The following is a 54,883-nucleotide window of genomic DNA, read 5'->3' on the forward strand; positions in this document are numbered from 1 at the left end:
GGAACTTCTGGTCCGCCAATCACTGGTACTAAGCCGACACAGGCATCAGTAGACGCACGAAGACGCTCGGCAGGGACTCCCCGCCGAGCGTCTTCCGCGTGCCCGACCGCCTGCTCGCGGCGGGACGGGTCATTGGCTCTGGCGGAGCTCGTCGAGCACCTTCGTGAATGCCTTCGTCTCCGCGACCAACCGCGCCTGCGCCCGCTTCTGGTCCTGGTCCCCCTGAGGCTTGAACGCGGTGCTGAAGTGTGGTTGGAGCTGGGTCCACCAGCCGTAGTCCAGCATCGCCCACGCCTGTGGGCAGAGGGGGGCGCGGGTCTTCGGGAGGTACCCGCCGTCGACCAGGGGCTGCTTGTACTTCTTCGGGTCGCTGCCTTCCAGGTAGCACAGGAAGTTGAAGACCCGTGCCTGCGTGACGGGGTGGTCACTGGCCAGGTTCTCCAGGGTCAACCGGCCTCCCTTGCGGGCGATCTCGTCGAAGAGGATCGCGGCCGCCAGCGACGGGCCCGGCCCGACCTCGTTGACGGTGTAGAAGGACGCGAAGCCGTCCGCCGCGTCCTCTTCGAGGCCGAGATTGGCCAGGAGGAGCTGCCGTTGCAGGGCGTGACCCATCTCGTGGCCGAAGATGAACTCGGTCGCCAGCACGGTGAGGTCGTCGGTGTTGTACTGCGACGCGGGGAACGGGGCGGGACGTTTGACGGTCTTCACGACGTCGGCGAAGGAGTCCTCGATCTGGGCGAGGAACGACGGCGGGATGTAGATCGTCCTGCCGTCCGGCTGGGTGACGGCGTCGGTGACGCCGGGCGGCACTTCGGCGGTGACCTTCACGACCATGTCGTACGGGAGCGTGAGCGTCCGGTTCACCCAGTCGGCCGTGCGCTCCAGCACGCGTGAGTCGCGGATCAGCGTCACGACCTGCCGGTCCTCCGGCGGGACCGTTCGTTCCTCGTAGACGATGGTGACCTTCCCGGACCGCGCCGCCTGGGGGCGGGGCCCCGCTCCGGGCGCCTGTCCGGCGTCGTCCTCGGCGCCGCAGCCGCTGACCGTGAGCCCGACGAGGACCAGCACGCCGGCCAGGGTGCTGCGCGCCCGGTGCGACTGACTGGCGGTGTACGGCATGGTGGTCGACTCCCGTCGCGCGTCCCCGCCCTCATCCTCCGGCCGGCCGTGCGCGGGTGCCCGCCGGGCCGTCCGTCCGGGGGAACGTTCGCCCGGCGGCGTCGAGGGAGGGGCCGCCCTCCGAGTCGGAGAGATCCTCCCCCGTGCGGGGGAGACGGGTTGGTCCCGGTGGCCGAGGTGCCCGGGCGGCCGCTCCGCCAGAGTCTTCCCAGGAGGCGCGCAGTGCGCCGCAATGGACTTCGGGGGACGACATGACGCCTGTCACGGCTTCGGCCACGGCTTCGGCACGGGTACGGCGCGGGTGGCGGCAGGCCTGGCCGGGATATGTGGCGGCCGGGGCGGCACTCGCCTACGCGGCGCCGCACTTCTGGTGGGGCGCCGGGATCGGCGCGACCTTCCCCGGGGACTTCGCCTCCGCGCCGCACGGCACGTGGGAAGCCGCGATCGGCTACTGGGTGATGGGCGCCGTCGCGGTGTCCGGTGCCGTCGTCGCGCTCGGCCTGGTGCGGCCCTGGGGCCGCCGGCTGCCGCGCCGCACGCTCTGCGCCCTGTCCCTGACCGCCTCGGTCGGTATGACCCTGTGGGGCTTCACGTACTTCGCGATGCGGGGCCTGTTCGCCGCCGGCCGCGTCGTCTCCGCGCCCGCCTTCGCAGCCAAGGACGCCCACCCGCAGGCCGCTTGGGGCCTCTTCTGGTACGGCCTCTTCGTCCTGTGGGGCCTCATGCTCGGCCTGGCCGCCTGGAACCGGCTGCGCAGGGACGACACGGTCGTGTCCGGATGACCTCGTACGAGGGGGAGCCGGGGCATCCGGCGGCCGGTTCAAGGCTCAACGGCCGGCGGCCGGTCGGGAGTGACGGGAGCGGTGAACACGGTGTGGAGGCGGCGCAGGGTGCGCAGGCCGCGCTCCGTGACCTCGGGGTCGTCGTGGCCGGTGCCGTGGGCGACGGCGGAGACGGCGTCGAAGGCGGCCTCGCAGTCCAGGCGGAGTTCCTCCCCGGGAGTGAGCGGTCTGCCGTAGCCGGCGAGGAACGCGGCACGCAGGTCGGGGCGGCCGGTCCAGGTGTCGCCGATGCGGACCATGTCCCGGGTCGCGGTGGCGTACTCCGCCCGCTCGAAGTCGAACAACAGGGGCTCGCCGCCGTCGCTGAGCAGGACGTTGCGGTACTGGAGGTCCCCGTGGGTGGGTACGAGGGCGGGCCGCGGGAGCTTCGCGTAGGCGCCGGCCAGGGCGAGGACCAGGTGCTCGTCCCCGTCGCCGAGGTGCGGCCGGGCTTCGTCGAGGTGACGCTTCACCTCGTCCGCGGCTGCCGAGGTGCCGCCGTTCCGCTCGGGGGCGCTGCGGTGCAGGGCGCGGGTCAGACGGCCCAGAGCGTGCTGGACGCGTGCCTCGGCGGCCGTGTCGAGGACCATGCCGTGCAGGGGGCTCCCGGCCAGGGCGGTGACGACGACGGCCCGCGCCTCCGTGTCGGCCGCGACGAGACGGGGAGCCCGTGGCCCGAGCGCCGGCACCCACGTCCGGTAAGCGGCCACCTCCCGGTCGTGGAACTTCGGCCCACGGTGCCGCTTCAGGTACCAGGTGCCGCCCCCTGGCCCGGTCAGCCGCCACACCCGGCTGCCGGTGCGCACCCAGGACACCTCCGTCGCCCGCGTGATCCGGCCCACGGCCCGCTCGGCGAACACCCGCAGCCGGTACGGCAGCTCGGACCGGTCGGCGGTCGGGCCGGTGAGCAGGCGGGTGCGGTCCGGGCCGCCCGGTGTGTATGCGACGGGATCGTCCGGCCGCTGGAAGTGCACGGCGGCGGGCAGTCCCGCCCGGTAGGCGTCCAGCCCGGCCCGGCAGTACGCCACCATCGGCCCGGGGAGTTCGTCCATCGGGTACCAGCCCATGGCGTCACAGCGGTCCGGCTCCATGATCCGGGGCCGCCCGGACCACCGGCGGACCTCGAAGAAGACGCCCAGTCGGGAGCGGGAACCCGTGGGGGGACGGTGGTGCACGGTGACGGCCGCGGTCACGTCCTCGGCGTCGATGAGCACGCCGGTCTCCTCGCGAGCCTCCCGGATGACCGCCTCCACCATGTCCTCGCCCGGGTCGAGATGCCCGGACGGCAGGTGCCACAGTCCCGTCGCGTAGACCGGCCCGTACCGCCGGGACAGCAGTACCTCCGGGCCCGCCCCGCCGTCGCGGCGCAGGACGAGATGGACGTCGACCGGCACCGTGTGCCGGGGCCCGCCGCTCACCGCGCGGCGCCGGGATGACGGGAGTCGGGGACCTGGGGCAGCCAGGTCACGGCGGTCTCGCGGAAGCTCTGGCCGACCGGCACCAGGTCGGGCGGGTTGCCCAGCGCGGACAGGGTGACCGCGATGCCGGCGGCTCCGTCGTCGAGGGCGCAGAGCTGGCTGCCGCAGCCGGGACAGAAGCCGCGCCGGGAATCCGGCCACGTGTGGTGCCAGGCGGGCTCGCCACCGGAACCGGTCCACGTCAGGCCGTCCAGGGCGAAGGTGACCCAGGACATCATCGGACCGCCGGACAGGCCCTGGCAGTCCGGACAACTACAGACGTGCGGGTAGTCGGGCTCACCGGCCACCGTGAACCGGATTCTCCCGCACAGACACCCCCCGGTGCGGACCGCGGAGGCCGCCCCGGGGTGTTCGATCGCTACGGGGGGCGAGGGATCGGGCTGTAGCGGGTGCACGGGGTCCTCCGGATGGCCGCACGACTAGTACTGGTGCTCCAGGAACGACTCCCGATCGGGGCACGTCACGGCCGAATCAGGGGAGAACCGCGAACGGATGTTCTTGCGGGTCGTGGTGGCCTTGGAGGGCCTGCGGTGGCGGTGCCGAAACTCGCTCGAACAGGGTTGGGTCACCCGCTCGGCGGATTGCCGGTGGGTCTCAGGCGAGGAAGGACAGTCGTACCGCGCGCCGTGGGTTGTCCCCGTTGGTGTCCACCAGGACGACCGACTGCCACGTGCCCAGGGCGAGTTCGCCGCCGACGACCGGCAGCGTGGCGTGCGGCGGCACGATCGCGGGGAGGACGTGGTCCCGGCCGTGGCCGGGGGAGCCGTGCCGGTGGCGCCAGCGGTCGTCGGCGGGCAGCAGCGTACGGAGGGCGTCCAGCAGGTCGTCGTCGCTGCCCGCGCCCGTCTCGATGACGGCCAGCCCGGCCGTCGCGTGCGGGGTGAACACGTTGAGCAGCCCGTCACGTCCCCGGGCGACCTCGTCGAGGAAGCGGGCGCACGCGGCCGTCAGATCGTGGACGGTCTCGGCGGAGCCGGTGGTGACGTCGATCGTCCGGGTGGTGAAGGTGTCCGTCATCCCTCCATCCTGGCGCCCCTCCGCGCCACCGGCCACGCGTCGATCAGCGGTGCAGCCGCGTCGTCCAGTCCTGGGGGACCCGGTCGGCCGGTCCCGGTGCCGGCTGGTCCGCCGGGTGGCCGTGCGGCGGTGTCAGCTCGGGGCCGGACTCGTACAGGGCGTTGGTGTCGAAGTTCCAGAACCACTCCTCGCCCGGCTCGAAACTCTGCACCAGGGGGTGACCGGTGGACTTCCAGTGCGCCGTGGCGTGTTGCGCGGGGGACGAGTCGCAGCAGCCGACGTGACCGCACTGGGCGCAGCGTCGCAGGTGGAACCACCAGCCGCCCACCGTGTCACACTCCGTGCAGCCGGTGCCGCTGGGCGGGACGGTCGGATCGATTCCTTCGAGCTCGGTCATGCCTGCTCCTCGGCGGATTCCGTATCGGTGGAGGTGTCCTGCGGCGGTGCGGTCAGCGGCAGCAGCACCCGGAAGCGGGTGTCGCCGGGGGCGGATTCGACTTCGAGGCTCCCGTGGTGCTTGTTGACGACGATCCGCCACGAGATGTCGAGGCCGAGGCCGGTGCCCTCGCCGACCGGCTTGGTGGTGAAGAAGGGATCGAAGATGCGGCTGCGGATGTCCGCCGGAACGCCGGGACCGGTGTCGCGGAACTCCACCAGCAGGCGGTCCCCCTCGCGCGCGGTGCGGACCGTCAGCGTGCCGTCGCGGCCGGTGCTGCCGATCGCGAAGACGGCGTTGTCGACGAGGTTCGTCCACACCTGGTTCAGCTCGGCCGGGTAGGCGGGCACATCGGGCACGGAACGGTCGTACGCCTTGACCACCCGCACCTGGGGGCCGATCTTGCCGGACAGCATCAGGAGGGTGCTGTCCAGGAGTTCGTGGACGTCGACGACGCGGTGCGGGGCGCGGTCGAGCTGCGAGTACTGCTTGGCCGCGTCCACGAGATGGGAGATGCGGGCGGTCGAGTCGTCGATCTCGTCCATCAACAGTTCGGTCTCGACCGTGTAGTTGAGCCAGCCGATGGCCGCCGGCAGGATCTCCTCGGCCACGGTGGCCGCGACGTGCTCCAGCCAGTCCGTGTCCAGACCGGCCTGTACGAAGGTCGGCGCGATCCGCCAACCCTCCGGAATCCCGTGGTCGTCGAGCCAGTCCGCGAGCTCGTCCTCCCGGTCGGACGCCTCCAGGGGGCTGAGCGCCGTCGCCTTCGCGACGCGCTCGACGGTCCGCTCCTGGATCTCGATGAGGTCGGCGATCGCCTCGCGCGAATACTGCCCCTGGGAGATGTGAGCCAGCTTGTGCCGCATCTTGCCGACCCGTTCCCGCAGTGTCGCGGTGGCCCTGACGGCCGCCGCGGCCGGGTTGTTGAGCTCGTGGGTGAGACCGGCCGACAACGACCCCAGCGCCAGGAGCCGTTCACGCTGCCCGATGGCCCGCTGCGTCTGCTTCGAGCCGAAGAAGAGCCCCTCCAGCAGGTGCGCGGCCATCGGGAACCATTCCCGCATGATGTCCGCGAACGACTGCGCGGGCAGGACGAAGAACCGCGTCGGCTCGGTCACCCGCATCGTGTTGTTGTACGTCTGCGGCACGCGGTCGCCGAGGTAGGCCTGCATGGCACCCGCGTACACGCCGCGCTGCGAGGTGCGGCTGACCTCGACGTCGTCGCCGCCGACCCGGCGGTAGAGGACGACGGTGCCCTCGATCATCACGTAGAAGCAGGTGGCCGGGTCCCCTTCGGTGTAGACCGGGCCGGCTTCGAACCGCTCCACCCGCCCCTCGCGGCACAACCACCCGAGCTGCTCCGGGGAGAGCTTCTCGAACAGGAACAGCGAGGTGATCTCCTGCGGGCTGCACGGCATGACCTCGCCGCTCATGACTGCTCCAGGTACCGGTGGACGAGCATGACGGCCATGGCTCCCTCTCCGACGGCGGACGCGACGCGTTTCGCGGACCGGGCGCGCGCGTCGCCCGCCACGAACACGCCCGGAACGTTGGTCTCCAAGTGGTACGGCGGCCGGTCCAGTTCCCAATCGGCCGGCGGTCGCCCGTCCGGCGTGAGGTCCGGCCCGGCCAGGATGAAACCGTGCTCGTCGCGCAGCACCGTACCGTCCAGCCAGTCGGTGCGCGGCGCCGCGCCGATGAACACGAACATCCACTGCGCGTCGACGAGTTCGGTCGCGCCGCTGTCCACGTCCCGAAGCGTCAGCCGCTCCAGGTGCCCGTCCCCGGTCGCCGCCTCGACGACCGTACGGGTCCGCACCGTGATGTTCGGCGCCTCCTCGATCTGCTGGATCAGGTAGTGCGACATCGACGCCGTCAGGGACTCCCCGCGCACCAGCAGCGTCACCGACTTCGCGCCCCGCGCCAGGTACATCGCGGCCTGCCCGGCGGAGTTGGCCCCGCCCACGATGTACACGTCATGGCCCTGGCAGGACGACGCCTCCGTGAGCGAGGAGCCGTAGTACACCCCGCAGCCGGTCAGGTCCTCGCAGCCCGGAGCCTGGAGCTGCCGGTACGACACGCCCGTCGCCAGGATGACGCTCTGTGCGGCGACCGCCGACCCGTCGGAGAAGCGGACGACCCGCGCCGCGCCGTTGACCTCCAGCCCCGTGACCTCGCGCGCGGTGAGGATCTCGGCGCCGAACTTGCCGGCCTGACGGCGGGCGCGCTCCGTGAGCTGCGCCCCCGAAACGCCGTCGGGGAAGCCGAGGTAGTTCTCGATGCGCGAGCTCTGCCCGGCCTGCCCGCCGGTCGCCGACCGCTCGACCAGGACGGTACGCAGCCCCTCGGAGGCCCCGTACACGGCCGCGCCGAGCCCGGCCGGGCCGCCGCCGATCACGACGAGGTCGTAGAAATCGGCGGTCGGCGTCGTCGCGAGTCCGACACGGGCGGCCAGTTCGGGCGCGTCCGGCTCGACCAGCACGGTGCCCTCCGGAGTGACCACCACGGGCAGCCGCTGCCCGTCGACCCCGGCCGCCTCCAGGAGCCGTTGCCCCTCGGGCTCGTCGGACGAGTACCAGCGGTACGGCACCTGGTTGCGGGCCAGGAACTCCCGTACGTACGAGGAACGCGCCGACCACCGGTGCCCGACCACCTTGGTGGCGGGTACGGGCCGGTGGTCACTGGAGCGCCAGGCCGCGAGCAGATCGTCCACGACGGGGTAGAGCTTCTCCTCCGGCGGGTCCCACGGCTTGAGGAGGTAGTGGTCGAGGTCGACGACGTTGATCGCGTCGATGGCCGCGTTGGTGTCGGCGTACGCGGTCAGCAGGACGCGCCGCGCGCCGGGGTACACCTGCAGGGCCTGTTCGAGGAACTCGATGCCGTTCATCTGCGGCATCCGGTAGTCGGCCAGGATCACCGCGACCAGGTCGCCCCGCAGCTTCAGCTCGCGCAGCGCCTCCAGCGCGGACTCACCGGACTCGGCGCGCACGATGCGGTACCCGGCGCCGTAACGACGCCGCAGGTCACGCGCGACCGCACGGGAAACCCCCGGATCGTCGTCCACCGTCAGGATGACGGTCCGCCCTGCATCGGCAGCCTGTGCCATACGTCTCCACCCCACGTGCTCTGGGCGGCCGGCAGCGGGAGCCGTCCGCGCCGGTTCCCGCCCATCGTATGTTCGATGGCACGGCAACGCTCCGGGACGCAGCGGACAGTGCACTACGTGCATATACGTGGTCGCTGCCGGTCAACTCCTCTTCCTCCGCATCCGCCCCGGCGGATGCCCGGTGCGGACCACCGATGCGCCTATCCGAGTGCCTTCCGGGCGCCCCGCGAGCGGGAAACGGGCAGCGGGGGTATGTCGTTCCGCGCGGGGCGACCTTGGGACGAATGAGGAGATCAGCCGTGTACGCAGTGGTTCGACGGTACGAAGGCGTGACCGATCCCGCAGAGGCGGGACGCCGAGTGGACGAGGGCTTCGTCCCCCTCCTGCGCCAAGTCCCCGGATTCGTGGCCTACTACTGGATCGACGCGGGCGGCGGCGTGATGGTCTCCACCAGCGTCTACGAGGACCGTGCCGGGGCCGAGGAGTCGGTCAGGAGGGCGGCCGAATTCGTCCGCGACAACCTCGCGTCGCTGCTGCCGAACCCTCCCCAGGTCACGGCCGGCGAAGTCGTGGCCGCCGGGTAGCGACCCGGGACGGCCGGGGCCGCCGCTCGCCTTCGTGCGGACCGGCCTCGGCCACGCCAGGGGGATCGGCCCCGTCCGTGGCGTGCTTCGCTCGGGATGACAGACTGCACGGATGATCGATGATCTTCCCGTCGGCCTGCGGGCCCGGCGCCTCGCCGACGAGGACCATCTCCGCGTGCTCGCCGTACTCGACGCGTGGTGGGGCGGCCTCAAGGGGGAGGCCGGAGCGACGGAGCGTGCGCTGCTCCTGCCCCGGCTGTACTTCCAGCACTTCACCACCACCAGCTTCCTGGTCGAACACGGCGACGGCGAGGTCGCGGCCTTCCTCGTCGGATTCCTGTCGCAGACGGAACCCGGGACCGCCTACGTGCACTTCGTCGGCGTGGACCCGGCCCTGCACGGCCAGGGCGTCGGGCGTTCCCTCTACCGGGCCTTCTTCGCGCTCGCCCGCTCACACGGGCGCCGTCACGTGCACTGCGTCACCAGCCCGGAGAACACCGCGTCACGCGCGTTCCACACCCGGCTCGGTTTCACTCCCTCGGTCGTCAAACCGGACTACGACGGCCCGGGACTCGACCGGGTCGCCTTCACCATCGACCTCGCCGACGCTCCGGGAGCCGCCCTCTAGAGCAGCGCCGCCGCACCGACTTGGCGCCGGGCCGGCCGTACGGCCATCCGGCCGTCGGAGCATCAGGACTTCACCCTCCGGGTTCCTTGGCCATCCCAGGGCGGCATGTTTGCATCGTCCCCGCGGTCGCCGCGCACGGGAGTCCGCGTCGAAGGGGCCGCCCTCGTGTCCGAGGACCCACCCAGGAGGATGTCGATGGCTCGCCGTACCACCATCCGAGGCCTCGTCGCCGCGGCCACCGCCGGGGTCGCGCTGCTCGTGCCGACCGGACCGGTCGGCGCCGCACCTGCCGCCGGCGCCGCACCTGACGCACCCGCCGCCGGCGCCGCCGCCCTGCCCCAGGCGCGGATCTTCATGGTCAACCCCGTCCAGTCCACGGGCGATCAGAGCCTCACCGACCAGAGGGACTCCGCCTCGGCCGTCCCGAACTCCGCCTACACGCCAGCCGAGTTGCGCAACCTCGACACGAGCGGGCGCCTCTCGGGGCGGTGGGCGTACGTCCGCTCCGAGACCGGCGCCCCCGCCTCGGTCTCCGCCGCGGCCACGTACAACCGCAGCAACGACCAGTTCGAGCAGGTGATGGCGTACTTCTGGATCAACGAGGCGCAGGAGTACCTCCAGGGCCTGGGCTTCGGCAGCGAGCTGCCGGGCGTGAACAACCGTCCGCAGGCGGTGCGGATCAACCAGTACGGCCTCGACAACTCCTTCCTCGCGGGCAGGAGGGGCGAGATCCGCTACGGCAAGGGCGGCGTGGACGACGCCGAGGACGCCGAGGTGATCGTCCACGAGTACGGGCACGCGGTGCACCAGGCGCAGGTTCCCGGCTTCGGCCGGTCGCCCGAAGCGGGGGCGATCGGCGAGGCCTTCGCGGACTACCTGGCCATCGAGGTGGGGGAGAACGCGGTGCAGGCGAACGGCTGGCCGCGCCGGGCGGACCTGGCGTGCGTGGCGGACTGGGACTCCGTCCCGTACACCACCGCCCCGCACTGCCTGCGCCGGGTGGACGGCAGCAAGGTGTACGGAGACATCGTGGGCGAGGTGCACGCCGACGGGGAGATCTGGTCGCGGGCCCTGTTCGACGTCCGGAACGCGCTGGGCGCCCGTACCGCGGACCGGATCATCGTCAACGCGCAGTTCGGCTTCGCGCCCGACACCGACTTCCAGGACGCGGCGCTGACGACCATCGAGACGGCGCGTCAGATGTACGGCGACCCGGCGGCGGACGCGGTTCGGGCCGCCTTCGCGGCCCGGCAGATCCCCGGCGTCATCTAGGGCTTGTCTTTCGGGTCATGCCGGGCTCACGGGGTTGATCCAAAAGACAGGCCCTGGCACCCACCCCGCGGAACCGGCCACCGCGCCGTTCGGTGGCCCGGCCGACGGCCGGACGGTCACGTCACGGGAGTGAGGTCGCACCCCGTGCCCCGCGGCCGTTCCGGGGCGCGGGGCACGGGGTGCGATGGTCGGCGGGGCTCAGAGTGCCCCGACGATCTTCCGCGCGGAGATCCGGACGACCACGCGCGGGGCGTCGGCGGCTGACGCCGGGTTGAAGTCGCTGTACTTCTTCCCGGTGTACTTCACCGACAGCTCGTCGATCAGCTCCTGGCCGCCTTCGGTGCTGAGGTCGGCGGTGCCGCGGATCTCCGCGTACTCGTACGGGGAATCGAAGGGCTGGAGCAGTACGGTGACGCGCGGATCGCGGCGCATGTTCTTCTCCTTGCGCCGGCCGACCGTCGTGGAGATCAGCACGTCATCGCCCTCGCGCTTCACCCAGACCGGTGACACCTGGGGGCTTCCGTCGGGCTGGATGGTGGCGATGGTGACGAAGACGGGGGTGTCGAGCAGTTCCTTGAGCCTGTGGCTGAGCTCAGCAGACACGGTGGGTCCCTTCGGACGGGGTACGGATGTCGCCCCACCTACTACCGCAGCCCACCGCGTTTTCGCGGGAACCCGCCGATCACCGCCGTGGCGCCCGCCGGCCTGCTCCGTCAGTCCCGGTACACGAGGACGAACTCCGCGTAGGGGTGCGTGCCGTGGCCGTCCGCCGTCTCGTCGAGGGCCTCGCGCAGGGTCCGCAGATGGGCCGCGGTGAGTTGGAGCGGCGGCTCGTCCGGCTGGTGCGTGGTGCCGCGGGGGTAGTCCTCGCCCGGCGTGGTCGTCATCTCGACGTGGCAGCCGAGGACATGGCGGACCGGGCGGGTGGCGCAGAAGTCCAGCAGCCGGTCGACGGTGGCCGAGTAGGCCGCCCGGTCCTCGATGTAGAGCCGCCCGGGATAGACGGAGTCGCCCGTCAGCAGGAGGCCGGTGTGGCGGTCGTGGAAGACCACCGCGGCCCGCTGGTGGCCGGGGCCGGGGATCAGGTCGAGGATGCGGCCGCCCAGGTCCAGCGTGCCGGTGCGGTGGGGCCAGTCGGCGAGCCCGAAGGCGGCCGTGACCTCGTCCAGCTCGGGACCCACGACCGTGGTCAGGGGTCGGTCAGTGAACTGCGCGTCCGCCGCGATGTGGTCGCCGTGTCCGTGGGTGTGGGCGACCAGCAGGGCGTACGCGGGCCTCGGGTGGCGTTCCAGCCAGTCCGCGACCAGCCGGTCGACCGTCTCCCGCAGCGGGAAATGGGCCGGATCGGCGGACGCGCCCGTGTCGAGGAGCAGCGCCCGCTCATTGCCGAAGAGGAGGAAGAGGAACGGGGCCTCGTAGTGCACGGATTTGTTCTGACGCAGGATCACCGTGTGTTCGGAGTAGGCGTGGACCTGGATCTCCGGGGCCGGGTCGTGCTTGGGGGAGGACCAGCCGGCGTGCCAGACGACGTCGAGACTGCCTGCGACCGGGGCGCCCCGGAGAAAGTCGATCACGTGCCCAACGTACCCGCCCGGCTCGCGCGCGCCGCCGAAACGCGGTTTCGTGGTGGCATGGGCGTGCGTACCGATGCGGCGGCATCGACCGCCGGGCCGATCCCTCGCCGTGACCGAGGAGCGCGTAACATGTCCGCACCGGGTCCGACGGCCGGCCGCCGACTCCGGGCGGCACTCCTCACCGCGGCGCTGGCCTGCTCGGCGCTGCTCACGGGCACCGGTCCCGGACTCGGGACCGGATCCGCCGCCGCGCGGAGCACGCCCCCGTCACCCTCGGCGACCGTACCGAGACTGGACTGGAGCCCGTGCAAACCCGGCAGCCCCTGGGAATGCGCCACGGCGAAGGTGCCGCTCGACCACGCGGCCCCCGTGGGCCGCACCATCGACCTCGCGGTCGTCCGCCGCAAGGCCACCGATCCCGGCCGGCGCATCGGCACCCTCTTCGTGAACCCCGGCGGTCCCGGCGGCCCCGGCACCGTGCAGGTCCCGCAGAACTACGACGCCTTCCCGAAGGAACTGCGGGAACGGTTCGACATCGTCAGCTGGGACCCCCGCGGGATCGGCAACAGCACGGCCGTGAACTGCTTCGACACCACCGCGCAGGCCAAGACCTGGGCGGCCCGCCCACCCGGAGGCTTCCCCGTGGGCGCGCAGGAGCGCAAGGCGTGGATCGACGCCTACGAGGACCTCGGCCGGCTCTGCGAGAAACGCGACCCGGACCTGCTGCGCCACGTGTCGACCGCCGACACCGCCCGGGACCTGGACCTCCTCCGGCGGTCCGTGGGCGACCCGAAGCTGAACTACCTCGGCGTCTCCTACGGCACGATCCTCGGCGCCACCTACGCCAACCTCTTCCCCGGCAGCGTCCGCGCCATGGCCCTCGACAGCAACATCGCCCCCCGGGCCTGGATCGACGGCGGCCCCCAGGCCGATCCCCGCAGCACGACCCTCCTGCGGATGGGCTCGGACCGCACCGCCGCCGCCACCCTGGACCGGTTCCTCACCCTGTGCGGATCGGCGCCCGCGGCGCGCTGCGCCTTCTCGGCGGGCAGCCCCGAGGCCACCCGCGAGAAGTTCGACGCGCTGATGCAGCGGCTGCGCGAGCGTCCGATCGGCCCGTGGACGTACGCCAAGACGGTCGCCGACACGGTGAGCAGCCTCTACATCGTCGACCCCGGCTGGACGGCCCTCGCGGGCAGGCTCCAGGAGCTGTCCCAGGGCCGTGCCCCCGCGCCCGCGGTGTACCCGCCGCCGCCCCCGGTGGACCGGCCGAACCCGTACCTCGGGGACGAGCAGGCGGCAGCCGTGTGGTGCGGCGACAGCCCCAACCAGCGTGACCCCGCCGCCTACCACCGGCTGGAGGAGGACAGCGCCCGGCGGGCCGGCGATGCGGGACGCTACTGGACGTGGGCGGCGGAACCCTGCGCCACCTGGCCGGGCCGGGCCGCCGCCGGGTACGACGGGCCGTGGAACAAGCCCACCGCCCGCCCCGTCCTGGTGATCGGGACCCGGTACGACCCCTCCACGCCCTACACCGGCGCCCAGGCCATGGCCCGTGAGCTGGCAGACGCCCGACTCCTCACGAACGACGGGTACGGGCACACCGCGCTGTTCAACAACGGCAGCAGCTGCGTCAGCGCGTACGAGAGCCGCTACTTCGTCGACGGGACGCTCCCGCCCCCGGGCACGGTCTGCCGCCCGGACCGGATCCCCTTCTCCTGACCGGTGGGGCGCCGGCGCAGCGCGGCGACGACGGCTTCGGCGGCTCGCGCGATGAGGCGGTCGTCGTGCTCGGCGTCCGGGGTGGCGCGGCTGGACAGGACGGCGACGACGATCGGCTCGCGGTGCGGCGGCCAGAGGACGGCGATGTCGTTGCGGGTGCCGTACTCGGCCGTTCCGGTCTTGTCCCCGACCCGCCAGTCGGCGGGAACGCCGGCGCGGACGAGGGCGTCGCCGGTGGTGTTGCGCCTCAGCCAGTCGACGACGAGGGCCCTGCCCTCGGCGCCGAGGGTGTCGCCGAGGGCGTAGGCGTGCAGGTCGGTGGCGAGGGCGCGCGGGGTGCTGGTGTCGCGGAGGTCCCCGGGCGTGGCCTGGTTGAGGGCGGTTTCCCAGCGGTCGGCCCGAGTCGTGCGATCGCCCAGACCGGCCAGGGCGCGCTGGAACCCCCTGGGTCCGCCCAGGTCGCGGAAGAGCAGGTTCCCGGCGGTGTTGTCGCTGTGGCGCACGGCGGCGTCGCACAGCGCGCGCAGAGTCATGCCCGTTCCGACGTGCTGCTCGGTGACGGGGGAGTGGGCGACCAGGTCGTCCCGGCTGTAGCGCAGGACCCGTTCCAGGCGCCTGGGAGAGTTCTTCCTCACCACCGCCCCCGCGGCGAGCGCCTTGTACGTGGAGGCGAAGGCGAACCGATCGTCCGCGCGGTGCTCGACGACGCGCCCGCTGCCGGTGTCGAACGCGTACACACCCAGCCGGGCGTCGAACTCCTGCTCCAGACGGGCGAAGGCGTCGTCCGACGGAGCGACGGACGGCCCGGCCGTGGTGCCCGCCTCGGCCGCGGTGCCGCCGAGCAGTGGCGTGAGCGCGACGGTGGACAGCGCGGCGAGTGAGGCGCGTCGGGTCAAGGCCACGAGAGAGTCCTTCTCATCCGGATGTGATGGGCTTTCCCGAAGCTATCGGCATGCGGCGGACCGTTGGGGTCACAGTCGGCCGTCGAACGTGCCGGATCCCGCCCACCGCGGTACGGGTACGACATGGCGCAGAAGCGGGACAAGGCAGGCGACGACGGCACCACCGGGCGACCGAAGCAGCGGGGAGCCACCCTCGCCGTCCTCGCGGGAGCGATGATCGGCGCCCTGGCGGGTCTCACCGGAAGCACGCTCGCCTATTTCGAGGCCAAGGACACGCACAGGGCCGAGGCGGATGCGCGCCGCGCGGACATCCGGCGGGAGGCGTACGTCGAGCTCTCGGCGAGCGTGAACAGATACGTGCAGCAGGCCGGCCAACTGCTGAGGGTGAGCCTCGATCCGGCGAGGACCGCGGCGGACAGGCAGCGCGCGCTGGCCGAAGGGTACGCACCCGCCAACACGGACCTCGCACGGGCCTATACGACGGCCCGCATCGTGACGACCGGCGAGGGCAGACGGGACCTGGAGAAGTTGGCCACCCTCACCACCCGGGTGGGACAGCTGGCGGCGGACCGGGTCGCCGACGGCCCCGAGGGCGTCGACGTGAAGAAGACCGGCGCGCGGTTCACGCAGGCGGTGGAACAGCAGCTGGCCGCACTGCAGACGTTCCTGGACCGCGCCGCCGACGGGGCGCTGTAGGTCGCGCGGGCACCGCGGTCGGCCCCTCCGGCCGCCTGCGCGCCGCGCCGGAGGGACCGTCGGAGCCCCGTCAGAAGGGCTGGGCGGCCCGCAGGATCTCCTGCGGCAGGTAGGGGGACTCGACGCGGATCGCCCAGCCGCGGCGGCGGGCGTGACAGGCCAGGGCGAGGATGTCGACGTCGATGGCGGCGTCCGGATGGTCGGCGCGGTCGGCGACCTGGTAGTGGGCGCGGTGGGCTTCGAGCGCGTCGGCCAGGGCGAGGTTGAAGCTCTCCTCGTCGCCCTCCACGAGCTGTGACAGCAGCACGGCCGGTGGCATGGCGAAGCCCCAGTCCTCGGCCTTCTCGGCCTGGTCCAGCGCCCGCTGCGCGGCGGCTTCCGGATCGTCGCCCTTCAGGTAGGCGTGGAGGGCCTCGCGGTACGGGCCGAAGGCGGATCCGTCGGCGCTCGCGAACGTGGGGCCGGTCAGGACCAGCGGGGCGAGGTCCTCGCGTACGCCCGTCATCAGGGCGAAGGCGGTGGCCATCTGCCAGTTGCCGGCGCCGGCCGCCCGCTTCCGCTCGGCCGGGTAGCGCAGCTCCCTGCCGTCGATGGTCACCTCGGTCCCGGTGCCGGGCTCCGCGAGGGCGATGCGGAACAGGGCCGCCCCCACCTGGGAGACCAGCCTGAGCCGAGCGAGCTGGGCGTCCGTGACTCCTCCGGAGCCCCCGGCCCGCCACTTGAAGAGGCGTTCCTGGTCCGCCATGACGCTGCCGAGCAGCGAGACGCCGGGGGGTTGCCCGTCGACAGGGGTGAACGCCTCCTCCAGCCGCCCGGCGTACCTGGCCTCGGTCTGCGGGCTCACCGTCCAGTCGCCGTCCGGCCGTTCCACCACCAGGGGGCCCGCCGCCAGCTCGGCGACCGCGTCCGGCCGTCGGTTCCGGCCGAAGCCCCCGACCCGCGGGCCCCGGGCCTCGAAGCCGGTGACCAGCGCGTGCGGGAGGTAGTCGCTGCGGACGGCCGGGGCCCAGCCCAGCGTCCGGTACGCGAGCGCGGCGAGGGCGATGGGGACGAGCGGGAGGAGGCTGCGCGGGGAGGTCGTGGAGCCGTGAGAGGCGTGGTGCGTGGTCAGGAGGCCGGCCAGCGCGGCGTCGAAGGCCGCCCGGTCCTCGGCGGCCAGGGCGCGCAGTGTCCGCAGCGCCGCGGTGTCCGGCCGGTCCAGGAGGGGATCGCCGCTCTCCTCGGCGCGGGTCCGGATCCGGTCCAGGGCCGCGTCGACGGCGGCGAGCTTGGCCCGCGCGCTCGGCGGGTACTCCTCGTCGTCGCCGGTGTCGTCCAGGACGACGGCCATCAGCCCCGTGGCGAGCTCACCGCCGGGCAGTCCCCGAGTCCGCGCGGCGAACTTGTCGCGGGCGAAGTGGAAGGCCTCGCCGTGCCACTTGGCCTTGTCCCGGAGGACCGCCAGGCAGAGCGCGTCGGTCCACTCGCCGGGCGTGACGCTCTCCTCGGGTTCGTCGTCACCCGGGTCGTAGCCCATGCCGAAGTTCACGTACTCCAGGAAGATCTGGAAGGAGCAGTGCGGGTGGTACGCCGCGTAGGCGACGGCGCCCGCCGCCGCCTCGGAGGCGTCCTTGAGGACGGCCTCGGCCTCCGCGGTGTCCAGGTCGGGCGTCTCGACGGAGAGGGCGCCCAGGTAGTCGAGGAACTCCTCCGCGATCGACTGCCACTCGTAGGTGGTCATCCGACCGCCCCTCGACATGGACCGGACCTGCCCCCCGATCCGGTTCGTGAAGTCCTCGCGCGCGGCCGATACCGCGGCCCCGCCCACCTGGTGACGCTCTATCCGCACTGTGCCCTGCTCCTTGATCGAATCCCGGCAACAGCCTAAGTGGTCGTCACCGCCGACTCTCCCGTCTGGAGCGAAGCTCAGGTATTGGCCCCTCGTGCCGTGACCTGCCGGCGGTCGATCACCTCGCGGTCTCGGACGACCAGCGGCTCATCGGCGAGATTCACCGGCGTGCAGATGTGGTTGGGGACGAAGCGACCACCGACCCGAGGCGTGGTGCCCCGTCACGTCTTCCGGGAGGCGGACCACGGCATGGTGCTCCAAAGGGTGCAAAGATGCACCGGCCGGGTGTCGTAAGGGCCGCTGTTAGTCTGCGCCCATGACCAAGGGGAGAGCGTTCGGCCGGATGGCCGCCATGGTGGGGAACAACCGGGCAGAGCGCGTACTGATCCTGGCCAGTTTCGTGAACCGGGTCGGCAACGGGCTCTTCAACACGGCGTCCGCGCTCTACTTCACCTTGGTCGTGGGGCTCCCGGCAGCGCAGGTGGGTGCCGCCCTCACCGTCGCCGGCCTGATCGGCCTGCTCGCGGGGATACCGGGTGGCCACCTGGCCGATCGACGCGGGCCGCGCACCGTCATGATGCTCGCCCTGGCGGTCCAGGCGCTGGCGATGTCCGCTCTCGTACTGGTCGAGAGCTGGTCCGCCCTCACGGTCGTCGCCACCGTCGACCAGCTGGCCGCGGCCGTCGGCGGCGCGGCCTGGGGAGCCCTCGTGGGCCGGGTCGGCACCGAGCGCCCGGCCCTGTTCAGGGCGAAGCTCCGTACGTACGTCAATCTGGGCGTCGTCCTCGGCACCGCGGGTGCCGGATTCGCGGTCGCGGCGAACAGCCGTCCCGCCTACCTGGTGTTGATCCTCGGCAACGCCGCCAGCTTCGCGCTCTGCGCCCTGCTCCTGTTCCTGCTGCCCCCCTACGAGCCGTTGCCGCGGCCGCCGCTGCAGGGCCGATGGACGGCCCTCGCCGACCGGCCGTTCGTGACCTTCACGCTCCTGTACGGCGCGATGGGGCTGCAGTACGCGACGGTGTCCCTGCTCCTGCCCATCTGGATCTCCGAGCACACGGACGCGCCGCGCTGGACCGTGGTGGCGGTGTCCGCGATCAGTGCCGGGGTCTGCGTCCTCCTGCAGACCAGGATCGGATCGCGCGTCGAAACCCCTCGCGACGGCGGCCGGGCCTTCCGCACGGCGGGCCTCCTCTTCCTCCTCAGCTGCCCGATGATGGCCCTGACCGCGCACATCCCCGGGTGGGCGGCCGCCGGGCTCGTGGTCGCGGCGATCTTCGTCCACAGCCTCGGGGAGATCTGGGAGTCCTCGGCCTGCTTCGCCCTCGGCTTCGGCCTGGCACCGGAGCACGCCCAGGGCCAGTACCAGGGGCTCCTCGGGCTCGGCTTCAGCGCGGGCCAGGCACTCGCCCCCGCCATCCTCACCACCATCGTCCTCGGAGCCGGTACGGCCGGATGGCTGCTCCTCGGGGTGTTCTTCGCCGCCGTCGGCGCCGCCGGCCCCTCGCTCGCACGCTGGGGCGCGCGCACCCGACCCGGCCGGGGACCCGCGGCCGCGGAGACCGGCAGGGAACCGGACAAGGCGCCCGCCTAGCCGAACACCCGCTTCCGGCGTACGCGTTCCCCTGCGGCCCGCCGAGCACCTCCGTGAGACCCAGCCGGCCGATCGGCTCGGCGGCGACCCGGGAGATCCACAGTGGGCGCACCGTACCCGGCAGGAGGTGCCCTTCCTGCGCCGGCGCGGTCACGGCACCGTCGACGAGCCGGAACCGTACGGCACTCGGCGCGGGCCCTCAACGGCGGTCTGCGAGACTGACCGCGTGAGCACAACCCGGAGCACCGCAGCTGGCAAAGTTCTCGAGGTTCTCTCGGCCTTCGACCGCGAACATCCGTCACAGACCCTGTCGGAGATCGCCCAGCGCACCGGCCTGGCCCTGAGCACGACGCACCGGGTGGTCGCGGAACTGGCGGACTGGGGGGCGCTGGAGCGCGCCGAGGACGGGTCGTGGCACGTCGGGCTGAGGCTCTGGGAGATCGCCTCGGGATGTCCGCGCACCCAGATCCTGCGGGACGTGGCGCTGCCCTTCATGCAGGACCTGTACGAGGCGACCCACGAGAACATCCAGCTCGCGGTGCGCGAGGGCACGGAGCTCGTGTTCGTCGAGCGGATCGCCGGGCACCGGTCGGTGGAGCTGCTGACGATGGTGGGGAGCCGGTTCCCCATCGGCTCCACCGGAATGGGGCGCGTACTGCTGGCGCACGCGCCGCTCGACATCCAGCACGAGGTCCTCGACTCGCCGCAGCGGGCCTGGACCCCGCACACCGTCACCGACCCGAAGACGCTCCGCGCACAACTGGACCGCATCCGCCGCGAGCAGGTCTTCGTCAGCGACCGGCAGCTCTCGGAGAGCACGGTCGCGGTCGCCGCACCGGTCAGGATCGGTCGGAGCGGGCCGGTCAGCGCCGCCTTGGGGATCGTGATCGCGCGGCACAGCGCGGACCGCGCGCGCGGGCTGCGCGAACCGCTGCTGAGGGCCGTCCACGGCATCTCCGACGAGCTCGGGCGACGCGCCCGCCCGACTGCCTGAGACCCGATCGGGCTTCCGCCCGACGGAAACGCCGCTGACCGGCCGGGTCCCCGGGCGCCGACGTTCGACGTGTTCACCACGTCCACCGTTGCCCGGGAGATGCCGGCCGGAATCCTCGAAGCCGCCGGCAGGACCGCGAGTTCGTGGCCGCCATCCGCGAGGACCGCGAACCGAACGCCTCCATCGCCCAGGTGCTGACCTGACACCGAACGCCGGCGGCCTACCGGTAGTCGAGTTCGGCGAGTTCGGTGGCGAGGCGGCGGCGCAGGGCGGGGATGCGGGAGGCGACGGGGAGGACGGTGTTGCGGGCGGCGCGCAGCGCCGGGTTGCGGGTGGTCGCGACGCGGGTCATCCGGTCGGTGAGGGCCACCACCCGCTGTGCGACGGGTCGGCGGCGGGCTTCGTAGCCGTCGAGGTCCTCGTCCGCGAAGGCGCGGCCCAGGGCGTACGCGTCCTGGATTCCCGTGTTCATGCCCTGGCCGCCGGCGGGACTGTGCACGTGGGCGGCGTCTCCGGCGAGGAGCAGTCGGCCGGCGCGGTAGCGGTCGGCGACGCGGTGGTGGATCCGGAACCTGGAGGACCAGGCCAGCTCGCGGACGGCTGCCCGGCCGGGAGCCCGTTCGTCCAGCAGCCCCCGTACGAAGGCGAGGTCCGGTTCTGCGGGGGCCTCGGCGACGCTCGCGACGACCCGGTAGTGCCCTCCGGGCAGCGGGGCCACGACGGTGAGCCCGGCGGTGCCGAGGGTGAGGGAGACCTCGCCCGCGCCCGGGGCCCAGTCCATCACGACGTCGGCCAGTACGAAGGACTCCTCGTACGCGCTGCCGGTGAATCCGATCCCGGCGGCCTCGCGGACCACGCTGTGCATTCCGTCCGCCCCGACGGCGTGGCCGGCGCGCAGGGTCTGGCCGGTGGCGGTGGTGAGGGTGACCCCTTCCGCGTCCTGGGTGATCGCGGTGACCTCGTACGGGCGGTGGACATCGCCGCCCAGGGCGCGCAGCCGGGCGAGGAGCACGGCCTCGGTCCGGTCCTGGGGGACCATCAGCGCGTACGGATGGGCGGTGGGCAGGCCGTCGAAGCCGATCTCGGCGAGCGTGCGGGAGCCGTCGCGGATCCGGAACGTGTCGACGGGGATGCCGAGGGCGATCAGCTCGGCGGACAGGGCGCGGGAGGGGTCGAGCTCGTCGAGGACTTCCAGGGTGCGGGCGTGCACGACGGCGGCGCGGGAGGTGTTGGCGCCCTCGGCCTGCCGGTCGAGGAGTACGAAGCCGATGCCTGCCTCGGCCAGGGTCACGGCGAGGGCGAGTCCGGTGGGGCCGGCGCCGACGATGGCGACGTCGGTGGTGGCGGGGAGCGGGAGCGGGGCGGTGCCGGTCATGTCGGGCCTCCTCCGATGTGCCAACGCTTGTTGGCCAACGACTGTTGGCAAGAGCGTCGCGCGACCGGCCGTCGATGTCAACGCTTGTTGGCCTACGATTGTTGGCATACGGTTCCCGCATGACGGGACGGCGCACCTCCGACCACACCAAGGCCGCGATCCTGCGGGCCGCACGCGAGCGGTTCGCGGTACAGGGCTACGAGCGCACGACCATCCGGGCCATCGCCACGGACGCGGGGATCGACCCCTCGATGGTCATGCGGTACTTCGGCAGCAAGGAGCAGCTCTTCGGCGCGAGCCTGGCCATCGACCTGCGGCTGCCGGACCTGGGCGCGGTGCCGGCGGAGGAGCTGCCGGCGGCCCTGGTGCGGCACTTCGTGGAGCGGTGGGAGGGGGACCCGGCGGACGACGCCCTGCTGGTGCTGCTGCGCTCCGCGGTGACGAACGAGCAGGCGGCGGCCCGGATGAGGGAGGTGTTCGCGGCGCAGGTCGCCCCGGCACTGGCGGCGGCCCTCGGCCCGGAGCGGGCCGCGCGGGTGGCGGGCCTGGTCTCGGCCCAGCTCCTGGGCCTCGCCCTGACCCGCTACCTGCTCGAACTCCCCGGGGTGACGTCCCTGTCCCCGGAAGCGGTGGTCGCGGGCCTCGCCCCCGCACTGGCCGCGACCCTGTCGATCCCGGGCTAGGCCGGCGCGGGGCGGGTCCCGGGGGCGCCGCACATCGCCCGGTCGTACAGGGACGACAGCGCCGCGTCGATGGGATGGGGCTGTGGCCTGCCCGAGGCGTCGATGACGTTCCACCTCTGCAGGTTGACGGCGACGGACATCTGGCGCCGGCCGTCGGCCCGCGTCAGCGAGATCGTCCCGGCGCCCCACACCGTGCCGTCGTGGCCCCAGAACGTGCCGCAGCGGGTCTCGACCCGGTGCAGTCCGAGGCCGTACTGGATGGCGGAACCGTCCAGCGCCCGCACCGGGACCGTCCGCTGCATCTCGGCCAGCGACGACCGGCTGACGAGCCCGCCGTCGAGCAGCGCGGCGTAGAAGCGGTTGAGGTCGTCCATGGTCGACACGAGCGCGGCGCCGGTGCCCGTCCAGGACATGTTGTAGACGCTGTAGTCGCGCGGCGGGTCGAGGAGGCCGTAGAACGCCTCGTACATCCGCGCGTGCGGCCCCTCGATCCACGGCCCGGTCGGGAAGGACGTCTCGCGCAGCCCGGCCCTCCCGATGACGTCGCGCGTGATGTACGCCTCGGCCGTGGCGCCCGTCACCCGCTCCAGGAGCCGCCCCAGCAGCAGGTAGTTGGTGTTGGAGTACACGCCGGGAACGGCCCCCGGCTCGCCGGCGGGCGGTGCGGACAGGCCCAGCTCGATCAGCTCCTCGGGGGCGAACTGCCGGAACCGGTTCTCGTCCAGGCTCCGGGAGGACATGTCGGGCAGGGACGGGAAGCCCTGGAGCGAGGGGAACGCGTACGGGATGTAGTCGGGGATGCCGCTGGTGTGGTTCAGCAGCATCCGTACGGTGATCCTCCTGCCGCGTTCCCCCGGGACCAACTCCGGCAGGTAGTCGCCGATCGGTGCGTCGAGGCGGATCCGTCCCCGATCGACCTGCTGCAGGACCGCCGCGGCGGTGAACGTCTTGGTGACGCTGCCGACGCGCTGGCGCATGCCCGGCGTGACGGGACGTCCGGTCGCGACGTCGGCTACCCCGGAAGCCCCGCGCCACGTCAGGCCGCTGTCGCGGACCTGCGCGAACACGCCCGGGACACCGGCCCGGTGGACGCCCTCCAGGGCGGTGCCGAGCCCCGCGGCGCCGTCGATGCCGGGCTTGGGGGCCGCCGCCGCGATCGTGCCCGTGCTCGCGGACACGCTCAGCGCGACCGCACCCGCACCCGCACCCGCGCGCACCATCAGCCGGAGCCGCTTCGCCTTCGTCGTGCTCTTCGTCATGGTCTTCTTCCCTTCCCCGGTCACGGGGCCAGGGCGCGCCGCAGGGCCGCCCCGACATCGGTGATCTGACGCTGCGACACCTCGGCGGACAGGATCGCCTGGGAGCCGTGGAACGTGCCGGGCCACTGGTGGAGCTCGACCGGTACGCCCGCGCGCAGCAGGCGCAGCGCGTACTCGATCCCTTCGTCGCGGTTCGGGTCGAGCTCGGCGGTGGCGATGTAGGCCGGCGGCAGCCCGGACAGGTCGGCGGCCCGCGCGGGCGCGGCGTACGCGGTCGCCGGCCGGCCGCCCAGGTAGTGCCGCCACGAGGCGCGGAGCTTGTCCCGGGTCAGCCAGGGCGTGTCGGTGAACTGCCGCTGTGACCAGGTCTCCTGGCGGTCGTCGAGCCCGGGTTCGTTCAGCAGCTGGAAGTGGATCGCCGGGCCCCGTTCGTCGCGGGCCCGCAGGGCGACGGCGGCCGCGAGGTTCGCGCCGGCGCTGTGGCCCCCGACCGCGATCCGCGCCGGGTCGACGCCGAGCTCGGCCGCGTGGTCCGCGGTCCAGCCCAGGGCCGCCCACACGTCGTCCAGGGCGGCCGGGTAGGGGTGTTCGGGCGAGAGCCGGTAGCCGACCGAGACCACCACCGCGCCGGTGGCCAGGGCGATCCGGGCGGCCCACCCGTCCTCGGTGTCCAGGTCGCCGACGACGTGCCCGCCGCCGTGCATCCAGACCACCGCGCCCTGCGGCCGGTGCGGGCGGTAGAGGCGGACCGGGACGGCCGGGTCGGCGGGCACCAGACGGTCCTCGACGAGCAGGCCGGAGGCGTCGAGGACCGGCCGTGCGGCGGCGAGTTCCGCGTAGACCTTGCGGTCGGCGATCGGGTCGGTCCAGTCGCAGAGCGGGAACAGCGGTACGAATGCTTCGAGTTCGGGGTCCATGGCGACCATCCTGGTGGCCGTGGCCCACGGCGTCGCCCGCCACCCGTCGCGCATCGCAGGCCCGACACGCACCGAACGGCGCGGCCCCTCCCTCCTATCCTTCGGACATGGAGGCATTGGCCGTACGGCTCTCGGGACTTGATCCATACGTCGACGGCGCGATGCGCATCGTCGCCTTCTACGACACGCTCATGCGCCGCCGGGTGGACCTGCCGGCCCTGGGCCGGGCCTCGGCCGCCCTCGCCGAATGCGTCGTGGGGCTCCGGCTCCACGGCACGGGGCGCGTCGTACGGGTGGCACCGGACGGCAGGCCCGCCCCCGCCCTCCCGGCGCCCGCGTCCACCACCGTCCCGATCACGCTCGACGAGGAGGAGATCGGCACGGTGTGGCTGGAGCGGCCCGGCCCGGCCGGCCCGCTCGACGAACTGCTCCTCGACCGGCTGGCGCTCGCCGCCGCCGGGGTCGTCGAACGGTACGGTCCGGCCCGGACCACGATGGCCGACCCCGCCCTCGTCGAACTGGCCATCAGCGCCGACGCCGACGAGGCGGACCGGGCGCGGGCGTTACGGCTGCTGGGTTTCGCCGCCGGGGTGCCGGTCCGCGTCCTCGCCGTCCGCTCGCCGCTGCCGCTCGACCGGGTCGGAACCCTGGTCTGCCCGGCGGGGCCCGTCAAGGCGGCGCTCGTCGGCGACGTGGGCGTCGTCCTGGCGACCGCGCTCGACCCGGCCCGCCTACCGGCGGACGCCCGCGCGGGCATCGGCGCCGCCGGCGGCCCCGACCGCTCCTGGCGCCAGGCCCGCGCGGCCCTCCGGTTCACCGGCCCGCGCGAACCCGTCGTCCACTACGCGGACCTGGGCGCGCTGGCCCTGCTGGCGGAGCTCCCGGAGGAAGCCGTACGGGACAACCCGGACGTGGCCGCCATCGCCCGGCTCGCAGCCGACCCGCACGACCTCGAAACCCTGGACGCCTACTGCGCCACGGGCTCCCTGCGGCGCGCCGCCGAGATCCTGCACCTGCACCACAGCAGCGTCTCCCGCCGCCTCGAACACATCGGCCGGAGCCTCGGCATGGACCTCACCGCCCCCGGCGGCCCGCTCCGGGCCAGGCTCGCCCTCACGGCATGGCGCCTCCTCGCCGACGCGCCCTCGCCCACCGCGTGAAACCACCGCACGTGTAGGTCCGGCGAGCCCGGGCAGGCGGGCCATGAACGCACACGGAACGACGAAGGGAGCTGTTCCCATGACCGAGAGCGTCTGGACCTACCGCGCGACCGTCGCCCGCATCGAGGGTGCGGATCTGGCCGGCTACAAGGTGGAGGCGACCGACGGCGGCATCGGGAAGGTCGACAAGCACTCCGACGAGGCCGGATCCGCCTACCTGGTCGTGGACACCGGGCCGTGGATCTTCGGCAAGGAGGTCCTCCTCCCGGCGCGAACCGTCATCGGCATCGACCTCGAGGACGAGAAGGTCCACGTGGGGCTGACCAAGGAACAGATCAAGAACGCACCGGAGTTCGTCCGGGACAAGCACCTCCAGGACGAGGGCTATCGGCACGAGATCGGCGGCTACTACGGCGGCATGCCGCACATGTGAGCGCAAGGGCACACGGCGGCGGCCCGCCCTGCGACGGCCACCACCGGCGGCCGCTCGCCGAACGGGACCGGCTCGAAAGCCGGCCGGCCACCGTCCGGCGCCGCACCCGGACGCTATGCGCCGACGTCACGCCGCCGCAGGTCCTCCAGGGATTCGCGCCGGACCAGGAGCCGGGCGGAACCCTCGTGGACCGCGACGACCGGCGGCCGGCCCACCATGTTGTAGCCGGAGGCCATGGACAGCTGGTACGCCCCGGCCACCGGTACGGCGATCAGGTCGCCGGGCCGTACGTCGCCGGGCAGTTCCACCCCGGCGGCGAGCACGTCCCCGGCCTCGCAGTGCCGGCCGACGACCGTGGCGGTACGGGACACGGCCGTCGAGGCGCGGCCGATCAGCCGGGGCGCGTACCGGGCCCCGTACAGGGCGGGCCTCGGGTTGTCGCTCATGCCGCCGTCGACGGCTACGAACACGGTGTCGCCGGTGTGCTTGACGGCCAGGACCCGGTACACGGCGACCCCGGCCGGCCCCACGACGCCCCGCCCCGGTTCGATGGCCAGCCGCGGCACCGGAATCCCGGCGGCGGAGCAGCTCGCGATCAGCTCGCCCCGCAGCCTCCGGGCCAGCGCGGTGACGTCCAGCGCCGCGTCGCCCGGCCGGTACGCGATGCCGTGCCCGCCGCCCATGTCGAGCTCGGGCAGTACGAGGCCGTGAGCGTCACGGATGCGGGCCATCAGCCCGACCATGCGGCGCAACGCGGTGAGGTACGGCTTCACCTCGGTGATCTGGGAGCCGATGTGGCAGTGCAGCCCCACCGGCTCCAGCCGGGGCTGGGCCAGGATCCGGGCCACGGCGTGCTGCGCGGACCCGTCGCTGACGGACAGCCCGAACTTCTGCCCCTCCGTACCCGTACGGATCTTGTCGTGGCCCCCGGCGGAGACACCCGGCACCACCCGCACCAGCACCTTCTGACTCCCCTCGGGCCCGATCGCGGCGGCGATGCGGGCGATCTCCGACGGGCTGTCGATGACGATGCGCCCGACCCCCAGTCGCAGCGCGCTGGTGATGTCGTACGGCGATTTGGCGTTGCCGTGCAGCACGATCCGCTGGGGCGGGAACCCCGCCGCCACGGCGAGCTCCAGCTCTCCCGCCGAGCAGACGTCCAGGCCCAGCCCCTCCTCGTGCACCCAGCGCACCATCGCGCGGGAGAGGAACGCCTTCGCCGCGTAGAGCACCTCGGCCTCGGGGAACGCGTCCCGGTACGTCCGGCAGCGCTCGCGCACCTCGCCCTCGTCCAGGACGTAGACGGGGGTGCCGAACCGCTGCGCCACGTCCGCGAGCTCCACCCCGCCGACGGCCAGGCCGCCGTGCGCGTGCCGGGCCGTGGACCTCGGCCAGACGGAGAGGCCGTCCGTGCCCGGTTCAGGCGTGTGCATGACCGCAGTGGTCATCGTGTGCCCTCCCCGCGCTCAGGCGGCCGAGGCCGGGGAGACGGGCCGCGCGGCGGGCACCCGGGCACGACCGGCGCCGGCGGTGCCTGCGGCGACGGACCCGGTGACCGGGGGAGCGGTGAGGGTCGGGTCGACGGTGAGCAGCTCCGCGCCCAGCGGCTCGGACATGCCCCGCAGCGCCGCCTCGGAGAGCCGGATCCACGGCTGCTCGGCCCCGAGCGCGGCGGCCAGCCTGCCGGGGTCGGTGAAACCGACGGCGGTACGCGCGCCCAGCGGGGTGCGGAACATGCGCACCACCACCCGCTCCGTTCCCGGCCGGACGGGGACGTAGAGGAGTCCGGCCGGGACGCGTTCCTCGGGCTCGGGGTCGTCGTCGTACTGGAACAGGCACATGGGGTCCTCCTGGAGGAGCCGTGACGATCGGACGGTGCCCCGGGTGCGGGGAGGCGTTCCGGGGCGGTACTCGGAAGCTATCCCCGTACCGACGCCCGGGTGGACCGCCCTTGACGGAGCCTTGACGTCGACGGCCGCAGTCCATACGCCTCGCTGACGACGGGCGGGCACGGGGGCGGGGCGGAGGGGCCCTCGGCATGCCGTCCTCGACCGGAACGCGAACGCCCCGAGACATCGGCGGACCGATGTCTCGGGGCGTCTCGGGGTCCGCAGCCGTCCGGCGGCTACCGGCTGAGCGACCCGAGGGACGTCGGGTCGTACGGCTTCAGCTCGTCGAAGCGGTTGCCGAGGACCTTCGCCGCCCACTGCGGGTCCTGCAGCAGTGCCCGGCCGACGGCGACCATGTCGAACTCGTCGCGTTCCATCCGGTCCAGGAGGTTGTCGATGTCACCGAGCGCGGCCCCCTCACCGGCGAAGGCGCGGATGAAGTCGCCGTCGAGGCCGACCGAGCCGACGGTGATGGCCGGCCGGTCGGTGAGCTTCTTGGTCCAGCCCGCCAGGTTCAGGTCCGATCCCTCGAATTCCGGGACCCAGTAGCGCCGGGTGGAGGCGTGGAACACGTCGACGCCCGCCTCCGTCAGCGGGGCCAGGATCGCCTCCAGCTCCTGCGGGGTCTGCGCGAGCCGGCCGTCGTAGGCCTCCTGCTTCCACTGCGAGTAGCGGAAGATCACCGGGAAATCGGCCGAGACGCGCTCGCGGACCGCGGCCACGACCTCCGCGGCGAACTTGGTACGGGCCACCGCGTCGCCACCGTAGGCGTCGGTGCGGCGGTTGGTCCGCTCCCACAGGAACTGGTCGAGCAGGTAGCCGTGGGCGCCGTGCAGCTCGACGCCGTCGAAGCCGATCCGCTCGGCGTCCGCGGCGGCGTCGGCGAACGCGCCGATGACGTCGTCGAGGTCGGCGGAGGTCATCGCCTTGCCGGCTCCCTCGGTCCCGTCGACGCGGATGCCGGAGGGGCCGACGGCGGGCGCGTCGGGGTACGGCGCCTCACCCTGCTTGCGCACCATGCCTATGTGCCACAGCTGCGGCACGATCGTGCCGCCCGCCTCGTGCACGGCCGCGGCGACCTTCGCCCATCCCGCCAGCTGCTCCTCGCCGTGGAACCGCGGCACCCGGTCGCTCTGCCCGGCGGACTCGTGACCGACGTAGGTGCCCTCGGTGACGATCAGGCCCACACCGGCGGCGGCGCGGCCGGCGTAGTACGCCAGCACGTCCTCGCCGGGCACGCCGCCGGGGGAGAACATGCGCGTCATCGGGGCCATCGCGATGCGGTTGGGGACGGTCAGGCCGTTCAGCGTGACGGGCCGGGAGAGGATCTCGGCCGCGCGGGAGGCGGTGGACGTGGTGACGGTCATGCGGATCCTCCGGGTTGAGGCTGTGGCTCGTCGGGGTGACAACGAGAAGTGCATCCTACACACGATATGTATCATGCATATTGCGGCGTTCCCGGCGGCCCGCGGGTCGGCGATAATGGAGCGCCGGAAGGAGCGGGAGGCTCAGTGCTGGAGAAACTGGAGCGGGAGCTGATGCTGCTCTCGCGGCACCAGGTGCTCGCCCGGCGCGAGCGCGACCCGGAACGCCTGGATCGGTCGGCGTACCTGCTGCTCAGCCGGATCGACACACAAGGACCCATGTCCATAGGGCAGTTGGCGGAGGCCTTCGGGCTCGACACCTCGACCGTGAACCGCCAGACGGCCGCACTGCTGCGCTGCGGACTGGCCGAGCGCGTCGCGGACCCGGACGGCGGCATGGCCCGCAAGCTGCGCATCACCGACGAAGGCGGGCGCCGGCTCGCCGCGGACCGCGAGGCCAACCGGTCCTGCCTGGCCCAGGTGGTCGCCGACTGGTCCCCGGAAGAGGTACGGGAGCTGGAGGACGTCCTGATCCGGCTCAACCGCAGCGCCGAAGCCCTCGAAGGGCGGTACTGGCCGCGCGCCGAGGAAGACGGCACCCCCACCGGGTGCCACCCGCCGGCCGTGTGGGAATCCACGCCCCCCGTTCCGTAGCGGAGCCCGGGACCCGCTCGGGAGCAGGGGCTACGGCGGAGGCGTCCGCCCGGCCGGGTGCTGAGCCCGCAACCACGCGTCGGCGGCCCGCGGCGAGCGCAGCCGCACCACTCGCAGTGGGGCGAACCGCGTGTCACCGGCGAGCCTGCCGATCTCCGCGCGCCGTGACGCGTACCTCGACCAGGCCCACCATGCCGGGTGGTCGGAGCGCAGCCACTCCCGCCACCGCTCCCGGTTGCCGCCGAAGAGGCGTTCCCGCATCAGGCTCCGGCGCAGGGACCGCAGAAGGACCCGGCGCATGACGACACGGCGCGGGTGGTCGAGCCACACCACGGTGTCGGCCCGCCGCCACAGGAACTCCCGCGCGGCCTCGGGTCCGTGGGAGTCCAGGACCCACCGCTCGTCCGCCGCGATCGAGGCGACGTCCGAGGCGAAGGACGGGTTGACGGCCCACCGGGGTCCCGAGAAGTGGAGGGCGTCCATTTCGTGGTACGGAAGCCCGATCCGCCGCTCCAGCCCACGGGCCAGGGTCGATTTGCCGGCGCCGCTGATGCCGACCACGAGTACACGGTGCATCGGCGGAGCCTACCGACCTCGCCCCGGCGTGCTCGGAGTCGGATCGGCGAAATTCGCCGGCTTCCGCCTGCGCACAGCGGTGACACTTCCGGTGTGACGCTTCACGAGGATGAGATCCCGGTCGACGAGACCCTGGTCCGGGCACTGCTGAAGGCGCAGCGCCCGGAGTGGGCCGACCTGCCGCTGTCGCCCGCGGGCGCGGGCACGGACAACACCATGTACAGACTGGGCGACGACCTGCTCGTACGACTCCCGCGAACCGCCGGCAACGCACGGTCCGTGCGCAAGGAACAGGAATGGCTGCCCCGCCTGGCGCCCCTCCTTTCGCGCCCGATTCCCCGGCTCCTCCACCCCGGTACGCCCACCGACGCCTTCCCGCTGGTCTGGTCGGTCCACCGCTGGATCGACGGCGACGAAGCCGGCCCGCACACCGTCCGGGACTGGGCCGCCTTCGGATCCGACCTGGCGGAAGTCGTGAGGGAACTCCACGGCATCGACCTGATGGGAGCGACGCGCGCGGATGACCTCAGCTGGTACCGCGGAGGCACCCTGGAGCCGTGCGACCAGTGGATCGGCGGTCGTCTCGACGCCTGCCGGACCTTCGTGGGCACCGAACTCGACGTCGACACCCTGGAACGGCTCTGGCGGGCCGCGCTGGCACTGCCCGAGCCCTCGGGCCCCCACGTCTGGCTCCACGGGGACCTCAAGCCGACCAACCTCCTGGTCAAGGACGGCAGGCTCCACGCAGTGATCGACTTCGGCGGGCTTTCGGTCGGGTTCCCCGACGCCGAGCACTCCACGATCTGGGACCTGCCGGCACCGGCGCGACGGGCCTACCGGGACGCACTGGGCCTCGACGACGCGACGTGGGACCGCGCCCGTGCCTGGGCCATCGCGGTGGCCGTCAGCGGCATCTCCTACTACTGGCGGACCTTCCCCGCGTTCGTCGCCGAATGCCGGGCGCGCCTGCAGGCCGTCCTCACCGACGCCGCGTCCCACTGAAGGGACGCGTACGGCTCGGCGGGCGCGGTCCGGTCGGATGCGAAGGGCGGGTCCGGCCGGATTCGAACCGGCGTCCTCGCGGTTTTGGAGACCGCGCGCGACGACCTCTGCGCTACGGCCCCGCCCGCCCGGAATCCTACGCATCACTCGCTCTCGGGGCAGCGGACCGACGTCGAACTTTCCGCCCACCTTCCTCGGGCGTACCGTCGAGGCATGGTCGACGGGTACGACCTGGTGATCGTGGGCGGCGGGGCCGCCGGATGCGTCCTCGCGGCGCGGTTGAGCGAGGACTCCTCGACGCGGGTGCTCCTGCTGGAGGCCGGGCCGGACTACGTGGAGCTGCCCGCAGCACTCCGGGACGGCTCCGGACCGCACACGGCCACGCACGACTGGGGATTTTCGAGCGAGCCGGGCCGGGTAGCCCGGGCGCTCGCCCTGCCGCGCGGGAAGGTGATCGGCGGCTCGTCGACCACGAATGCCGCCTTCGCCCTGCGCGGATCGCCGTACGACTTCGACGCCTGGGCGGCACGGGGGAATCCCGGCTGGGGATGGGACGAGGTGCTGCCGTGGTTCATCGCGGTCGAGGACGACCTGGACTTCGGCCACGAGCCGTATCACGGCGGCCAGGGGCCGATTCCCGTCCGCCGGTACGCGGGCGGGGAACGCAGCGACATCGCGTCCGCCGGCCAGGCGGCGATCGCCTCGACCGGGGTACCGGAGATCGCCGATCACAACGCCCCGGGTGCCGTGGGGGTGGGACCGCTCCCCGTCAACGAGGTCGCGGGGGAACGTCTGGGCGCGGCGTCGACGTACCTCGCGGCGGCCCGGACCCGGCCCAACCTCACCGTACGGGGCGGGGCGCCGGTCGACCGCGTGATCCTCGACCGTGGGCGCGCGGCCGGCGTGCGGACGGCGGACGGGGAGGACGTGTTCGGCGATCGCGTGATCGTTTCGGCCGGTACCTACTGCACCCCGCCGATCCTGTTGCGCTCGGGACTCGGCCCGGCCGACGAACTCCGTGCGCTGGGCATCGAGCCGGTGCTGGACCTGCCGGGCGTGGGACGCAACCTCGCCGATCACCCGGCGGTTTCCGTCGACGTCGCCTACGCGGGGGCGGGGCGCCCGCAGCGTCCCTTCCAACTCGTCGCGACCTCGCACAGCGCGCGGGCCGACGAACACCGCGGGCCGCCGGACCTGCAGCTGATCGTCGGCGGCCCGTTCGACGACACGGGGGCCGCGACCGGCGCCACGTTCTTCGTCGGCGGCGCGCTGCTCAAACCGCGATCGCGGGGCCGGGTGTGGCTGCGCTCACCGGACCCCCTCGCGGCACCACGCATCGACCTCGGCTACTTCTCGCACCCCGCCGACCTGCCACGCCTGGTGGAGGCGGTACGTCGGGCGTGGCGGGCGGCGCGGGCGAAGCCGCTCGGCGCCCTCTCGGCCGGCATGGTGAACGTGCCGGACGAGGACACCGATCAGGCGGTCGAACAGTTCGCCCGCGCCCATGTGTGGACCTACCACCATCCGGTCGGCACCTGCGCGATGGGCTCCGACCCGGAGGCCGGCGCGGTCGTCGATGCTGCCGGCCGGGTGTACGGCGTGGACGACCTGTGGGTGGCCGACGCGTCGATCATGCCGGACGTGCCGTCGGCCAACACCCACCTGCCCACGCTCATGCTCGCCGAGCGCATCGCGGCACTGCTGCGCGGTCGCGTCAGCCCACGGGAGTGAAGTCCCGCGAGGCGATGTATCCGGGACGGCGCACCGGGGCGGCGAAGGGCTTCGCCGGCCGGTTCTCGACGCTGTTGAAGACGAGGAACACGTTGCTGCGCGGGTACGGCGTGATGTTGTCGCCCGAGCCGTGCATCGCGTTGCAGTCGAACCAGGTGGCCGAGCCCGCCCCGCCGGTGAACAGCTTGATGCCGCAGGCCGAGGCGAACTTGGTCAGGGCCTCGTCCGACGGGGTGCCGGCGTCCTGCATCTGGAGGGACCTCTTGTAGTTGTCCTTCGGCGTCGCACCGGCACAGCCCAGGAAGGTCCGGTGCGAGCCGGGCATGATCATCAGGCCGCCGTTGGTGGAGTGGTTGGGTGTCAGGGCGATGGACACCGACACGGTGCGCATGTGCGGCAGGCCGTCCTCGGCGTGCCAGGTCTCGAAGTCGGAGTGCCAGTAGAACCCACTGGCGCCGAAACCGGGCTTCACGTTGATCCGGGACTGGTGCACGTACACCTCGGAGCCCAGGATCTGCCGCGCGCGCCCCACGACCCGTGGATCGGCGGCCAGGGCCGCGAACACCTCGCTGATCCGATGGACCTCGAAGACGGAGCGGACCTCACGGGACTTCGGCTCCACGATGGACCGGTCGTCCGCGAGCGTCGAGGGGTCACGCAGCAGCCGGTCCATCTCGGTCCGGTAGACCTCCACCTCGTCGGGCGTGACGAGTTCGTCGACGGACAGGAAGCCGTCCCGCTCGTAACTCTCCAGCTCGTGGGCCCACATCGGGCCGGGTGTGCCGGGCTCGGACCAGACGACGGGGTCCGCGCGGCCGGTGAGCAGCTCCGCGGAGCCCCGGGTCGGATAGAGGTCGTTCACGGTGCTGGTGGATGCGTAGGCCATGGTGGTGCCTGCCTCTCCTCTCAGTGCGATTCGGTACGTCAGCAGCGGTGGTCGGGCTCGGTGAGCAGTGGGTACACACCGTTCTCGTCGTGGTCCTCCCGGCCGGTGACGGGCGGGTTGAAGACGCACAGGCAGCGGAAGTCCCGCTTCACGCGCAGGGTGTGCCGCTCGTGGCCGTCGAGGAGGTACATGGTTCCCGGCGTGATCGTGTACGTCCGGCCCGTCTCCTCGTCCGTGAGTTCGGCCTCGCCCTCCGTGCAGACCACGGCCTCCACGTGGTTCGCGTACCACATGGACGTCTCGGTGCCGGCGTACAGGACGGTCTCGTGCAGGGAGAATCCGACGCGTTCCCTGGCCAGGACGATCCGCTTGCTCTCCCAGGTGCCGGACGCCGCCTTGACGTGGCGTTCGGTTCCCTCGATGTCCCGGAACGATCGGACGATCATGGTGGTGCCCTTCGTGGTGTCTGGCGGTGTGCCGGTCAGGCGGTCGCGCGGATGGAGCGGGCCAGGACGGCGAGGCCTTCCTCGAGTTCGTCGCCGGTGACGGTGAGCGGCGGGAGCAGCTTCACGACCTCGCCCTCCGGGCCCGAGGTCTCCAGGAGGAGCCCCTGCTCGAAGGCCTTGGCGCACACGTCCGCGGCACGCGCCCTGTCGGTGAACTCGATGCCCCAGACCAGTCCGCGGCCCCGGTACGTCGCGCCCAGCGCGGCGTGTTCGGCGCACAGCTCGCGCAGCACGCTCTCGACGCGCCTGCCCAGGATGAGGGTCCGCTCGCGCAGGACGCCGTCGCTCCAGTACGTCTCCAGGGCCGCGGTCGCGGTGACGAAGGCCGGGTTGTTGCCGCGGAAGGTGCCGTTGTGCTCGCCCGGCTCCCACAGGTCCAGTTCGGGCTTGAACAGGCACAGGGACATGGGCAGTCCGTAGCCGCTGATGGACTTGGACAGCGTGACGATGTCGGGCGTGATGCCCGCCTCTTCGAAGGAGAAGAACTCGCCGGTCCGGCCGCAGCCCATCTGGATGTCGTCGACGATCAGCAGCATGTCGCGGCGCCGGCACAGGTCGGCGAGGGCGCGGAGCCATTCCGCGCGGGCCACGTTGATCCCGCCCTCGCCCTGGATCGTCTCCACGATGACCGCCGCCGGATGGTTGAGGCCGGAGCCCTGGTCCTCCAGCAGGCGCTCGAACCAGAGGAAGTCGGGGGTCCTGCCGCCGAGGTAGTTGTCGAAGGGCATCGGGGTGCCGTGGACCAGGGGTATGCCGGCGCCGGCCCGTTTGAAGGCGTTGCCCGTGACGGCGAGGGAGCCGAGCGACATGCCGTGGAAGGCGTTGGTGAAGGACACGACCGCCTCGCGGCCCTTGGCCTTGCGCGCGAGCTTCAGCGCGGCTTCCACGGCGTTGGTGCCGGTCGGCCCCGGGAACATCACCTTGTAGGGCAGCGCGCGGGGTTCGAGGACGTGGGACCGGAAGGTCTCCAGGAAAGCCCTCTTGGCGGTCGTCGACATGTCGAGCCCGTGCGTGATGCCGTCCCGCTCCAGGTAGTCGAGCAGGGCCCGCTTGAGGACGGGGTTGTTGTGGCCGTAGTTCAAGGACCCGGCGCCCGCGAAGAAGTCCAGGTAGCCGCGGCCGTGTTCGTCGTAGAGCCGGCTTCCCGAGGCGCGTTCGAAGACGACGGGCCAGGCCCGGCAGTAGCTGCGGACCTCGGACTCCACGGTCTCGAAGACGGACAGGGCCGGCTCGGTGATGGTCAAGACGGTTCTCCAGTGGATGTGGGGGTGTACGGGGACCGGGGCTGGAAGTGGAGCGGCGCGATGCGGTGCAGGACCTCCGGGGCGTGCCCGCCGTCCGGGAACTCCTCGGCCGCGAAGAGCACTTCGCGCGTGACCGTGGCGCCGTGCCGTGTGGCGTACGAGCCGAAGAGTCGCTCCGACGCGAGGTTTCCGGGAGAGATGGTGGTCTCCAGGGACTTCAGACCGTGTTCCGCCGCCACGCGGGTGGAGAGGCCGTCGAGCAGGGCCCCGGCGATTCCCAGGCCGCGAACGGACTCGTCGACGGCGACCTGCCAGACGAACAGGGTCCCGGGGCTCTCGGGCCGTACGTATCCGCTGACGAATCCGACGACCCGCCCGGACGGGTCACGGGCGACGGCCGAGGTGCCGGCGAAGTCACGACACCAGAGGAGATAGCTGTAGGACGAGTTGAGGTCCAGAGCCCCGGAGTCGCGCGCCAGGCGCCACAGCAGTGGGCCGTCATCCGGTCGAGGTCGGTCGATGTGGGTGGCAGTGGCGGGCGTGATGGGCGTGGAGGGCGTGCTGGTCGGGGGGTTCTTCCTGTAATGGGACAGTTCTGCATGAGCAGTCATGCAGGCCGAAGCTACCCAGCGGCGGAGTGAAACGCATGGCCCCAAGGGGTTACGCAGCCGGGCTGGACCGTGATAGATGCAGCGGCCCTGTACAGGGTGGCGAAGCACACGAGATGGGCCCGGGAATCAATGAAAAATACCGACATTTGCACCCCACCTTCACCGGCATAACGAACAGGTAACGTCTTTGCCCTGTCTCACTTTTGCCACTTGAAATGTGACGCCTTCCTCAGCTGATCGGGGTTTCGTTCGCGACGGTGCGGGCCGGCGCCTGCCGCGAGCGGGGGCCGGGCGGTGGCGTGACCTCGGCCGCCACCCGGCCCGGAGCCTCGGCGGGCTACCAGGACGACTTGGTCACTCCCGGCAGGAATCCGGCGTGGGCCGCTTGCCGCATCCGCACCCGGGAGAGGCCGAACCTGCGCAGATGCCCGCGGCCTTCGACTCCCTCCTCGATCCCGCCGGAAGTTCGTCTCCGACCGCGGGAAGATCCGCGGCCGCCGGGTCACACGCGTGACCGTCCGGCAGTAGAGGCCACCGCGATCAAGAACGCCAGGGAGATGGCACTGCTGCCCTACGCGAGCCGCTGACCAACCCCGCGTGACGGCCCCCGCTCGACCGGGATCCACAGTTGGGAGTCGGTTTCCGCGCCGACCTCCACCGGCCGGGTCCGCAGGAGCTCCGGACCCGGCCGGCTGGTGTACGGGTTGGAGGGGAACCACTGCGTGAACACGTCCCGCCACAGTTCCTGGAGCGCGGCCGGGTAGGGGCCGTGGTTGTCGAAGACCGCCCAGGTCCCGGCCGGCACGTCGAGGACGTCGAGTTCCCCGGCGGCCGTCTCGGGGCCGGTCGCCACGCCGACCCAGTAGTCCGCCTCGGCGCCCTCCTCCCGGCTGTCGGTCAGGTACACCGCCGCCGACAGGATCCCCTCCGGCTCCGGGCCGGAGGACAGCTCCTTCATCCGTACGATCGCCCGCTCGTCCAGGCCCTCCACGTGCGCCGCGGCGGCCGCGTTGACCCCCTCGTGCGCGAGCGGCACCCGGGCCTTCCTGCCGAGGAACCGGAACGACTCCCTCTCCACGATCCGGTACCGCATGGCCGTGCTTCCCTCGACGACGACGCGGAAGGACATGCGCGGCTGCGCCGTGAGCACCGCGCCCGTGCGCCGGGCCTCGCCGGGCCCGATGCCGTGCACCGACCGGAACGCCCGGGCGAACGCCTCGCCCGAGCCGTACCCGTACCTCGTCGCGACATCGAGCAGCGTCGGCGTCCCGGCCAGCACGTCGGCCCCGGCGAGCGTCATCCGGCGCCGGCGCACGTAAACGGGGAGCGGCATCCCCGCGAGCGCGGAGAACAGTCGTCGGAAGTGGTACTCCGACACCGCGGCGATCCGGGCCACCTCGGCGACGTCGACTTCCTGTTCGAGGCAGGTCTCCAGGTGGTCCAGCGCCTGATTCAGTCGCTCCAGCACGCGACTCCGTCCTTCCTTCACGCCTTACTGCCCGCCCGACAAATCCGGCGTGGGAATGGTCGGGCGGGAAGCCCCGGAACTGCCCGAGGCTTTCACCCATGATTGATATCAGCGGAGTATGCGAGCCGCGGTTCGTGGCCGTACGCGAGGCCCTTGCGGCTTCGCTCGATGAACACGACGTCGGCGCTTCGGCCGCCGTGTACCTCGATGGCGAGCCGGTGGTCGACCTCTGGGGCGGGTACGCCGACGCGGACCGTTCCATCGGTTGGGAGCGCGACACCCTCACCGGTGTGAACTCGACGACCAAGAACATGACCGCCCTCTGCGCGCTCGTTCTGGCCGACCGGGGTCTGATCGACCTGTCGGCCCCGGTCGCCGCCTACTGGCCCGCGTTCGCCGCGGCCGGCAAGGAGGGCGTGCTGGTACGGCACGTGCTGTCCCATACGGCCGGGCTGCCGCAGCTGCCCGGGCCGACAGTGGTCGAGGACCTCTACGACTGGGAGAACGTGACGGCGGGGCTGGCCGCGCAGGCACCCGAATGGGAACCCGGGACGGCCGCCGGCTATCACGCGCTCACCTTCGGGTTCCTCGTCGGTGAGATCGTCCGCCGCGTCACCGGACGCAGCCTCGGCGAGTTCTTCGCGGAGGAGGTGGCCAAGCCGCTCGGAGCCGATTTCCACATCGGGCTCGCCGCCGAGCACGACCACCGCGTCGCCCCGCTCATCGCGCCGGCGTCGCTGACCGACGAGTACGCCGCCGGCCCACCGCCCGGACCGGACGGGGCGCGTCGGGAGATCATCGGTGCCGCGATCCGGGTCAAGGACGTCAACTCGCCGGCCTGGCGCCGCGCGCACCTCCCCGCGGTGAACGGCTTCGGCAACGCCCGCTCCGTCGCCCTCGTCCAGTCGGTACTGGCGAACGGGGGAACGGCGGGCGGCGTGCGACTGCTGTCGCCCCGGGGCTGCGAACCCGCGTGGCAGGAGGTGTTCAGCGGCGAGGACCGCGTCCTGGGGACGCCGATGTCCTGGACGGCGGGCTTCGGCCGGTTCGGCAACACCTTCGGCTGGGGTGGCTGGGGCGGTTCGCTGGTCGCGAGCGACCCCGATGCGCGCATGACGGTGGCCTACGTGATGAACCAGATGATCGACCGGGAACGGCAGGAGGACAACCGCGGCCTGGAGATCATCATGGCCGCCTACAGCGGACTGCACTGACCCCGGGGCGGTCAGACCGGCGGCATCAGATCGCTCGCACTGATGGTGTACGTCAGCGGCGGGTAGGCGAAGTCCGTTCCATTGTTCTCAAGGCGCCGCAGTCGGTAGAACTCCTTCGCCTGCTCGTCGTCGGCCGGCGCGAGGCGCGAACCCTCCGGGAGGTACGCCTGTCCCTCGTGGAACCGGACGAGGGTCTTCGACGTTCGAAAGGTCACACCCAGCCATGGGTTGTCCGTCGTGTCGACGGGCTTGTCCAGGACGATCCTGTGCCTGAGCCGCCGATTCGATTCGACGGAAAACGCGACGATGCCGTGGTGGGCGAGGAGGATCTCGAACTTCTCGCCACCGGCCTCCTTCGATTCGAAGATCAGCTTCCTCCGCGGGCCCGCTTCGGGATTCCGGTAGCAGGAGAAGACGGCGATGAACGACTCGTCGGCCAGGTCAAGGGCCTGGTCGGAATGGGCGCCCATGGTTCTGTAGGCGTTCGTGTAGCTCTCGACGAGAGCGTTGTTGAAGCCGACCGGAAGCGCCGCACGTTCTTGAACCAGTCGCGCCAGTCGTTCGTGCACCGCCCGGAAACGCTGGGCCGGGCTGTCGTACCGACTGGTCGTGCGTACGAGAGGCACGCCACCCGCCTCGTCGACCCTGGTGAGTACGGCACCCCGCCGACCCTTTCCCACGTCTTCCCAACGAGTCGACGCGGACAGTTCCTCGAACAGATTCCCCTCGACGGGCAGAGCGCACGAGATGATCTCAGTCGAGATCGTGGACCCGAGGGGCAACGTAGTCTCCCGTGTTCATGCTGAAGAGGAATTCCCCGCCGTAGTCGACGAAGGACGAGGACCTGTTCTCCTCGGCGTAGAGCCTGCGCAGCTCGTCCATACCGGCCGATGTCGGCGGCCCCAGTCTCACGAGATCTCCGCCCGCCTTGAGGAACGTGTGGCCGTCCTTGTGAACGGCCTCGGCGCTCGAACAGCGCACCACGTATCCCAGGCGCGTCGGCAGCAACTCGGCATCCAGCGTCGAGGGCCGTATTTCGTGCGTGTAGAGACGGTTCGTCGACAGCGGCATGAAGAAGACGGAGCCGGGGTGGAGCGTCACGGTGAACTGCGCAGGGAGCGCGACCCGTTCGTGTCCGCCGGCCGACTCCTTGAGACGGAAGCGGAGTCTGGTCAGCCCGCTGACACCCTTCACGCCGTGATCGAAGGGGTCTTCGTCCAGGGGCCGGAGCTTGTCGAGCCCGTCATAGAACGTGCAGAAGGCCATGATGCCGTTGACGGGCATGTCCTTGGTCTTGTCGGCATGGGCCGAGATCTTGGCCTTGGACTGCTTGCGCTCCGCCGTGGCAGGGGTGTTGTGGTAGGTCTGTGCGAGTACGTGATTGAGCGGTGCCTGGTTCCGGAAGACGGCGGCGGCCTCGCGGTTCAGGGCCCCGACGATGTCCGTGTCGGTCGGGCGGAAGTCCTCGGTCGGCCCCGACAGATTCGTGGAGCACCGGAGCAGCCGGAAATGCAGTTCGTCGCCGTCCCGTGTCACGGGCGTCAGATAGATCCCGCTGCGGTGGGCCGTACCGGGCTTCGTGGACTCCGTCAGGGACTGGAACTCGTGCTCCGCGCGGATCCGTCCGAAATGATCGTCGCCGAGCCCGAAGAAGCGGCGGTAGTACACGCCGACGCCGCCCACGCGGAGGGGAATCCGGCCGAGGTCGACGGGGGTCCACGCCCCGTCGCCGTCCTCGTCGAAACCGCGTGACAGCTCCCGGACGACGAACACCCGGGCAGCAGCGTCCAGTCGGCGTCGACTGATCCCCGAGGCGTCACCGCACACGTAGACGGTCTTCCGCGTGAGGTCGGGCGATCCGGAAGCGAGGTCCTCCGGCGTGATCGTCGACCCGAAGAAGTCCCGGATCGCTGCATCGCCATGCGACATCGAGGGCGCGACCAGGATGTTGTCCGCATCCTCGATGCGGGCTTCTGCCGTCTCTGTCGTGTGCATCAAGCGGTACCTGAAAGGAGTCGGATCACGGAACCTCGATCTTCTCACGGGGTCCCGAAAGCGGGCAACGGGTTCTGATGTGAGGGTGGTTGGGCGCTGCTCCGCCGAGGTCCGCGGCCCGCACACGGGCGACACGTGGCAGCACAACCTGCTGCTGGTCACCCGCGACTGGGTCGCCATTCCGCATTTGGGTACGAGCGACTGGGTGAACGCGTCCCCGTCGATACTGCGTCCGTCGACTCAGTGGCCCTCATCGTCCGCGAAGGCGGCGGGCTTCTCGGGCCTCTGGTGACCGCACTCCAGACGATTTCCCTTGGCGTCGGTCACCGTGCACTCCAGGACGATCCTGGTCGGGTCGCCGTCCTCATAGGGCCACACCGTGATGCCTCCCTCCCATACGATGGTGGAGAACCAGACGTCGACCCCCTCGGCTTCAGGCGCGACGGTGAAGACCTCTCCGGGTTTCAGATAGAAGTCCTCGCCGTACGGCTCGATGAAGAGGCAGAGGTCGCCCTCTCCGGCATTCTGCACGGGCATCCTGCTGCGTCCCACTCGTCCCCCCAGGCCACCACTCCGCTGAGTCGATCCAGGCCATCCAGCCACACCGGCCCGCCGGGTTCAAGCGTCCCGCCCCTCCGGGTACGTTTTCCGGCAGTCGGGCGCCCTGTACCCCGTATGCCCGTTCGGTTAGGGTTGCCTTGCCTGGCGTGCATGCAGGCGCGCGGGTTCGGGGTTCCGGTGCCGTAGGCGGTGACCCATGGAACGAAACAGGCAGAGGCAGGATGCAGGTGAGAGACGGTGACCGGGCTCGTGCGTGCCGCGGGCCGGCTGGGGCGGGACGCCCGTGCGGGTGGACCGGTGTCCTGGGTTCCGGCCCTGAGCTCGGGATGAGGTGTCGTGGATAAGATCGCGCTCACGGCCGGTGCCCTGTACGCCATCGTCCTGCTCCGCGCCGGAGGGACGTTCGCCGTTGGCTGGCTCGCCGGCGCCGGTGCCCGCCGCAGCAGGTTCGCCGAGCGGATCTCGTCGGCGAAGTTCCAGCGTGCCGAGCGGGCGATCCAGCGGTGGGGCGCGCCCGTGGTGGCCGTCTCCTTCCTGACCGTCGGTTTCCAGACCGCCGCCAATTTCCTCGCGGGCAGCATGCGCCTGCCGCTGCCGCGCTACCTCCCCGCCCTGTTCGTGGGCGGAGCGGCATGGGCGCTGATCTACGCGACCGCGGGGCTCGGCGTGGTCGAAGTGCTGGGAAGGCTCTTCGCCGAGCGCACGGCCTTCGGGGTGACCGCCGTGGCCGTGCTCCTCCTCCTGGCGTGCGGGGTGGTGGTGTACCGCAGGAGAAGGGCGGCCCTGCGCCCGGGCGACACCGTGGCCGAGGAAGCCTGAGCCGTCCCGGGGAGGTGGGTGCCGCCCCGGGCGGTGTGTTCACGCGTTCGCGCTCAGTGCCCGGCGGACCGCAGGCGGACCCGGAACAGGGCTCCGGCTCCCGGAGCCGTCTCCAGTTCCAAGTCGCCCCCGTGCGCCGTGACGAGGGCTGACGCGATCGCCAGCCCGAGGCCGGCCCCACCGCCCGTCTGTCGGCTCCGGGAGGCGTCCACCCGGTAGAACCTCTCGAATACCCGGACCGCCTGCTCCGCGGTGAGACCCGGACCGGAGTCGGCCACCTCGATCACCTCATGGCCTCCCGCGCTCCCCACCCCGACGCGCACCGGCGAACCCGCCGGCGTGTGGGCCACCGCGTTGCCGACCAGGTTGGCGACCACCTGACGCAGCCGCGCCTCGTCGCCGTACACCGGCGCCGGTCCGGGCGGGCCAACGTCGCCGGGTCCGCTCAGCGACACCTCCCGCGTCGGGTCGAGGGCCCGGATGTCGTGCAGGGCGTCCACGGCGAGGGTGCGCAGGTCCATCGGAGCGATCTCCAGCGGACGCTGCTCGTCCATGCGCACCAGCGTGAGCAGATCCTCCACCAGCCCGCCGAGCCGCACCGCCTCGTTCTCGATACGGGCCATGGTCCGTTTGACGTCCGCCTCGTCGGGTAGGGCCCCCATCCGGTACAGCTCGGCGAAGCCCCGAATACCGGCCAGTGGCGTCCGCAGCTCGTGACTGGCATCGGCGACGAAACGCCGCATCTGCTCCTCCGACGCGGCGCGGGCCGCGAACGCCGATTCGATCTGCGCGAGCATGCCGTTGAGGGCAAGGCTCAGCCTTCCCGTCTCGGTGCGCGCCGAGGCGTCCGGCATGCGGTGCGACAGCGGTCGCCCGGCGGAGATCTCGGCGGCGGTCTCCTCGATCCGGCGCAGCGGCCGCAGCCCCGCCCGTACGGCGAACCATCCGGCCGCGGCGAGCAGCAGCGACACCCCGACGCCGATCAGTTCGAAGGCGGTGGCCAGGTGGTCCACGGTGGAGGACACGTCGTCCAGCGGGGCCGCGACCGCGACGCCGGTGGGCAGCGCCGGGTCCTCGCCGTCGACCGGCACGATCAGGACCCACCAGCTGCCGCCACCGTGGTCGCTCGGGACCTCGAACGCCTGCCCGAGCCGGTCCCGCAGTCGCGCCCCGTCCATCCGCGGCCACAACGGGCCCGGGTCCCCGGCCGTGACGGGCTGACGGTACGGCTCCGACACCGTCCCGTCGGCGCTGACGAAGGCCATCACGTACTGGCTCGGCAGCCAGGGCCGCCCGCCGCCCGCCCTCCCGGTGTGCGGTTGCGGGATGCCCTCGTTCCGGACCCGGTACGCCATCGCGTTCCCGAACCCCTCCAGCCGCTGGTCCACCCGCTCCACCAGTTGGGCCCGCACCGAGCCGAGTACCAGGGTGTCGCTGACGGTCAGCCCGAGGGCCACCAGTGCCATCGAGAGCACGACGAGCCGTGCCCGCAGGGTCAGGCCGGCCAACCGTCCGGTGAGCCCCTTCGCCGACGGCCGTATCCGTCCTGGCCGCCGGCCTCCGGGCAGGTCGCTCGTGCTTCCGCCGAAGCGTTCGCGCGGTCCGGGAACACGCATCGGCGCGTCAGCCCTGCGGGCGGCGCAGGACGTACCCGATGCCGCGCACGGTGTGGATGAGCTTGGCCGAACCGCCCGAACCCGGGTCCACCTTGCGGCGCACGTAGGAGATGTACGACTCGACGATGCTGAGATCGCCGCCGAAGTCGTACGCCCACACGTGCTCGAGGATCTGCGCCTTGGAGACCACCCGGTCGGCATGGGTCATCAGGTACGCGAGCAGTTTGAACTCGGTGGGGGACAGCGACACGGGCCGCCCGCCCCGCAGCACCTGGTGCCCCACGGGGTCCAGTTCGAGGTCGCCCGCGATCAGGCGCCCCTCGCCCGTCGGACCGCCGGTGCGCCGCAGGATCGCGCGGATCCTGGCGATCAGCTCCTCCAGGCTGAACGGCTTGGTGACGTAGTCGTCGCCCCCTGCCGTGAGTCCGCCGATCTTGTCGTCGACGCCGTCCTTCGCGGTGAGGAAGAGCACCGGCAGGTGGTCGGCCTCGGGACCGGTGGCCGCCACCTCGCGCAGGTGCCGGATGACGGCGAAGCCGCTCATGTCCGGCAGCATCACGTCGAGGACCACCAGGTCCGGCCGTTCCTTGGCGACGGCCGCCAGCGCGTCGGCACCGTTCGCCGCCGACGTGACCTTGAAACCGACGAAGCGGAGCGAGGCGGACAGCAGCTCCCGGATGTTCGGTTCGTCGTCGACGACGAGCAGGCTCGCCTCGGGCGTGGCCGTGGCCGCTGCCCTCTCCATGGGGTCCTTCCTCTCCTGCTCAGCCCCGGCCACCACCGAACCCGCCGCCACCGCCCTGGGCGACGGCCGTCGCGGTGACGTCGCCGGAGGGGCTCCGGCTGCCGCGCACGGTCACGGTCTGCCCCGGCTGGAGGTCGGACACCTTGCCGCTGCGCGACTCGGTGATCTGGGTGTTGGTGTCGGTGGTGACCTTGACGACGTTGCCCTGGGCGTCCGTGACGTAGAGGGTCGCGCCGTCGACGAGCTTCACCGTACCGGTGGTCAGGCCGGCCCCGGCGCCCAGGCCGCCGTTCGAGCCGCCGAAGCCCTGGCGCGAGCCGTTCTGCCCGTTCCCGGTCCGCCCTTGTCCGGCGGATCCCTGGCCCTGGCTCTGGCCTTGGCCTTGGCCCTGACCTTGCCCTTGACCCTGGCTCTGGCCGCCCTGGCCGAAGCCCGTACGCCCCTGTCCGCCCGCCCCCGAGCCGGGGCCGCGGCCCGAGGCCGCCACCCCGGAGCCCCCCGACCCCTGGAGGTGGCCCTTCTCGACCAGGACGCCCCCGGTGAAGGCGAGCCCTGCGACCACCCCGCCGGAGAGCAGCAGGGTCAGCCAGGGCAGTCTCGGCCGGGGCGGCGCGGCGAGTTCCGCCGAGACGTCCCGCGTGTCCGGGGGCTCGGACAGGATCGCCTCGGGATCCTCCGAGGGCCCCGGCGCCTCTGCGGACCGGTCCGCCCGCGCCACGTCCTCGAACGCATCGGCGAAAGGCGTCGACGGGTCCCCGGTCACCTCGGGCGGCTCCTTCTCCGGTCCGGTGCGGCCTCGTGTCATGTCAGCTTCTCCCTGTCCCCGCACACGTATGCGGATCACTCGTGTCGCAGTGCTTCGATGGGCCGCAGGCTCGCGGCCCGGTTGGCGGGGTAGCCGCCGAAGAACAGCCCGATCAGCACGGCGATGGCGAAGGCGCCGACGACCGACTCCGGTATGACGACCGGCTTGATGCCGACGATGGTGAAGTGCGAGCCGATCAGCCCGGCCGCCACCCCGAGCCCGCCGCCGATCAGCGAGAGCAGCGTCGACTCGGCGAGGAACTGGCCGAGGATGACGCCCCGCGGCGCCCCGATCGCCTTGCGGATGCCGATCTCACGGGTCCGCTCGGTCACCGTGACCAGCATGATGTTGGTGATCCCGATCCCTCCGACCAGCAAGGAGATCGCGGCGACCGCCCCCAGCAGCACGGTGAACGTCTCGTTCGTCGCCGCCTGCGTGGTCAGCAGGGACGCCTGGCTCGCCACCCGGAAGTCGAGGGCGTTCGGGTCCTTGATGCCGTGCCGTCCCATCAGGACGGCGGTGATCTCGCTCTGCGCGGCCGCCGTCGCGTCGGCGGACTTGGCCTCCACGAGGATCTGCCCCACCGAACCGAAGCCGGTGAACGCGTTCTGCACGGTGGGCAGCGGCGCGACCACCACGTCGTCCGGGTCCTGGAACCCCGTACCGCCCTTGGTGGCCAGCACCCCGACCACGGTGAACGGCGTGCCGCCGAGCACTACTTTCCTGCCGACCGGGTCCGAGGTCCCGAACAGCTCGGCGGCGGTCGTCGAGCCGATGACGGCGACCTTCCGGGACGCCAACACGTCGTCGCCGCTGAAGTAGTCGCCCTTGGAAACCTTGCTGTTGGAGGCCTTGAAGTACGCCGGGTACGTGCCCACCACCTGGCCGACCGTGTGCGAGGTGCCCTCGTACAGGGCCGTCTGGGAGGTGCTGACCTCGGGGGCCACCGCCTCGATGTGCGGGGCCGCCGACGCATCGGCCAGGGCCCGCGCGTCCTCGACGGTCAGAGGCTTCGCCGTGCCCGCCGAGCCGGAGCCGCCGCGCCGGCCGCCGGATCCGCCACCGGAACCGCCGCCGGGGGAGACGGTGAGGGCGTTGGTGCCGAGCTTCTCGATGGAGGTCCGCACCGCCTGGGAGGAGCCGTTGCCGACGGCGAGCAGCAGGATCACCGCCGCGACGCCGATCAGCACACCGAGCATCGTCAGCGCGGAGCGCACCTTGTTCGCCGCGAGGCCGCCGAGGGCGAAGCGCAGCGTCTGGAACGGGTTCACGACAGGCCTCCGGCCACCGGGTGCTGCCCGCGCATCGCGGGCGGGGGCCCGACGACGGGGGCCTGCCGGACGTCCTCGACGATCTGGCCGTCGACCAGGCGCAGGACGCGTTTGGCGTGCCGCGCCACCTCGTCCTCGTGGGTGATCAGGACGACGGTGCGGCCCGACGCGTTGAGTCGGTCCACGATGGCCAGGACCTCCTCGGTGCTGTGGCTGTCCAGATTTCCGGTGGGCTCGTCGGCGAGCAGCATCGCCGGCGCGGTGACCAGCGCCCGGGCGACGGCCACGCGCTGCTGCTGTCCGCCGGAGAGTTCGTTGGGACGGTGGTCCATGCGGTCGGCCAGTCCCACCAGGGTGAGCGCGGCCTCCGCGCGCCGCCGCCGCTCGGCGGCCTTCACGCCCGCGTACGCCAGCGGCAGCTCCACCTGGGCGAGTGCGGTGGTGCGGGGCACCAGGTTGAACGACTGGAAGACGAAGCCGATCTTGCGGTTGCGGACCAGCGAGAGCCGGCGCTCGTCCAGGCCGCCCACGTCGATCCCGTCGAGCAGGTACCGGCCCGACGTGGGGACGTCCAGGCAGCCCAGGATGTTCATCAGGGTCGACTTGCCCGAACCCGAGCTGCCCATGACCGCGACGAAGTCCCCTTTTTCCACGAGGAGTTCGACACCGCGGTGGCGGCCCGACGCGATGTCGTACGGACCGCCGAGCGCACGCACCGCGGCTTCGCCGTGCCCGTACGTCTTGAGCAGTGCGCGGACCTCGATCACGGGAGGTACGGCGCCGAGCGGGCCGCCGGTCTCCGGCGTCATCCTCGGCCACCCCCGCCCCCGCCGGTGCGGAAGCCACCGGCCCCGCCGCCACCGCCGCCGCGGTTGCGGGTCCCGGTGGACCCGGCCCCGGGGAAGGCCCCGCTCGGGAAGCCCCCGTTGCCGGCCGAGGACACCGGGGCCAACTGCACCCGGTCGCCCTCGTTCAGCCCGCTGACGACCTGGTCGGTGCTGTCGCCTTCGAGGCCGATGGTGACCGGCGTGCGCACGGTGGTGCCGTCCGCCTTGACGACGGTGACGCTGCGGTTCTCCCCGGTCCCGGACACGGCGGCGGCGGGTACCGACAAGGCGCCGGAGGCCTCGCCGACGACCACCTGGATGCCGGCGCTGAGGCCGCTGCGCAGGTCGTCGGTGGAGCTCGTGATGGTCAGCGTGGCCGCGTACTGCACGGCGCTCCCGCCTCCCGAATTGCCGCCACCGGAGGAGGACCCGCCGCTCACGGGCAGGGAACCGACGGACAGTACCTGCGCGTTGAGCGTCTTCCCGGACATCGCGTTGAGCGTGACGGTCGCGGCCTGGCCGGGCTTCAGCTTCAGCGAGTCGGCCTCCGAGAAACCGGCCGTCACCTGCATGCCGGTCGGGTTGGTGAGCACGACGAAACCGGAGAGGGAGGAGGAACCACTGCCGGAAGCGGAGTTCCCGCCCGACCCACCGGAACCGCCTGACCCACCGGAGCCGCCGTTGCCACCCCCCGATGTGCTGCCACCCGTCCCGGAGACCGTGTCGCCCACCTTCGCCGAGACGGAAGCGACCGTCCCGTCGACGGGCGCCTTGAGCACCGTCCCGTCGACGGCGCGCTGTGCGGCGTCCACGGCGTTCTGGGCCTGGGTGAGCTGGGCGCGGGCCTGGGCCACCTGCGCGGGGTCCACGGTCGGTGTGGGGGCCGGCGCCGGAGTGGACGCGGAACCGCCCCGCGAGGTGACGTTCGAGCCGCCCGACCCGGAGGTCACCTGCCCGGCCTCCGCCTTGGTGAGGTTGGCCCGGGCCGCCGTCAGCGACGCCTGGGCCTGGTTCAGCGTCTCGGTCGCGGCGGTCGCGTCCACCTTGCCGAGCAGTTGGCCCTTGGTGACCTTGTCTCCCGCCTTGACGTGGACCTCGGTGAGCCGGCCGCCGGTGGTGAAGTTCAGGCCGGCGTCGCTGGGTGAACTCAGCGACCCCGAGCCGGAGACGGTCGCGAGGACGGTGCCCTTGGTGACGACGACGGTCCGCGCGGAGTCCCGTACCGGACCCCCGCCCTCACCGGCCACCGCCGCGTACGCGCCGGCGGCGCCCGCGAGGACCGCCACTCCGAGCACCGAATTGATCAGGACGGCCCTGCGCCGCCGTGGGAGCACCTTCATGGGACGGCATCCTGGCCGCCCACGCTTTGCGGGGTCTGGGAGATTCCTGGGAGTTCCCTGGTAACGCCGGGCCCACCCGAACCGCCCGTACATCCTCATACGGTGCACAAGGTCCGGCTCCGGTCCTCCTCGACCCACGGCGCCCCTCGCACTCTCGGCGAACTCACAGCTCCCGCCACCGGGAAGGAGCCGCCGGAGGCGGCGGGGGAACAGCGCGCCGACCGGCTAGTTTGTGAGGCGGCAGGTGGGGTCGTACGGAGGGGGCGTCGGCGTGGGGACGGATCAGGGAGAGGGACGGCGTCAGCGAAGTCGTGTCGAGGCCGTGACCGATCCGGATCAGGATCCCCGTACCCTCCGGGACCCCTATGTGGCCTACGCGGCCATGCGCTCCGCTTGCCCGGTGCGGGCATTGCCCACCGGTTCCGGGGGGCGCGTCGACCACCTGGTCACCGGCTACGCGGAAGCCCGGGAAGCCCTCGGTGACGCCCGTCTCTCGAAGGACACGGGCGCCTTCTTCGCGGGCAAGGAGTCGCGGCGCCGCCTGCACCCGGCGGTGGCCCGCAGCATGCTGGCCGTCGACCCGCCCGAGCACACCCGGCTGCGGAAGCTGGTGACCGGGGCGTTCACGACCGGGGCCGTCGACGAACTGCGTCCCTTCATCACCCGGGTCACCGACGAACTCCTGGACCGGTGGCCCGTCGGTGAACCGCTCGACTTCGTGGCCGGCCTGGCCGCGCCGCTGCCCGTGATCGTGATCTGCCAACTGCTCGGAGTCCCGCAGGCGGACCGGCCCGCGGTCCGGCGCTGGTCCGCGGAACTGTTCGCGGAGGGGGAGCCCGACACCGTCGACGCCGCCTCGCACGCCATGGCCGGCTACATGACGGACCTCATCGCCGCCAAGCGCCGGGACCCCGGCTGCTCGCTCCTGGACCGACTCGTCTCGGCGCGGGACGGCGAAGACCGTCTGAGCGAGGAGGAACTGGTCTCCCTGGCCGTGCTGCTGCTCGTGGCCGGACACGAGAGCACCACCAACGCCCTCGGCAACGCGCTCCTCGCGCTGCTCATGCATCCGGCCGCGCTGGATCGCCTCCGGGACGATCCGGGCGAGATCCGCGGCGCGCTGCCCGAACTGCTCCGCTTCGACTCGGCCGTCAGCACGGCCACCTTCCGGTTCACCACGCGATCCGTCACGCTCGGCGGCACCGAGATCCCCGCCGGTGTCCCGGTCCTGGTCGCGTTGGGGGCGGCCAATCGGGACCCGGCCCGCTTCCCGGCGCCGGACCACCTCGACCTGGACCGGGACGCGGCCGGCCATCTCGCGTTCGGTCACGGTGTCCACCGCTGTGTCGGCGCCCCCTTGGCCATGGCGGAGCTTGAGATCGCCCTGCGCGCGGTGCTGACCCGATTCCCCGGCATCCGCCTCGCCGTACCGCCCGACCGACTGGAGTGGCGGCGCACCCGCCTCGTCCGCGGGCCGGTCGCGCTTCCCGTCCTGACCTGAGGGCCTGGCAGGATGCCGCTGTCGGGCCGGCCGTGAGCGACGGGGCCCGTAGCGACCGTGAGCGGCCGGGGAGGCCGCGGCGGATGCCGAGGAGGAGAACAGGGTGGGAGACGCCGACATCGTCAGGTTCGCGGACCGGGCGCGGAGCGTGACGGTGGAACTGGAGGACGCGGCGGGCGGCGGGCGTCACAAGGGTTGGCACGACGCCGAGATCGTGATCGAGACCGGCTTCGTCGGCGCGCGCGTGCCGGTGCACGTCACCGACGCAGACCTCGCGGCGTTCCTCGCCGCACGCGCCGGCGCCGAGGAGGACGGCGCCCTGCCGGACGGGTCGGTCATGGACTGGCCCGCCGCGGGTCGCGGCGCCTACCTGCGGCTGCGCGTCGAGGACCCGTTCGTGGTGGAGGTCCGTGACCCGGTGCAGAGCGGGGTGACGGTCATCGTGCCGCTGCAGCCGCGCGACGGCTGGGCCGCACGCGCCGCCTCCCGGCTCGACCGGTTGCGGAGCCGTCTGGGCGAACAGGCCGGATGAAGGCGCGCCGACCGCGAGGACGGTGGCCGCTCAGGCGTCCGCGGGGGGCGCGAAACGGACCGCCATGACGCGCTCCCGTTGCCCACGGTCGAGCGCCACCACGGAGTGGAAGCCCCGAACCCCGGCCAGACCGGCGCGGTCCACCTGCCTCAGGAGCCTCGCCAACCCCCGCTGGTGACGGGCGAAGACCCGGCGCGACGCCAGCCGCCGACGAGCGCGCTGACCCGACAGGGCCTCCTCGGGACCGACGTCCAGGACCACCATGTGCAGGGGGCGCCCGGCCCCGCGAGCGGTACGGGCGAGCCACCAACGCATCCAGCTCCTGCTGCCGCAGTCGTGGATCAGCAGGGGACCACCGCTGCGCAGCTCGTCACGCAGCCATCGCATGTGCCTCAGCCGCGCCCACGGCCGGTAGAGCGCGTAGGGGAGCCACGCCGGCATCCACGCCTCGAACGACGTGCGCGTGGCACGGGGATCGACGACCAGGGCGGAGCCGGACCAGGCGCGCAGCAGCGTGCTCTTCCCGCTCCCGGGGAGACCGCAGACCACGACCGCCCCGTCGAAGGGGTACGAGAGCCACACGTCCCGACCGGCGGCCCCGCGCAGATCGAGCACTCCGTGCGGGGACGTGTGACCACTCGGGCACGCGTCGGGGCCCCGGTCGGAGGTCGGCCGGGATATCGGCGGCCTTCCGACCGGGTCGGCGCTGAGGGGTGCAGTCACAGGTACAAGCCGTCCGTACGAGGTCCAGAGGACACCGACAGTACGTCACCCGTACGGGTGAGCCGCGTCTCACAGCAGCGGTGGCACTTGTCTATGCAACGAGTTGCATAGAAGGATCGAGGGCATGGCACTTGAGCACGCGATCCTCGTCTCCCTGCTGGAGAAGCCGGGCTCGGGCTATGAGCTGGCCCGACGGTTCGAAAGGTCCATCGGCTACTTCTGGACCGCGACCCACCAGCAGATCTACCGCGTGCTGGGGCGCATGGAGGCCGACGGCCGGCTCGACGTCCGCGAGGTGCCGCAGCAGGGCAGGCCGGACAAGAAGGTGTACTCCGTCGCCCCGGCCGGCCGGGCCGCCCTCTCCGCCTGGCTCCACGAACCGATCCAGCCCGACAGCGTCCGGCACGAGCTCGCCGTGAAGATCCGCGGCGCGGCCTTCGACGACCCGGCCGTCCTGATCCGCGAGGTCGAGCGGCACCACCGGGAGCACAGCGACAGGCTCACGCGCTACCTCGCGGGCGAACTGCGGGACTTCACGGGCCCCGAGGCCCCCGCGACGCACGACGCCGGCCAGGAGCTCCAGCACGTGGTGCTGCGCGGCGGTATCGCCTACGAGCGGATGCAGCTCGCCTGGCTGGAGGACGTACTCGCCACGCTCCACCGGCTGGCGGCCTCCTGAGCGCCCCACCCCCCCCGAACTCCTCTCTCCCACCCCTCATCCCTTGGCTGAAAGGCGAACCTCCATGAGCGATCCGCTGCTGTTCAACCCGCGCACCTACGACCCGGCGCACTTCGACCCCGAGACCCGCAGGCTGCTGCGCGCCACCGTCGACTGGTTCGAGGCCCGCGGCAAGCGAAAGCTGATCGAGGACTACCGCACCCGCGCCTGGCTGGGCGACTTCATCGCCTTCTCCGCCAAGGAGGGGCTCTTCGCCACCTTCCTGACCCCGGCGCCCGCCGCCGGCGAGGGGGAGCCGGACAAGCGGTGGGACACCGCGCGGATAGCCGCCCTCAACGAGATCTTCGGCTTCTACGGCCTGGACTACTGGTACGCGTGGCAGGTCACCATCCTCGGGCTCGGTCCGGTCTGGCAGAGCGACAACGCCGCCGCCCGCAGCCGCGCCGCCGAACTCCTCTCCGAGGGCGAGGTGTTCGCCTTCGGTCTCTCCGAGAAGACCCACGGCGCCGACATCTACTCCACCGACATGCTGCTGGAGCCGTCCACCGACGGTTCCGGCGGCTTCCGCGCCACCGGTTCCAAGTACTACATCGGCAACGGCAACGCCGCCGGTCTGGTCTCCGTCTTCGGTCGCCGCACCGATGTCGAAGGGCCCGACGGCTACGTCTTCTTCGCGGCCGACAGCCGGCACGAGGCCTACCACCTCGTGCAGAACGTCGTCGACTCCTCCAAGTACGTCAGCGAGTTCCGCCTCGTGGACTACCCGGTCCGCGCCGAAGACGTCCTGCACACCGGTCGCGCCGCCTTCGACGCCGCCCTCAACACGGTCAACGTGGGCAAGTTCAACCTCTGCACCGCGTCGATCGGCATCTGCGAGCACGCGATGTACGAGGCCGTCACCCACGCGCAGGGCCGCATCCTGTACGGCCGCCCCGTCACCGCCTTCCCGCACGTGCGCCGGGAGTTGACCGACGCGTACGTCCGGCTCGTCGGGATGAAGCTGTTCAGCGACCGGGCCGTCGACTACTTCCGCTCCGCCGGCCCCGACGACCGCCGCTACCTCCTCTTCAACCCGATGACGAAGATGAAGGTGACCACGGAGGGCGAGAAGGTCATCGACCTGATGTGGGACGTCATCGCGGCCAAGGGCTTCGAGAAGGACACCTACTTCGCCAACGCCGCCGTCGAGATCCGCGGCCTGCCCAAGCTGGAGGGCACGGTCCACGTCAACCTCGCGCTGATCCTCAAGTTCATGCGCAACCACCTGCTGGCCCCGGCCGAGTACGCCCCCGTGCCGACCCGCCTCGACGCGGCCGACGACGCCTTCCTCTTCGCCCAGGGCCCGGCCCGCGGCCTGGGCTCCGTACGCTTCCACGACTGGCGCCCCGCCTACGACGCGTACGCGACCGTGCCCAACGTCGGCCGTTTCCGCGAACAGGCCGACGCCCTGTGCGAGTTCGTCCTGACCGCCGCCCCCGACGAGGAGCAGAGCCGCGACCTCGACCTCCTCCTGGCGGTCGGCCAGCTGTTCGCCCTGGTCGTCCACGGCCAGCTGATCCTGGAACAGGCTCGCCTCACCGGCCTGGACGAGGACGTGCTCGACGAGCTGTTCGGCGTTCTCGTACGCGACTTCTCCGCGCACGCGGTCGAGCTCCACGGCAAGGAATCCGCCACGGAGGCCCAGCAGGAGTGGGCGCTCGCCGCGGTGCGCCGTCCGGTCGGCGACACCGAGCGCACGGCCCGCGTCTGGGACCGCGTGGAATCCCTGGCCGGGGCGTACGAAATGGCCCCCTGACCCGTTGCGCGTTCCGGGCGGACGACCCCACCACGGTGGGTCGCCCGTCCGCCCGGACCGCGAACGCCCACACGGGCGAACGCCCACCCCGGTGCACTGGCGGCGTGCCCCGGCCGGGCGCGACGGGCATCGTGAAATCAGCTTGATGCGGTCCCACCCGACGTCCATGATCAGCGGTGATGAGCAACGCATTCGAAGACGTCCGGCGCCACATGGCCTCCGGCGACATACCCAGCGCCGTCCGAGCACTGCGCCCCCTCGCGGACACGGTCCCACTCGGTGACCTGGCGAGCGAAGTCCGCCCGCTCGCCGAGGCCGTCGGGTTCGACGACCTCGCCAAGGCCGCCGGGAAGGCGGCCCGGAAGCCCGGCGACCCGAACAGGCTCTACGAGTTCGGTTACCTGTGCATCGAGCACGGCCTGGCCTTCGCGGCCGTACCCGCCATGCGCGAGGCACTGCGGCTGGCCCCGGGTTCCGCCCGGCGGATCCTGTCCGAGCTGGTCGCGGCCCTGGAGGCGGAGGACCGGCGCGCCGAGGCGACGCGGGAACTCCTCCGCCACGAAACCCTCCTGGAACCCTGGCCCGGCCAGTACCTCGTCGCGTACAACGCCCTGCTCTCCGGCGATCTCGCCACCGCTCGGGACCGGGCCGCGGCCCTGTCCGCACCCGACGACGACACCTGGAGCTGGGCGCACGGCCGACTGCGCCGCATGCTCGACCGGGCCGACGCCGCCGCGCGCGTGGCTCCGCTGGACGCAACGGACCTGCGTGGCTGGCAGTTCACGCTGACCGGGACACTGCTCGGCACGATCTCCCCGCACGGCTTCGAGGTCATGACGGGCCGCTACGCCTACCTGAGCGACAGTTACGAAGCCTGCCGGCGCGGCCTGGACCGGCTGTCGGCAGCCTTGGAGGCGGCCGGACACCGCCCGGA

Annotated in this window: 54 protein-coding genes, 1 tRNA gene and 2 pseudogenes (1 of these 57 cut by a window edge); 22 read left to right on the forward strand and 35 right to left on the reverse strand. The window is 72.2% G+C overall.

Going from position 1 to position 54,883, the window contains the following annotated elements; genetic code table 11:
- Positions 1–129 precede the first annotated feature (129 nt).
- Positions 130–1,119, reverse strand: coding sequence for a DUF4344 domain-containing metallopeptidase (locus tag ACFYYJ_RS36560; RefSeq protein ID WP_389138652.1), 990 nt, complete (start codon positions 1,117–1,119; stop codon positions 130–132).
- A gap of 251 nt (positions 1,120–1,370) precedes the next feature.
- Between ACFYYJ_RS36560 and ACFYYJ_RS36565 the strand changes: the two genes are divergently transcribed.
- On the forward strand, positions 1,371–1,901 hold the full coding sequence (locus ACFYYJ_RS36565; protein ID WP_389138654.1) for a DUF3995 domain-containing protein: 531 nt from the start codon (positions 1,371–1,373) through the stop codon (positions 1,899–1,901).
- Positions 1,902–1,939: 38 nt separating this feature from the next.
- Here the strand turns inward: ACFYYJ_RS36565 and ACFYYJ_RS36570 are convergent, their stop codons facing one another.
- From ACFYYJ_RS36570 to ACFYYJ_RS36595, 6 genes are all read right to left on the reverse strand, one after another.
- A complete protein-coding gene (locus ACFYYJ_RS36570; RefSeq protein ID WP_389138657.1) occupies positions 1,940–3,358 on the reverse strand; it encodes an NUDIX domain-containing protein in 1,419 nt (472 codons plus the stop codon).
- Complete coding sequence (locus tag ACFYYJ_RS36575; protein WP_389138659.1) at positions 3,355–3,633, reverse strand: aldehyde-activating protein; 279 nt, start codon at positions 3,631–3,633, stop codon at positions 3,355–3,357. Before ACFYYJ_RS36575 ends, ACFYYJ_RS36570 begins: the two co-directional genes overlap by 4 nt.
- Before the next feature lie 379 nt (positions 3,634–4,012).
- On the reverse strand, positions 4,013–4,435 hold the full coding sequence (locus tag ACFYYJ_RS36580; RefSeq protein WP_385366266.1) for a YjbQ family protein: 423 nt from the start codon (positions 4,433–4,435) through the stop codon (positions 4,013–4,015).
- A 43-nt stretch (positions 4,436–4,478) separates the two neighbouring features.
- Complete coding sequence (locus ACFYYJ_RS36585) at positions 4,479–4,832, reverse strand: UBP-type zinc finger domain-containing protein (RefSeq protein WP_385123153.1); 354 nt, start codon at positions 4,830–4,832, stop codon at positions 4,479–4,481.
- Positions 4,829–6,304, reverse strand: coding sequence for an ATP-binding protein (locus tag ACFYYJ_RS36590; RefSeq protein ID WP_385366265.1), 1,476 nt, complete (start codon positions 6,302–6,304; stop codon positions 4,829–4,831). Before ACFYYJ_RS36590 ends, ACFYYJ_RS36585 begins: the two co-directional genes overlap by 4 nt.
- A complete protein-coding gene (locus tag ACFYYJ_RS36595) occupies positions 6,301–7,977 on the reverse strand; it encodes an FAD-dependent oxidoreductase (RefSeq protein WP_385123159.1) in 1,677 nt (558 codons plus the stop codon). The genes ACFYYJ_RS36590 and ACFYYJ_RS36595 overlap by 4 nt, the downstream gene beginning before the upstream one ends.
- A 329-nt stretch (positions 7,978–8,306) precedes the next feature.
- On the opposite strand from ACFYYJ_RS36595, the gene ACFYYJ_RS36600 reads away from it, so the two are divergent.
- From ACFYYJ_RS36600 to ACFYYJ_RS36610, 3 genes are all read left to right on the forward strand, one after another.
- Positions 8,307–8,561 (forward strand): hypothetical protein, encoded by a 255-nt coding sequence (locus tag ACFYYJ_RS36600; RefSeq protein WP_389138663.1) that lies wholly within the window; start codon positions 8,307–8,309, stop codon positions 8,559–8,561.
- A gap of 112 nt (positions 8,562–8,673) precedes the next feature.
- A complete protein-coding gene (locus ACFYYJ_RS36605) occupies positions 8,674–9,189 on the forward strand; it encodes a GNAT family N-acetyltransferase (protein WP_385123162.1) in 516 nt (171 codons plus the stop codon).
- Between the two features lie 195 nt (positions 9,190–9,384).
- Positions 9,385–10,461 carry a M4 family metallopeptidase gene (locus ACFYYJ_RS36610; RefSeq protein WP_389138666.1) on the forward strand — a complete coding sequence of 359 codons (1,077 nt, stop codon included), beginning with the start codon at positions 9,385–9,387 and terminating at the stop codon, positions 10,459–10,461.
- A 198-nt stretch (positions 10,462–10,659) separates the two neighbouring features.
- On the opposite strand, the gene ACFYYJ_RS36615 is transcribed toward ACFYYJ_RS36610, so the two are convergent.
- On the reverse strand, positions 10,660–11,064 hold the full coding sequence (locus ACFYYJ_RS36615) for a PPOX class F420-dependent oxidoreductase (RefSeq protein ID WP_385123166.1): 405 nt from the start codon (positions 11,062–11,064) through the stop codon (positions 10,660–10,662).
- A 110-nt stretch (positions 11,065–11,174) separates the two neighbouring features.
- Positions 11,175–12,035 (reverse strand): MBL fold metallo-hydrolase, encoded by an 861-nt coding sequence (locus ACFYYJ_RS36620; RefSeq protein WP_389138668.1) that lies wholly within the window; start codon positions 12,033–12,035, stop codon positions 11,175–11,177.
- Positions 12,036–12,164: 129 nt separating this feature from the next.
- Here ACFYYJ_RS36620 and ACFYYJ_RS36625 point away from each other — a divergent pair, with 129 nt between their 5' ends.
- Complete coding sequence (locus tag ACFYYJ_RS36625; RefSeq protein ID WP_389138670.1) at positions 12,165–13,757, forward strand: alpha/beta hydrolase; 1,593 nt, start codon at positions 12,165–12,167, stop codon at positions 13,755–13,757.
- On the opposite strand, the gene bla is transcribed toward ACFYYJ_RS36625, so the two are convergent.
- Positions 13,688–14,659 (reverse strand): class A beta-lactamase, encoded by a 972-nt coding sequence (bla, locus tag ACFYYJ_RS36630; protein ID WP_389138672.1) that lies wholly within the window; start codon positions 14,657–14,659, stop codon positions 13,688–13,690. The genes ACFYYJ_RS36625 and bla overlap by 70 nt on opposite strands.
- A 123-nt stretch (positions 14,660–14,782) precedes the next feature.
- On the opposite strand from bla, the gene ACFYYJ_RS36635 reads away from it, so the two are divergent.
- Positions 14,783–15,355, forward strand: a complete 573-nt coding sequence (locus ACFYYJ_RS36635; protein ID WP_385367287.1) for a hypothetical protein — start codon at positions 14,783–14,785, stop codon at positions 15,353–15,355.
- A 70-nt stretch (positions 15,356–15,425) separates the two neighbouring features.
- Here ACFYYJ_RS36635 and ACFYYJ_RS36640 read toward each other — a convergent pair whose 3' ends face one another.
- Positions 15,426–17,162 (reverse strand): immunity 49 family protein, encoded by a 1,737-nt coding sequence (locus ACFYYJ_RS36640; protein WP_389138828.1) that lies wholly within the window; start codon positions 17,160–17,162, stop codon positions 15,426–15,428.
- A 337-nt stretch (positions 17,163–17,499) separates the two neighbouring features.
- Between ACFYYJ_RS36640 and ACFYYJ_RS36645 the strand changes: the two genes are divergently transcribed.
- From ACFYYJ_RS36645 to ACFYYJ_RS36655, 3 genes and pseudogenes are all read left to right on the forward strand, one after another.
- Positions 17,500–18,774, forward strand: a complete 1,275-nt coding sequence (locus ACFYYJ_RS36645; protein ID WP_385367119.1) for an MFS transporter — start codon at positions 17,500–17,502, stop codon at positions 18,772–18,774.
- A gap of 226 nt (positions 18,775–19,000) precedes the next feature.
- Positions 19,001–19,768, forward strand: a complete 768-nt coding sequence (locus tag ACFYYJ_RS36650) for an IclR family transcriptional regulator (RefSeq protein ID WP_385123178.1) — start codon at positions 19,001–19,003, stop codon at positions 19,766–19,768.
- 134 nt (positions 19,769–19,902) lie between these two features.
- Positions 19,903–19,971 (forward strand): annotated as a pseudogene (locus ACFYYJ_RS36655) (hypothetical protein); the annotation flags it as partial.
- Positions 19,972–19,988: 17 nt separating this feature from the next.
- Here ACFYYJ_RS36655 and ACFYYJ_RS36660 read toward each other — a convergent pair.
- Positions 19,989–21,143, reverse strand: coding sequence for an FAD-dependent oxidoreductase (locus tag ACFYYJ_RS36660; protein ID WP_385367091.1), 1,155 nt, complete (start codon positions 21,141–21,143; stop codon positions 19,989–19,991).
- 119 nt (positions 21,144–21,262) lie between these two features.
- On the opposite strand from ACFYYJ_RS36660, the gene ACFYYJ_RS36665 reads away from it, so the two are divergent.
- On the forward strand, positions 21,263–21,826 hold the full coding sequence (locus ACFYYJ_RS36665) for a TetR family transcriptional regulator (protein ID WP_385123184.1): 564 nt from the start codon (positions 21,263–21,265) through the stop codon (positions 21,824–21,826).
- Here ACFYYJ_RS36665 and ACFYYJ_RS36670 read toward each other — a convergent pair.
- Both ACFYYJ_RS36670 and ACFYYJ_RS36675 read right to left on the reverse strand, forming a co-directional pair.
- Entirely contained in the window at positions 21,823–23,085 is a 1,263-nt protein-coding gene (locus tag ACFYYJ_RS36670) for a serine hydrolase domain-containing protein (protein ID WP_389138679.1), read from the reverse strand. The two genes, ACFYYJ_RS36665 and ACFYYJ_RS36670, sit on opposite strands and share 4 nt — an antisense overlap.
- A 20-nt stretch (positions 23,086–23,105) precedes the next feature.
- Positions 23,106–24,002: an alpha/beta hydrolase gene (locus tag ACFYYJ_RS36675; protein WP_385366794.1), complete on the reverse strand. Its 897-nt coding sequence runs from the start codon at positions 24,000–24,002 to the stop codon at positions 23,106–23,108.
- A gap of 107 nt (positions 24,003–24,109) precedes the next feature.
- On the opposite strand from ACFYYJ_RS36675, the gene ACFYYJ_RS36680 reads away from it, so the two are divergent.
- Positions 24,110–25,162, forward strand: coding sequence for a helix-turn-helix domain-containing protein (locus tag ACFYYJ_RS36680; RefSeq protein ID WP_389138682.1), 1,053 nt, complete (start codon positions 24,110–24,112; stop codon positions 25,160–25,162).
- A gap of 79 nt (positions 25,163–25,241) precedes the next feature.
- Positions 25,242–25,595 carry a PRC-barrel domain containing protein gene (locus ACFYYJ_RS36685; RefSeq protein WP_385123194.1) on the forward strand — a complete coding sequence of 118 codons (354 nt, stop codon included), beginning with the start codon at positions 25,242–25,244 and terminating at the stop codon, positions 25,593–25,595.
- A 113-nt stretch (positions 25,596–25,708) separates the two neighbouring features.
- On the opposite strand, the gene lysA is transcribed toward ACFYYJ_RS36685, so the two are convergent.
- The 3 genes from lysA to ACFYYJ_RS36700 all read right to left on the reverse strand — a co-directional run bounded on the left by lysA (position 25,709) and on the right by ACFYYJ_RS36700 (position 28,851).
- The gene (gene lysA / locus ACFYYJ_RS36690; protein ID WP_389138684.1) at positions 25,709–27,043 is read right to left on the reverse strand and encodes a diaminopimelate decarboxylase; all 1,335 of its coding nucleotides are present in this window, start codon (positions 27,041–27,043) and stop codon (positions 25,709–25,711) included.
- 18 nt (positions 27,044–27,061) lie between these two features.
- Positions 27,062–27,436, reverse strand: coding sequence for an SAV_915 family protein (locus ACFYYJ_RS36695; RefSeq protein ID WP_389138686.1), 375 nt, complete (start codon positions 27,434–27,436; stop codon positions 27,062–27,064).
- A gap of 284 nt (positions 27,437–27,720) precedes the next feature.
- Positions 27,721–28,851 (reverse strand): NADH:flavin oxidoreductase, encoded by a 1,131-nt coding sequence (locus ACFYYJ_RS36700; protein ID WP_389138688.1) that lies wholly within the window; start codon positions 28,849–28,851, stop codon positions 27,721–27,723.
- Positions 28,852–28,998: 147 nt separating this feature from the next.
- Between ACFYYJ_RS36700 and ACFYYJ_RS36705 the strand changes: the two genes are divergently transcribed.
- The gene (locus ACFYYJ_RS36705) at positions 28,999–29,502 is read left to right on the forward strand and encodes a MarR family winged helix-turn-helix transcriptional regulator (protein ID WP_389138830.1); all 504 of its coding nucleotides are present in this window, start codon (positions 28,999–29,001) and stop codon (positions 29,500–29,502) included.
- Positions 29,503–29,532: 30 nt separating this feature from the next.
- On the opposite strand, the gene ACFYYJ_RS36710 is transcribed toward ACFYYJ_RS36705, so the two are convergent.
- Positions 29,533–30,078 (reverse strand): adenylate kinase, encoded by a 546-nt coding sequence (locus ACFYYJ_RS36710; RefSeq protein WP_389138691.1) that lies wholly within the window; start codon positions 30,076–30,078, stop codon positions 29,533–29,535.
- A gap of 93 nt (positions 30,079–30,171) precedes the next feature.
- Between ACFYYJ_RS36710 and ACFYYJ_RS36715 the strand changes: the two genes are divergently transcribed.
- Positions 30,172–31,080, forward strand: coding sequence for an aminoglycoside phosphotransferase family protein (locus tag ACFYYJ_RS36715; protein WP_389138693.1), 909 nt, complete (start codon positions 30,172–30,174; stop codon positions 31,078–31,080).
- 47 nt (positions 31,081–31,127) lie between these two features.
- On the opposite strand, the gene ACFYYJ_RS36720 is transcribed toward ACFYYJ_RS36715, so the two are convergent.
- Positions 31,128–31,202, reverse strand: a tRNA-Trp gene (locus ACFYYJ_RS36720).
- A 91-nt stretch (positions 31,203–31,293) separates the two neighbouring features.
- On the opposite strand from ACFYYJ_RS36720, the gene ACFYYJ_RS36725 reads away from it, so the two are divergent.
- On the forward strand, positions 31,294–32,811 hold the full coding sequence (locus ACFYYJ_RS36725; protein WP_389138695.1) for a GMC family oxidoreductase: 1,518 nt from the start codon (positions 31,294–31,296) through the stop codon (positions 32,809–32,811).
- Here the strand turns inward: ACFYYJ_RS36725 and thpD are convergent.
- From thpD to ACFYYJ_RS36755, 6 genes and pseudogenes are all read right to left on the reverse strand, one after another.
- Positions 32,795–33,697 (reverse strand): ectoine hydroxylase, encoded by a 903-nt coding sequence (thpD, locus tag ACFYYJ_RS36730; RefSeq protein ID WP_385123212.1) that lies wholly within the window; start codon positions 33,695–33,697, stop codon positions 32,795–32,797. The genes ACFYYJ_RS36725 and thpD overlap by 17 nt on opposite strands.
- 38 nt (positions 33,698–33,735) lie before the next feature.
- The gene (locus tag ACFYYJ_RS36735; RefSeq protein WP_385123214.1) at positions 33,736–34,143 is read right to left on the reverse strand and encodes an ectoine synthase; all 408 of its coding nucleotides are present in this window, start codon (positions 34,141–34,143) and stop codon (positions 33,736–33,738) included.
- 35 nt (positions 34,144–34,178) lie between these two features.
- Positions 34,179–35,447, reverse strand: coding sequence for a diaminobutyrate--2-oxoglutarate transaminase (ectB, locus tag ACFYYJ_RS36740; protein WP_389138699.1), 1,269 nt, complete (start codon positions 35,445–35,447; stop codon positions 34,179–34,181).
- Positions 35,444–35,992, reverse strand: coding sequence for a diaminobutyrate acetyltransferase (ectA, locus tag ACFYYJ_RS36745; RefSeq protein WP_389138832.1), 549 nt, complete (start codon positions 35,990–35,992; stop codon positions 35,444–35,446). The genes ectB and ectA overlap by 4 nt, the downstream gene beginning before the upstream one ends.
- Positions 35,993–36,395: 403 nt before the next feature.
- Positions 36,396–36,560, reverse strand: a pseudogene (locus tag ACFYYJ_RS36750) (hypothetical protein); the annotation flags it as partial.
- A 69-nt stretch (positions 36,561–36,629) separates the two neighbouring features.
- Entirely contained in the window at positions 36,630–37,526 is an 897-nt protein-coding gene (locus ACFYYJ_RS36755) for a GyrI-like domain-containing protein (protein WP_389138701.1), read from the reverse strand.
- Between the two features lie 98 nt (positions 37,527–37,624).
- Here ACFYYJ_RS36755 and ACFYYJ_RS36760 point away from each other — a divergent pair, with 98 nt between their 5' ends.
- Positions 37,625–38,740, forward strand: coding sequence for a serine hydrolase domain-containing protein (locus ACFYYJ_RS36760; protein ID WP_389138703.1), 1,116 nt, complete (start codon positions 37,625–37,627; stop codon positions 38,738–38,740).
- Between the two features lie 11 nt (positions 38,741–38,751).
- On the opposite strand, the gene ACFYYJ_RS36765 is transcribed toward ACFYYJ_RS36760, so the two are convergent.
- From ACFYYJ_RS36765 to ACFYYJ_RS36775, 3 genes are all read right to left on the reverse strand, one after another.
- Complete coding sequence (locus ACFYYJ_RS36765) at positions 38,752–39,522, reverse strand: hypothetical protein (protein WP_389138705.1); 771 nt, start codon at positions 39,520–39,522, stop codon at positions 38,752–38,754.
- Positions 39,494–40,735 carry a hypothetical protein gene (locus ACFYYJ_RS36770; RefSeq protein WP_389138707.1) on the reverse strand — a complete coding sequence of 414 codons (1,242 nt, stop codon included), beginning with the start codon at positions 40,733–40,735 and terminating at the stop codon, positions 39,494–39,496. The genes ACFYYJ_RS36765 and ACFYYJ_RS36770 overlap by 29 nt, the downstream gene beginning before the upstream one ends.
- Positions 40,736–40,975: 240 nt before the next feature.
- Positions 40,976–41,272 (reverse strand): hypothetical protein, encoded by a 297-nt coding sequence (locus ACFYYJ_RS36775; protein WP_389138709.1) that lies wholly within the window; start codon positions 41,270–41,272, stop codon positions 40,976–40,978.
- Between the two features lie 360 nt (positions 41,273–41,632).
- On the opposite strand from ACFYYJ_RS36775, the gene ACFYYJ_RS36780 reads away from it, so the two are divergent.
- The gene (locus ACFYYJ_RS36780) at positions 41,633–42,115 is read left to right on the forward strand and encodes a DedA family protein (protein WP_389138711.1); all 483 of its coding nucleotides are present in this window, start codon (positions 41,633–41,635) and stop codon (positions 42,113–42,115) included.
- 53 nt (positions 42,116–42,168) lie between these two features.
- Here the strand turns inward: ACFYYJ_RS36780 and ACFYYJ_RS36785 are convergent, their stop codons facing one another.
- The 6 genes from ACFYYJ_RS36785 to ACFYYJ_RS36810 all read right to left on the reverse strand — a co-directional run bounded on the left by ACFYYJ_RS36785 (position 42,169) and on the right by ACFYYJ_RS36810 (position 48,719).
- Entirely contained in the window at positions 42,169–43,623 is a 1,455-nt protein-coding gene (locus ACFYYJ_RS36785; protein ID WP_389138713.1) for a sensor histidine kinase, read from the reverse strand.
- A gap of 115 nt (positions 43,624–43,738) precedes the next feature.
- Entirely contained in the window at positions 43,739–44,476 is a 738-nt protein-coding gene (locus ACFYYJ_RS36790) for a response regulator transcription factor (protein ID WP_389138715.1), read from the reverse strand.
- A gap of 19 nt (positions 44,477–44,495) precedes the next feature.
- Positions 44,496–45,281 (reverse strand): DUF5666 domain-containing protein, encoded by a 786-nt coding sequence (locus ACFYYJ_RS36795; protein ID WP_389138717.1) that lies wholly within the window; start codon positions 45,279–45,281, stop codon positions 44,496–44,498.
- 35 nt (positions 45,282–45,316) lie between these two features.
- Entirely contained in the window at positions 45,317–46,552 is a 1,236-nt protein-coding gene (locus tag ACFYYJ_RS36800) for an ABC transporter permease (RefSeq protein WP_389138719.1), read from the reverse strand.
- Positions 46,549–47,361 (reverse strand): ABC transporter ATP-binding protein, encoded by an 813-nt coding sequence (locus ACFYYJ_RS36805; protein WP_385123252.1) that lies wholly within the window; start codon positions 47,359–47,361, stop codon positions 46,549–46,551. The genes ACFYYJ_RS36800 and ACFYYJ_RS36805 overlap by 4 nt, the downstream gene beginning before the upstream one ends.
- The gene (locus tag ACFYYJ_RS36810; protein ID WP_389138723.1) at positions 47,358–48,719 is read right to left on the reverse strand and encodes an efflux RND transporter periplasmic adaptor subunit; all 1,362 of its coding nucleotides are present in this window, start codon (positions 48,717–48,719) and stop codon (positions 47,358–47,360) included. The genes ACFYYJ_RS36805 and ACFYYJ_RS36810 overlap by 4 nt, the downstream gene beginning before the upstream one ends.
- 322 nt (positions 48,720–49,041) lie before the next feature.
- Here ACFYYJ_RS36810 and ACFYYJ_RS36815 point away from each other — a divergent pair, with 322 nt between their 5' ends.
- Both ACFYYJ_RS36815 and ACFYYJ_RS36820 read left to right on the forward strand, forming a co-directional pair.
- A complete protein-coding gene (locus ACFYYJ_RS36815) occupies positions 49,042–50,220 on the forward strand; it encodes a cytochrome P450 (protein ID WP_389138725.1) in 1,179 nt (392 codons plus the stop codon).
- 103 nt (positions 50,221–50,323) lie between these two features.
- On the forward strand, positions 50,324–50,752 hold the full coding sequence (locus ACFYYJ_RS36820; RefSeq protein WP_389138728.1) for a DUF5959 family protein: 429 nt from the start codon (positions 50,324–50,326) through the stop codon (positions 50,750–50,752).
- 30 nt (positions 50,753–50,782) lie between these two features.
- Here the strand turns inward: ACFYYJ_RS36820 and ACFYYJ_RS36825 are convergent, their stop codons facing one another.
- On the reverse strand, positions 50,783–51,367 hold the full coding sequence (locus tag ACFYYJ_RS36825; protein WP_389138730.1) for an AAA family ATPase: 585 nt from the start codon (positions 51,365–51,367) through the stop codon (positions 50,783–50,785).
- Positions 51,368–51,599: 232 nt separating this feature from the next.
- Here ACFYYJ_RS36825 and ACFYYJ_RS36830 point away from each other — a divergent pair, with 232 nt between their 5' ends.
- From ACFYYJ_RS36830 to ACFYYJ_RS36840, 3 genes are all read left to right on the forward strand, one after another.
- Positions 51,600–52,154 carry a PadR family transcriptional regulator gene (locus tag ACFYYJ_RS36830; RefSeq protein WP_385123264.1) on the forward strand — a complete coding sequence of 185 codons (555 nt, stop codon included), beginning with the start codon at positions 51,600–51,602 and terminating at the stop codon, positions 52,152–52,154.
- A 64-nt stretch (positions 52,155–52,218) separates the two neighbouring features.
- Complete coding sequence (locus tag ACFYYJ_RS36835) at positions 52,219–53,949, forward strand: acyl-CoA dehydrogenase family protein (RefSeq protein ID WP_389138732.1); 1,731 nt, start codon at positions 52,219–52,221, stop codon at positions 53,947–53,949.
- 179 nt (positions 53,950–54,128) lie between these two features.
- On the forward strand, positions 54,129–54,883 hold the 5' portion of the coding sequence (locus tag ACFYYJ_RS36840) for a hypothetical protein (RefSeq protein ID WP_389138734.1). Its footprint extends 514 nt past the window's final position; only the first 755 of its 1,269 coding nucleotides appear in the window; the start codon lies at positions 54,129–54,131; the stop codon falls past the right edge of the window.

It is taken from the genome of Streptomyces sp. NPDC002467 (assembly GCF_042889825.1).
In the GTDB taxonomy this organism is placed as follows: Bacteria; Actinomycetota; Actinomycetes; order Streptomycetales; family Streptomycetaceae; genus Streptomyces.

Excerpts from the sequence above, each read along its gene's own strand:
- ACFYYJ_RS36560 (WP_389138652.1), bottom strand. The coding sequence starts at position 1,119 with ATGCCGTACACCGCCAGTCAGTCGCACCGGGCGCGCAGCACCCTGGCC.
- ACFYYJ_RS36565 (WP_389138654.1), top strand. The coding sequence starts at position 1,371 with ATGACGCCTGTCACGGCTTCGGCCACGGCTTCGGCACGGGTACGGCGC.
- ACFYYJ_RS36575 (WP_389138659.1), bottom strand. The coding sequence starts at position 3,633 with ATGTCCTGGGTCACCTTCGCCCTGGACGGCCTGACGTGGACCGGTTCC.
- ACFYYJ_RS36580 (WP_385366266.1), bottom strand. The coding sequence starts at position 4,435 with ATGACGGACACCTTCACCACCCGGACGATCGACGTCACCACCGGCTCC.
- ACFYYJ_RS36585 (WP_385123153.1), bottom strand. The coding sequence starts at position 4,832 with ATGACCGAGCTCGAAGGAATCGATCCGACCGTCCCGCCCAGCGGCACC.
- ACFYYJ_RS36590 (WP_385366265.1), bottom strand. The coding sequence starts at position 6,304 with ATGAGCGGCGAGGTCATGCCGTGCAGCCCGCAGGAGATCACCTCGCTG.
- ACFYYJ_RS36595 (WP_385123159.1), bottom strand. The coding sequence starts at position 7,977 with ATGGCACAGGCTGCCGATGCAGGGCGGACCGTCATCCTGACGGTGGAC.
- ACFYYJ_RS36605 (WP_385123162.1), top strand. The coding sequence starts at position 8,674 with ATGATCGATGATCTTCCCGTCGGCCTGCGGGCCCGGCGCCTCGCCGAC.
- ACFYYJ_RS36610 (WP_389138666.1), top strand. The coding sequence starts at position 9,385 with ATGGCTCGCCGTACCACCATCCGAGGCCTCGTCGCCGCGGCCACCGCC.
- ACFYYJ_RS36625 (WP_389138670.1), top strand. The coding sequence starts at position 12,165 with ATGTCCGCACCGGGTCCGACGGCCGGCCGCCGACTCCGGGCGGCACTC.
- ACFYYJ_RS36635 (WP_385367287.1), top strand. The coding sequence starts at position 14,783 with ATGGCGCAGAAGCGGGACAAGGCAGGCGACGACGGCACCACCGGGCGA.
- ACFYYJ_RS36645 (WP_385367119.1), top strand. The coding sequence starts at position 17,500 with ATGACCAAGGGGAGAGCGTTCGGCCGGATGGCCGCCATGGTGGGGAAC.
- ACFYYJ_RS36660 (WP_385367091.1), bottom strand. The coding sequence starts at position 21,143 with ATGACCGGCACCGCCCCGCTCCCGCTCCCCGCCACCACCGACGTCGCC.
- ACFYYJ_RS36665 (WP_385123184.1), top strand. The coding sequence starts at position 21,263 with ATGACGGGACGGCGCACCTCCGACCACACCAAGGCCGCGATCCTGCGG.
- ACFYYJ_RS36670 (WP_389138679.1), bottom strand. The coding sequence starts at position 23,085 with ATGACGAAGAGCACGACGAAGGCGAAGCGGCTCCGGCTGATGGTGCGC.
- ACFYYJ_RS36675 (WP_385366794.1), bottom strand. The coding sequence starts at position 24,002 with ATGGACCCCGAACTCGAAGCATTCGTACCGCTGTTCCCGCTCTGCGAC.
- ACFYYJ_RS36680 (WP_389138682.1), top strand. The coding sequence starts at position 24,110 with ATGGAGGCATTGGCCGTACGGCTCTCGGGACTTGATCCATACGTCGAC.
- ACFYYJ_RS36685 (WP_385123194.1), top strand. The coding sequence starts at position 25,242 with ATGACCGAGAGCGTCTGGACCTACCGCGCGACCGTCGCCCGCATCGAG.
- lysA (WP_389138684.1), bottom strand. The coding sequence starts at position 27,043 with ATGACCACTGCGGTCATGCACACGCCTGAACCGGGCACGGACGGCCTC.
- ACFYYJ_RS36695 (WP_389138686.1), bottom strand. The coding sequence starts at position 27,436 with ATGTGCCTGTTCCAGTACGACGACGACCCCGAGCCCGAGGAACGCGTC.
- ACFYYJ_RS36700 (WP_389138688.1), bottom strand. The coding sequence starts at position 28,851 with ATGACCGTCACCACGTCCACCGCCTCCCGCGCGGCCGAGATCCTCTCC.
- ACFYYJ_RS36710 (WP_389138691.1), bottom strand. The coding sequence starts at position 30,078 with ATGCACCGTGTACTCGTGGTCGGCATCAGCGGCGCCGGCAAATCGACC.
- ACFYYJ_RS36725 (WP_389138695.1), top strand. The coding sequence starts at position 31,294 with ATGGTCGACGGGTACGACCTGGTGATCGTGGGCGGCGGGGCCGCCGGA.
- thpD (WP_385123212.1), bottom strand. The coding sequence starts at position 33,697 with ATGGCCTACGCATCCACCAGCACCGTGAACGACCTCTATCCGACCCGG.
- ACFYYJ_RS36735 (WP_385123214.1), bottom strand. The coding sequence starts at position 34,143 with ATGATCGTCCGATCGTTCCGGGACATCGAGGGAACCGAACGCCACGTC.
- ACFYYJ_RS36760 (WP_389138703.1), top strand. The coding sequence starts at position 37,625 with ATGATTGATATCAGCGGAGTATGCGAGCCGCGGTTCGTGGCCGTACGC.
- ACFYYJ_RS36770 (WP_389138707.1), bottom strand. The coding sequence starts at position 40,735 with ATGCACACGACAGAGACGGCAGAAGCCCGCATCGAGGATGCGGACAAC.
- ACFYYJ_RS36775 (WP_389138709.1), bottom strand. The coding sequence starts at position 41,272 with ATGCCCGTGCAGAATGCCGGAGAGGGCGACCTCTGCCTCTTCATCGAG.
- ACFYYJ_RS36790 (WP_389138715.1), bottom strand. The coding sequence starts at position 44,476 with ATGGAGAGGGCAGCGGCCACGGCCACGCCCGAGGCGAGCCTGCTCGTC.
- ACFYYJ_RS36795 (WP_389138717.1), bottom strand. The coding sequence starts at position 45,281 with ATGACACGAGGCCGCACCGGACCGGAGAAGGAGCCGCCCGAGGTGACC.
- ACFYYJ_RS36805 (WP_385123252.1), bottom strand. The coding sequence starts at position 47,361 with ATGACGCCGGAGACCGGCGGCCCGCTCGGCGCCGTACCTCCCGTGATC.
- ACFYYJ_RS36810 (WP_389138723.1), bottom strand. The coding sequence starts at position 48,719 with ATGAAGGTGCTCCCACGGCGGCGCAGGGCCGTCCTGATCAATTCGGTG.
- ACFYYJ_RS36830 (WP_385123264.1), top strand. The coding sequence starts at position 51,600 with ATGGCACTTGAGCACGCGATCCTCGTCTCCCTGCTGGAGAAGCCGGGC.
- ACFYYJ_RS36835 (WP_389138732.1), top strand. The coding sequence starts at position 52,219 with ATGAGCGATCCGCTGCTGTTCAACCCGCGCACCTACGACCCGGCGCAC.